The sequence below is a fragment of the Pseudomonas sp. B16(2017) genome, from assembly GCF_002113205.1.
GTDB classification, from domain to species: Bacteria; Pseudomonadota; Gammaproteobacteria; order Pseudomonadales; family Pseudomonadaceae; genus Aquipseudomonas; species Aquipseudomonas pharyngis.
The window spans coordinates 1-57671 of the sequence record NZ_NEKA01000019.1 but is presented as its reverse complement, the minus strand read 5'-3'; the positions used below and the strand labels follow the sequence as shown (position 1 = coordinate 57671).

The window sequence follows — 57671 nt, the reverse complement described above, 5'->3', positions numbered from 1 at the left end:
GCCGCTGGCATCGGTCATGGTCACGGTGAGCTTGCTGACATCCTTGTAGACGTCATCGCTCGGCGCCGGGATGGTCACCGAACCGCTGGTCTTGCCGGCCTCGATAACGATGGTCTGGCCGTTGCTCAGGTTGACGGTCACCGGCGTCTGCGCGGCGTTGGTCAGGGTCGCGGTGTAAGTGATCGACGTGCCTTCGAGCACATAGCTTTCGGCGCTGAGGGTCAGGTGCGTGGTGTTGATGGTGTCGGCGACGTTGGTCACCGCTGGCGTCGGGTTGGCCACCAGGTTTTCGAAATTGCCGCCGGAAGTGTCCTTGATGGTCACTTCGACTTTGCCGGCGTCTTTATAGACGTCATCGGTCGGGGCTGGAACGGTCACGGTGCCGGTGGTTTTACCGGCTTCGATGGTGATGACGGAGCCGTTGCTCAACGTCACGGTCACCGGGGTGCCGGCCGGATTGGTCAGGGTCGCGGTGTAGACGATCTGCCCGCCCTCGTTGACGTTGCCGGTGGCGGTCAGCGATACGGTGGTGGTGTCGACGGTGTCGGTGATGGTGGTGCTGACCGGCGTTTTGTCGGCCACGAGGTTTTCGTAGTTACCGCCGCTCACACCGGTGATCGAGTTGGTCAGCGGTGCATGGCCGGCCAGTACGTCGTTCGGCGCCGTGGTAGTCACGGTGCCGGTGGTTTTGCCGACTTCGATGGTGATCGCCTGACCGTTGGCCAGGGTCACGGTCACCGGCGAGCCGGTGACCGGGGCGCCCACCGTCGCGGTGTAAGTAACGGTACCGCCTTCCGCCGCGGACTCGGACGCGGTCAGTTTGACGGTCGAGGTGTCGATGGTATCGGTGACCTGGGTCACGGCCGGCACAGTGCTTGGCACCAGGTTTTCGAAGTTGCCACCGGTTGCGCCGGTGATGGTCGCTTCGACTTTGCCGGCATCCTTGTAGACGTCATCGGCAGGCGCTGGAACGGTCACGGTGCCGGTGGTCTTGCCGGCTTCGATGGTGATGACCGCGCCGTTGCTCAAGGTCACGGTCACCGGCGTGCCGGCCGGATTGGTCAGCGTCGCGGTGTAGATGATCGAGCCGCCCTCGGCCACGGAATCGGTGGCGCTCAGGGTCAGGTTGGTGGTGTCGACGGTGTCAGTGACGGTGGTCGAAACCGGAGTCTTGTCGGCGACCAGATTCTCGTAGTTGCCGCCGCTCACGCCGGTGATCGCGTTGGTCAGCGGTGCGTTGCCGGCCAATGCGTCGTTCGGTGCTGTGGTGGTCACGGTGCCGGTGGTCTTGCCCACTTCAATCGTGATGCTTTGGCCGTTGGCCAGGGTCACGGTGACCGGCGAGCCAGTTACGGGCGCTCCAACTGTCGCGGTGTAAGTAACGGTACCGCCCTCGACCGCCGATTCGGTCGCGGTCAGTTTGACGGTGGTGGTGTCGACGGTATCGGTCACGTCGGTGACAGCCGGAACGGTGCTTGGCACCAGGTTCTCGAAGTTGCCGCCGGTGGCGTCCTTGATCGTCACTTCGACCTTGCCAGCGTCTTTATAGACGTCATCGGCAGGCGCCGGAACGGTCACGGTGCCAGTGGTTTTACCCGCTTCGATGGTGATGACGGAGCCGTTGCTCAACGTCACGGTCACCGGGGTGCCCGCAGGATTGGTCAGGGTCGCGGTGTAAACAATCGAACCGCCCTCGGCGACAGTACCGGTGGCGCTCAGGGTCAGGTTGGTGGTGTCGGCAACGTCTGTCACCGTGGTCGAAACCGGGGTCTTGTCGGCCACCAGATTCTCGTAATTACCGCCGGAAACGCCGGTGATCGAGTTGGTCAGCGATGCGTTGCCAGCCAATGCGTCGTTCGGCGCGGTGGTGGTCACGGTGCCGGTGGTTTTGCCCACTTCGATGGTGATGGTCTGACCGTTGGCCAAAGTGACAGTCACCGGCGAACCGGTGACTGGTGCGCCAACCGTTGCGGTATAAGTAACGGTGCCGCCTTCTGCAACCGAAGTATCAGCCGTCAGTTTGACCGTCGACGTGTCGATGGTGTCAGTCACTTCGGTGACAGCGGGAACAGTGCTTGGCACCAGATTCTCGAAGTTGCCGCCGGTGGCGTCCTTGATGGTCACTTCGACCTTGCCCGCGTCTTTGTAGACGTCATCGGCAGGCGCCGGAACGGTCACGGTGCCGGTGGTTTTACCGGCCTCGATGGTGATGACGGAGCCGTTGCTCAACGTCACGGTCACCGGGGTGCCGGCCGGATTGGTCAGGGTTGCGGTGTAGACGATCGAACCGCCTTCCGCCACGGAACCGGTGGCGCTCAGCGACAGGTTGGTGGTGTCGATGGAGTCGGTGACGGTAGTGGTCGCTGGCGTCGTGTTTGGCACCAGATTCTCGAAATTGCCGCCGGTAGCGCCGGTAATCGTGGTGCTGACGGTGCCGCCGTTGTTGTAGACGTCATTCGGTGCGGTCGGCACGTTGACGCTGCCGGTGGTCTGGCCGGCGCCGATGGTGATGGTCGAACCGTTCGACAGGGTGACGGTCACCGGTGTCTGCGCCGGGTTGGTCAGGGTTGCGGTGTAGGTGATCTGGCCACCTTCGACCACGGTGCCGGTGGCGGTCAGAGTCAGATTCGTGGTGTCGACCGAATCGACGATCGTGGTAACGGCCGGTGTCGGGTTCGGCACCAGGTTTTCGAAGTTGCCGCCCGTGGCACCGGTGATGGTGGTGGTGACGGTGCTGCCGTTGTTATAGACGTCATTCGGTGCGGTCGGCACGTTGACGGTGCCGGTGGTCTGGCCGGCGCCGATAGTGATGGTCGAGCCGTTGGACAGGGTCACGGTCACCGGCGTCTGCGCCGGGTTGGTCAGGGTCGCGGTGTAGGTGATCTGACCGCCTTCGGTCACGCTCGGGCCCGCCGTCAGGGTCACGGTGGTGGTGTCGATGGTGTCGGTGACCTGGGTCGTGGCCGGGGTGGTCGGCGGGGTCACGGTGATGCCGTTGCCGCCGGTGGTGCCGGTGACGGTCACGTCGATCTGGGTCGGGTCGTTATAAACAGTGTCGTTCGGCGCCAGGGGCACGTTGACGGTGCCGGTGGTGGAACCGGCCGGAATCACGATCACCGCACCGTTGGACAGGGTGATGGTCAGGTCGGTCAGCGGCGCCTGGGTCAGCGTTGCGGTGTACACCAGCACGCCGCCGGCTTCGGTGATGCTCGGCGTGGCGCTGAGGCTCAGGGTCGATTCGCGCAGGGCATTGGCGTTGGTGTCGGTGGTCTGGCCGCCGGTGATGTTCTGCGCGGCCTGGCCGGCAGCGTTGATGCCCGCAGTCGGGAAACCGATGGTGGGGTCGACGCGGCCGGCGGTCGCATCGAGCATCACGAAGCTGTGACCGCCGCCGGCGGCACCGCCAGTCCCTGCGGCGCTCGGGCCGGCAGCGGTGGCGTCAAGGGCGGTAGTCGGGTCGACACCGGCGGCGATGGCTTGTTGCAGCTCTTCTACCGACGGCGCGGCTTGCGCGGTGGCTTCGGCCAGGTCGGTGCTGGAGTCCGGGGTATCGGCGCTCCACTGAGTGTCACGGCCCAGATCGATCGTGCGGCCATCGGCCAGTTCCAGGGACACGGCGCCGGAAACGCCGGTGTCGACCTGATCGCCGGCAAACAGCCGGTCGCCTTCAACGAGTACGCGACGGACGCCCTCTGGGGACACCACGAAAACCTGACCGACAATGCTTTTGACGATGGCAACAACACTGCTCATTGAAGACTCTCCGGGTGTCACGTTCAGTTGACTTCCATAGACCTGATGGCTGTCTGCGCCGATTCAGTCTGGACGTACTTTTAAAAAAAGATGAAGCAAAGTTGACGCTGCTGTTCGTCAATATTTTGGCTAGATTCTTTCGCTATTAACTTTATGCCAAACTATTGACCTTCTGGGTGCCATCCTAAACAATCGTCCCAGTAATGTCACATTGATATTTATGCGGCGACCTGCCCTTCAGCGTGTGATCCAGTTCCGGTTTTAAACTTTCCGACATACGGTCATTCCGGTTGCCATCTTCCGACGCAGCTCACCAATTTGCTGTGATTCAAGACAAGAAGTTCTGGGAAATCTTTACCATGCGTTCGCACCTGTTCAAGGCTCTACCCTTCGCTCTCGCCGCCTCTTTCGTACAAGCACAATCCTTACCAGAAGCCATGCAGCAGGCGCTGGATGTCCATCCGGAAATCCAGGCAGGGGTCAACAGTCGGCTGGCCGCGGATTATCAATTAAAGGCTGCAAAAGGTGGATACCTGCCCAAGGTCGATCTGCTGGGCGGTTATGGTCGTGAAGGCACCGACAGCGTGACCACCCGCGCCAATGGTGGCGGCAATCACTGGGAAACCCTGAACCGCAGCGAGTCAAGTTTACGTCTCTCGCAAATGGTTTTTGACGGTTTTGCGACGTCCAGCGAAGTCGGGCGTCAACAAGCCACCGTCAACTCCCGCGCGTATTCCCTGCTCGGCACTTCCGAACGCACCGCGCTGACCGTGGCCCAGGTTTATCTGGATGTGCTGACCCGTCGCGAATTCGTGCGTCTGGCCGAAGAAAACCTAAAAAGCCACCAACGTATCTACGACCAGATCCAGCTGCGCACCCAGCGCGGCGTCGGCAGCGGTGCCGACCTCGATCAGGCCGAAGCGCGGATGGCCCAGGCCCGCAACAACCTGATCACCGAGCAGACCAACCTCGCCGACTCGGAAACCAACTTCCTCAGCGCCGTCGGCCAGATGCCCGATCAGCTGGAGCGTCCGGCGCCGTTCATGGCGATGATGCCGGCCAACCTGAATGAAGCGCGCCAGCAGATGCTGGAAAACAGCCCGATCCTGCGTTCGGCCGAGTCCGATATCGCCGCGGCCGAGAAGCAATACGAGACTGCCAAGTCGACCTTCTACCCGCGCTTCGACGCCGAGCTGGGCCGCACTGCCGACAACGACCTCGACGGCCAGAACGGTCACAATAACGAATGGCAGGCCATGTTGCGCATGCGCTTCAACCTGTATTCGGGCGGCAGCAACAAGGCGGATCTGGAGTCCAAGTCCTACCTGTCGAACCAGGCGCTGGACATCCGCAACAACGCCTTGCGCCAATTGAATGAAGAACTGGGCCTGGCCTGGAACGCCCTGAACAACGCCAACGCCCAGGTGCCGATCGCTCAGCAGTACGTTGATCACAGCACCTCGGTGCGCACTGCTTACCAGCGCCAGTTCAGCCTCGGCGAACGGACCCTGCTGGATTTGCTCGACAGTGAAAACGAGCTGTTCACCGCTTCGCGCCGTCTGGCTGAAATCAAAAACATTCAGTTATTTACTCAGTATCGAATCAAGGCGACCATGGGCGAATTGCTCAAGAGCCAGGGAGTGGTCGCACCCTTGGCATCCGTTGTGCAGAACGACGTGAAGCCCAAGGTCCAGCTGCCTGGGATGAATTGAGTTGTCCCTTTTCAACTGCTAAAGAGTGTCGAGCGTGGAATCAGAAGTCAGTCGAGTTCATCTCAGTCATGATCCACGCGCGTTGCACGACGATCCGTTACTGGATGGTCTGCTCGCTCTTTGCATGCTCCACCAGAAACCCGCCAGCGCGGCGATGCTGACCACCGGCCTGCCGCTGCCCAAACAACGCCTGAGTGTCGAGCTGCTGCCCCGTGCAGCGGCGCGCGCCGGGCTGCAAGGGCGGGTGCTGCAACGCAAGCTGGAAGAGATTCCGGCGATTGCCATGCCGGCGCTGTTGCTGCTCAAAGATGGCCGCAGTGCCGTCCTGCTCGGCTGGCAGGGTGAGAACGACGCACGGGTGCTGCTCAGCGAAAGCGACGGCGGCGAGTCCCTGGTCAGCCGCGAGCTGCTGGCCGACGACTACACCGGCAAAGTGTTCTTCGCCCAGCCCCAGCACAAATTCGACGTCAACCACGGCACGCTGATCCCGCGTGCACGCTCGTGGTTTCGCGACACCCTCAAGCGTTCGCGCTGGCTGTACGCCGACGCCATCGCCGCCAGTTTCCTGATCAACATCATCGCCATGGCCGCGCCGCTGTTCGTGATGAACGTCTACGACCGCGTGGTGCCGAACCAGGCCGAAGCGACCCTGTGGGTGCTCGCGCTGGGCATCACCGGCGCCTATCTGTTCGACCTGATCCTCAAGAGCCTGCGCAGCCTGTGCCTTGATCTGGCCGGCAAGAAAACCGACCTGATCATCTCTGCCACGCTGTTCGAACGCATCGTCGGCATGGCCATGAAATACCGCCCGGCGCGGGTCGGCAGCTTTGCCCAGAACATCCACGAATTCCAGAGCCTGCGCGATTTCCTCGCCTCGCTGACCCTGACCAGCCTGATCGACCTGCCGTTCACCATCCTGATCTTCATCGTCATCGCGATTCTCGGCGGGCATCTGGTGTGGATTCCGGTGCTGGCCTTTCCGATTGCGCTGCTGATCGGCTACGCCTTGCAGAAGCCGCTGGTGGCAACCATGGAACGCACCATGGCCCTCGGCGCCGAGCGTCAGTCGAGCCTGATCGAAACCCTCGCCGGCCTCGACGCGGTGAAGGTCAACAACGCCGAAAGCGAACGCCAGTACCAGTGGGAACAGACCATCGGCACCCTCAGCCGTCTCGAGCTGCGGGTGAAAATGCTCTCCGGTCTGGCGATGAACATCACCCTGCTGATCCAGCAACTGGCCGGGGTGATCATGATCGTCTTCGGCGTGTACCAGATCATCGCCGGCAACCTGAGCATGGGCGGCCTGATCGCCTGCTACATGCTCAGTGGCCGCGCCCTCAGCCCGCTGGCGTCGCTGTCCGGTCTGCTGACCCGTTACCAGCAGGCGCGGGTGACCATGACTTCGGTCGACCAGATGATGGAGCTGCCGCAAGAGCGCAATTTCGAAGAGCGCCCGCTGAGCCGCAAGGTGCTGCAAGGCGCGATCGAATGCCGCCAGCTCAGCTTCACCTACCCGGAACAACAGAACCCGGCGCTGAAGAACATCAACCTGGTGATCCGTCCCGGTGAGAAGATCGGCATCATCGGCCGCAGCGGTTCCGGCAAGAGCTCACTGGCGAAACTGCTGGTCGGCCTCTATCAGCCGGACGACGGTGCGTTGCTGGTGGACGGCGTCGACATCCGCCAGATCGACGTCAGCGAGCTGCGCTACAACATCGGCTACGTGCCGCAGGACATCCAGCTGCTGGCCGGCACCCTGCGCGACAACCTGATTTCCGGCGCCCGTTACGTCGAGGACGAGCTTGTCCTGCAGGCCGCCGAACTGGCCGGCGTCCATGAATTCGCCCGCCTGCATCCACAGGGTTATGAGCTGCAAGTCGGCGAGCGCGGGCAGAACCTGTCCGGCGGTCAGCGCCAGAACGTCGCCCTGGCCCGGGCGCTGTTGCTCAATCCGCCGATCCTGTTACTCGATGAGCCGACCAGCGCCATGGACAACACCGGCGAAGAACGCCTCAAACAACGCCTCGCGGCGGTGGTGGAAAACAAGACCGTGGTGCTGGTGACGCACCGGGCATCGCTGCTGTCGCTGGTCGATCGCCTGCTGGTGGTCGACCGTGGGCAGATCCTCGCCGACGGCCCGAAAGCGGCCGTCATGGAAGCGTTGAAGAAGGGGCAGATCAGTGTTGCTTAAGTCGGGTTTCAAGGATTCGATCCGCCGCTACTTCAAGGGCTCGGCATCGCTGCAGGGCCAGCCCCTGCCGGAGGTCAACAAGGCCTTGATCGAGGACGCGCCGCGCGTGGTGCGGCTGACGATCTGGGCGATCATCGGCTTCTTCGTGTTCCTGATGCTATGGGCCAATTTCGCCGTCATCGACGAAGTGACCAAGGGCGACGGCAAGGCGATTCCCTCGTCGAAGATCCAGAAAATCCAGAACCTCGAAGGCGGTATCGTCTCCGAGCTGTTCGTCAAGGAAGGCCAGATCGTCGAGGCCGGCGCACCGCTGGTACGCCTGGATGACACGCGATTCGCCTCCAACGTCGGTGAAACCGAGGCTGATCGCCTGTCGATGCTGCTGCGGGTCGAGCGCCTGAGCGCCGAGGTCGATGACCGGCCGCTGAATTTCCCCGAGGACGTGCTCAAAGCCGTGCCGGGTCAGGCCAAGAGCGAAGAGTCGTTGTACATCAGCCGTCGCCAGCAACTGCACGACGAGGTCGGTGGCCTGCAGGAGCAGTTGATCCAGCGCCAGCAAGAGCTGCGCGAGTTCACCTCGAAGCAGGCGCAATATCGCCAGCAACTGGGCCTGCAACGCCAGGAAATCAACATGTCCGAGCCGCTGGTGGCCCAGGGCGCGGTATCGCCGGTGGAAGTGCTGCGACTCAAGCGTGCCGAAGTGGAAACCCGTGGTCAGCTCGACGCCACCACCCTGGCGATCCCGCGCGCCGAATCGGCGATCAAGGAAGTGCAGCGCAAGATCGATGAGACCCGCGGCAAATTCCGCAGCGAAGCCCTGACTCAGCTCAACGAAGCGCGCACCGACCTGAACAAGGCCCAGGCCACCGGCAAGGCGCTGGAAGACCGGGTCAGCCGGACGCTCGTCACCTCGCCGGTGCGGGGTATCGTCAACAAGATGCTGGTCAACACCATCGGTGGCGTGATCCAGCCGGGCAGCGACCTGCTGGAAATCGTGCCGCTGGACGACACCCTGCTGGTCGAAGCGAAGATCCGCCCGCAGGACATCGCATTCCTGCATCCGGGCCAGGAGGCCACGGTGAAATTCACCGCGTATGACTACACCATCTACGGCGGTCTGAAGGCGAAGCTTGAGCAGATCGGCGCCGACACCATCACCGACGAAGACAAGAAAACCACCTACTACGTCATCAAGCTGCGCACCGAGCGCAGCCATCTCGGCACTGACGAGAAGCCGTTGCTGATCATCCCGGGGATGGTGGCGTCGGTGGACATCATCACCGGCAAGAAGACCGTGCTGAGCTATCTGCTCAAGCCGATCATCCGGGCGCGGGCCGAGGCGTTGCACGAACGCTAGATCTTTATTGGCCTTTCAGGCCTCTTCGCGAGCAAGCCCGCTCCCACACTCGACTGCGTTTTTCCAGAGACACGCGATCGAGTGTGGGAGCGGGCTTGCTCCGGGCGGCGATCCGACGAAGGCGTCTGTCGGAACAACACATTCCGTCCAGAAGTGACGCAAATGGTCACTCACCATCCAGTCCAATCCTAAGCATTCGCCATATCGTTATTCGTTAACAGTATTTAAATTCCACTTCTTATAGCTATAAAGTCAGCCTCCTGCGTACCTGCCGACCAATCGGCGCGCCGCACGACACGAACCAACACGCAATCCAGCGTGAGTTTCTGATCGACGCGCGCGCCATTGAGCGCGCCGTGCGTGGGAGATTGATTGATGTCCGCAGCTACTGCTACCCCAAGCGCCGCGACTGTCGCGCCGCAAACCTTCGAGATCCGCCCGTTCAGCGGTGCCGTCGGCGCCGAAATCATCGGTCTCGACCTGACCCGTCCGGTCAACGATGAAGACTTCGCCCGCATCCACCGCGCGCACCTCGATCACCACGTCGTGGTGTTCCGCGACCAGCGCATCACCCCGCAACAACAGATCGACTTCAGCCGCCGCTTTGGCGTGTTGCAGATCCACGTGCTCAAGCAGTTCCTGCTGGCCAATCACCCGGAAATCCTCATCGTTTCCAACATCGTCGAAAACGGCCAGAACATCGGCCTCGGCGACGCCGGCAAATTCTGGCACTCGGACCTTTCCTATAAAGAGCTGCCGAGCCTCGGCTCGATGCTGCATGCCCAGGAACTGCCGTCCGAAGGCGGCGACACCCTGTTCGCCGACATGCACAAAGCCTGGGACAGCCTGCCCGACGCGCTGCGCAAAGCCGTTGAAGGCCGCTCGGCTGCGCATTCCTACACCGCGCGTTACAGCGAAACCAAATTCGAAGGCAACTGGCGCCCGACCCTGACCCCGGAGCAACTGGCCCAGGTCGCCGAGGTCGTGCACCCGGTGGTCCGCACCCATCCGGAAAACGGCCGCAAGGCGTTGTTCGTCAGCGAAGGCTTCACTACCCGCATCGTCGGTCTGCCGGAGGACGAGAGCAAACAACTGCTCGACGAGCTCTACGCCCACAGCGTGCTGCCGCAGAACATCTACCGCCATCAATGGCAACCCCACGATCTGGTGTTCTGGGACAACCGCTCGCTGATCCACCTTGCCGCCGGTTGCCCTGCGCACCTGCGCCGCAAGTTGTATCGCACCACCATTCAGGGCGACGCGCCTTTCTGATTTGCCGGAGATCCGATCATGTCCAAACGTCTTCCATTCGCGCCGCTGGCAGCGGCCATCGGCCTCGGTTTCAGCCTGATCGCCGGTAGCCTGGTGGCGCCGACTGTGGCCCACGCCGAAGGTGAAATCCGCATCGCCGAGCAGTTCGGCATTGTTTATCTGTTGCTCAACGTGGTGCGCGATCAGGGACTGATCGAGAAGTACGGCAAGCAGGAAGGCCTCGACATCAAGGTCGACTGGACCCAGCTGTCCGGCGGCGCGGCGGTCAACGATGCGTTGCTCTCCGGCTCCATCGACATTGCCGGCGCCGGTGTCGGGCCGTTGCTGACGATCTGGGATCGCACCCACGGCAAGCAGAACGTCAAAGCCGTGGCCTCGCTGGGCAACTTCCCGTACTACCTGGTGAGCAACAATCCCAAGGTCAAAACCATCGCCGACTTCACCGAGAAGGACCGCATCGCGGTGCCGGCGGTGGGCGTTTCCGTGCAGTCGCGTTTCCTGCAATACGCGGCGGCCAAACAGTGGGGTGACAAGGAATTCAATCGCCTCGACAAATACACCATCGCCGTTCCGCACCCGGACGCTACTGCTGCATTGATCGCCGGCGGCACCGAACTGACCGGGCATTTCTCCAACCCGCCGTTCCAGGATCAGGCGCTGGAGAATCCGAACGTCCACGTCGTGCTTAATTCCTATGACGTGCTCGGCCCGAACTCGCCGACCGTGCTGTTCGCCACCGAGAAATTCCGCAACGAGAACCCAAAAACCTACAAGGCATTCGTCGAAGCGCTGACCGAAGCCGCACAGTTTGCGCAGAACGATAAAGGCGCGGCGGCCGACACTTACATCCGCGTGACCAAGGCCAAGATCGACCGCGCTGCGTTGCTGAAAATCATCGACAACCCGCAATTCGAATTCAGCGTCACGCCGAAAAACACCTACCCGCTCGCCGAATTCCTCTACCGCGTCGGCGCGATCAAGAACAAACCCGAATCTTGGAAGGACTACTTCTTCCAGGACGCCAAACCGTTGCAGGGGAGCTGATCGACATGAACGCCCCTTTGCAAGGCCACGCGGCCAGCAACCCGATTGCCACGGCGCAGGCGCTGCTGGCGGTCGACCAGGTCAGCCTCGAATACCGCACGCCGCAACGCGTTGTGCGGGCCACCCACCAGGTCAGCTTCGAAGTCGATCAACAGGATCGCTTCGTGCTGCTCGGTCCTTCCGGCTGCGGTAAATCCACCTTGCTCAAAGCCGTCGCCGGGTTCATTGCACCGTGCGAGGGCGAGATCCGTCTGCAGGGCCAGCGGGTCGACGCGCCGGGACCGGACCGGATCGTGGTGTTTCAGGAGTTCGATCAACTGCCACCGTGGAAAACCGTCAAACAGAACGTGATGTTTCCGCTGCTGGCTTCGCGCACGCTGAAGAAAAAGGAAGCTGAAGAGCGTGCGCTGCATTACCTGGAGAAAGTCGGTCTGGCGGCGTTCGCCGATGCCTACCCGCACACCTTGTCCGGCGGCATGAAAGCGCGGGTGGCGATTGCCCGGGCGCTGGCGATGCAGCCGAAAATCCTGCTGATGGACGAGCCGTTCGCCGCGCTGGATGCCCTGACCCGGCGCAAGATGCAGGAGGAATTGCTGCTGCTCTGGGAGGAGGTGCGGTTCACCTTGCTGTTCGTCACCCACTCGATTGAAGAAGCGCTGGTGGTGGGCAATCGGATCCTGCTGTTGTCGCCGCATCCGGGGCGGGTGAGGGCGGAAGTGCACAGTCATCAATACGATTTGCACAGCCTCGGCGGTGTGGCGTTTCAGGAGTCGGCGCGGCGCATTCATCGGTTGTTGTTCGATGAAGGACAGTCGCCGGAAACCGAGCGCGAACTGGATTTCACCGATATCCGCATCGCTTATTGAGCCGCCTGGAGGATTGCCCGATGAGCCATTCATCATCCGTACGTCAAGAATTCGAAAACGATCTGCAACCGCTGACCAGCGTCCCGGTGGAGCGCGAGCTGCCGCTGGGCCAGCGCCTGTGGCAACAGGGCTGGCTGCGCAAAAGCGTGATCCTGATTTTGCTCGCCGTGCTCTGGGAGGTTGTGGCCCGGGTGCAGAACAACGACCTGCTGCTGCCGAGCTTTTTGCAGACCAGTCACGCGCTGTATGACGGTCTGCTCAGCGGCGAACTGCTGGGCAAGGTGTGGATCTCGCTGGTGGTGCTGATCAAGGGTTACCTGATCGGCATTGTCCTGGCCTTCGCCCTGACCACGCTGGCGGTTTCGACCCAGGTTGGTCGGGACTTGCTCAGCACCCTGACCTCGATGTTCAACCCGCTGCCGGCGATTGCCCTGTTGCCGCTGGCGTTGCTGTGGTTCGGGCTGGGCCAGAACAGCCTGATTTTCGTGCTGGTGCATTCGGTGCTGTGGGCGCTGGCGCTGAACACTTACGCCGGGTTTCTCGGCGTCTCGGAAACCCTGCGCATGGCCGGGCGCAACTACGGCTTGAAGGGCATGCGCTTCGTGCTGTTCATCCTGATTCCGGCGGCGCTGCCATCAATCCTCGCCGGACTGAAAATCGGCTGGGCCTTCGCCTGGCGTACCCTGATCGCCGCCGAGCTGGTGTTCGGTGCCACCAGCGGTAAGGGTGGTTTGGGCTGGTACATCTTCCAGAACCGCAATGAGTTGTACACCGACAAAGTATTCGCCGGTCTGGCGGTGGTGATCCTCATCGGTTTGCTGGTGGAGAACCTGGTGTTCGACACGCTGGAGCGGGTGACGGTGAAGCGCTGGGGGATGCAGCGCTGAGAGGTGTGCGGAAGCGGCTGGCCCTTTCGCGAGCAAGCCCGCTCCCACTTTTGAAATGCATTTCCCCTGTGGGAGCGGGCTTGCTCGCGAAGACGTCGGTTCATGCGCCACCGATTTCAAGTATGTTTGCTAGCATTGCATCCAGATCAATCCTGATCGGTCACGAGTGCTCAGCATGCAACTCCCGGACATGAACCTGTTGGTTGCTCTCGACGCTTTGCTCGACGAGGGCAGCGTGGTCGGCGCCGCGCGGCGGATGAACCTCAGCCCGGCGGCCATGAGCCGCACGCTGACGCGGATCCGCGAAGCCATTGGCGATCCGATTCTGGTGCGCGCCGGTCGCGGTCTGGTGCCGACGCCCAAGGCCCTGGAACTGCGCGAGCAGGTGCGCGATGTGGTCGAGCAGGCGGCGTTGCTGTTTCGCTCGGCCGATGCGGTGGAACTGGGGACGTTGCGCCGGCGTTTCAGCATTCGTGCCAACGATTTTTTCGTCGGGGTGTACGGCGGCAAGCTGTTCGACACCCTCGATCAACTGGCGCCGCACTGTGAGCTGCGCTTCGTGCCCGAAGGTGACGGTGACGATGAAGCCCTGCGCGAAGGGCGGATCGATCTGAGCGTGAGCAACACCCGCCCGGTGACCCCGGAAGTCAAAGTGCAGAACCTGTTTTCCACCCACTTTGTCGGTCTGGTGCGCGAGGATCATCCGCTGCTGGATGGCGAGATCACGGCCGAACGTTACGCCGGTTTTTCCCACATCAGCATGTCCCGCCGGGGCATCGCCCGTGGGCCCATCGACACCGCATTGAATGCCCTGGGGCTGGAGCGGCGGGTGGCAGTGATTGCGCCGAGTTTCCACGCGGCGATGTTCGCCCTGCCGGACTCTGACCTGATCCTGCCGGTGCCCAAGGAAGCGCTACTCAGCGTGCGGCGGCTGGGCTTGAAGCTGCGCTCGTTCAATCTGCCGGTCCCGTTGCCGACCCTGATGCTGACCCAGGCCTGGCACCCGCGTTTCGACAAGGATCCGGCCCACCGCTGGCTGCGTGAAACCCTCAAGACCTGCTGCGACGAAACCTGGCTGGCGGCACAGCCCTGACGATTGCGTCTGGCGCACTTATAAGCTGCCAATAAGTCAATTTTCGTCAGCACTAAGCCCCACTAACATGCTCCGGTATTTTTCCCTCCGGAGTTTGCTTGCATGACATCCCTGACGGTCACGGCGCCGATTGCCGCTGCCGCTCCGATGGCAGCCGCGCCACCGGTGTTCGGGGCGCGAATCATCACCGGTCTGGTCGGTGTGCTGCTGGCGGTGCTGGTGTCGGGTCTCAACGAGATGGTGACCAAGGTCGCCCTGGCCGACATTCGCGGCGCCCTGAGCATCGGCTACGACGAAGGCACCTGGCTGGTCGCCGGCTACACCGCGACCTCGGTGGCGGCCATGGCGTTCGCGCCGTGGTGCTCGGTGACCTTTTCCCTGCGTCGCTTCACCCTGTGCGCCATCGGCGTGTTCACCCTGCTTGGGGTGCTCTGTCCGTTCGCCCCGAACTACGAAAGCCTGTTGCTGATGCGCATCCTGCAAGGCCTGGCTGGCGGCGCGTTGCCGCCGATGCTGATGACCGTCGCGCTGCGATTCCTGCCGGCCAACATCAAGCTTTACGGTCTGGCCGGTTACGCCCTGACCGCGACGTTCGGTCCCGGTCTCGGCACGCCGCTGGCGGGGTTGTGGACCGAATACGTCGGCTGGCAATGGACGTTCTGGCAAATCATCGTGCCGTGCCTGATTGCCATGGCGATGGTTGCGTGGGGCATTCCACAGGATCCGCTGCGTCTGGAGCGCCTCAAGTCGTTCAACTGGAAAGGCCTGCTGCTGGGCTTTCCGGCGATCTGCATGCTGGTGATCGGCCTGTTGCAGGGCAATCGTCTGGACTGGTTCGAATCCAACCTGATCTGCGCTTTACTCGGCGCCGGTTCGCTGTTGCTGGTGGCGTTTCTGATCAATGAATGGTCGCAGCCAATCCCGTTTTTCAAGTTGCAGATGCTCGGCATTCGCAACCTGTCGTTCGCCCTGATGACGTTGGCCGGTGTGCTGGTGGTGCTGCTGGCGGTGGTGCTGATTCCATCCAGTTATCTGGCTCAGGTACAGGGTTACCGGCCGGTGCAGACGGCGCCGATCATGCTGATCGCGGCGTTGCCGCAGTTGATCGCGCTGCCGCTGGTGGCGGCGCTGTGCAACCTGCGCTGGGTCGATTGCCGCTGGGTGCTCGGCATCGGTTTGAGCATGCTGACGCTGTCGTGCCTGGGCGGCTCGCAGCTGACTTCGGAATGGATTCGCGACGATTTCTACGTCCTGCAATGGCTGCAGATTTTCGGCCAGCCGATGGCGGTGCTGCCGTTGTTGATGTTGTCGACCGGCAGCATCCAGCCCCAGGACGGGCCGTTCGCCTCGGCCTGGTTCAACACCGTGAAAGGCTTGGCGGCGGTGGTCGCCACCGGCGTGATCGAAGCGCTGACCACTTCGCGCCTGCATTTTCATTCGACGATGCTGGTCGATCGCCTCGGCAACTCACCGCTGGCCGCAAGCAATGACCCCGGCCTCGCCCATCGTCTGCACGAACAGGCGGTGGTGCTGACTTCCTCGGATCTTTATCTGTGCATGGCCGGCGTCGCGGTGGCGCTGATCCTGCTGATTTTCTGGCTGCCGACGCGGATCTTTCCGCCGCGCGCGCCGACCTGACTGGAACAGAAGGTTTTTATGACGACTCAAGCAAAGCAAAAACTCGCGGTGGCCGTAGCCGCTGCGCTGGCGGTTGGTGTGCTGGTGTATCTGGCGATGCCCGGCCTGTTCGGCAAACGCACCCAGCAGAACACCAACGATGCGTTCGTCTCTGCCGACTTCACCCTGGTGGTGCCGCGTGTGGCCGGATTCATCAAAGAGGTGCTGGTGGAAGACAACCAGCAGGTCAAGGCCGGGCAATTGCTGGCGCTGATCGATGACCGCGACCTGCGCGCCGCCGCCGAAGCCGCCGATGCGCAAACCCTGGTGGCCCGTGCTCAATTGCAGAACGCCAAGGCCACGCTGGAGCGCCAGACTTCGGTGATCGCTCAGGCGCAGGCGTCGGTGGTTTCGGCCAAGGCTGAAATGGCTTTCGCCCAGCAGGAATTGAACCGCTACAACCACTTGGCCGGCGTCGGTGCCGGCACCGTGCAGAACGCGCAGCAGGCGCGCACCCGGATTGATCAGGCTTCTGCGCGGCTGGACACGGCCACCGCGAAACTGGCGGCGGAACGTAAGCAGGTCGAGATTCTGACGGCGCAGCGCGATGCCGCCGAAGGCAGTTTGAAGCACGCTCAGGCCGCGCTGGAAATCGCCAGTTTCGAGCTGTCCTACACGCGCATCACCGCGCCCCAGGACGGCATGATCGGCGAGCGCGCCGTACGGGTCGGCGCCTATGTGACCCCGGGCAGCAAACTGCTGGCGGTGGTGCCGCTGAAACAGGCCTATGTGGTCGCCAACTTCCAGGAAACCCAGCTCACCGACGTGCAGCCGGGGCAGGACGTGGTCGTGCGGGTCGACAGCCTCGGCGGCGAAGCCCTCACCGGCCGTGTCGAGAGCATCGCCCCGGCTACCGGCGTGACCTTCGCGGCGGTCAAACCGGACAACGCCACCGGCAACTTCACCAAAGTCGTGCAGCGGATTCCGGTGAAGGTCCTGCTGGATCCGGGCCAGCCGCTGGCCGAACGGCTGCGAGTGGGGATGTCGGTAGAGGCGAGCATCGACACCGAAAGCTCGGCCACCTCGGTGCGTGAGGTGACGCAGCGATGAAGCGCTTTCAGTCCATGACGGTTGTCCTGAGTCTGTCGGCGTTGGCGGCGTGCACCGTCGGCCCGGACTTCCAGAAACCCGAAACCACCCGGATTGCCGAGTGGGCAAAACCGGCAAAAACCGCCGTCAGCCAGGCCGTCAGCGAACCGTTGAACGAGCGCTGGTGGGAAGTCTTTCACGACGCGCAGCTCTCGGCCCTGACCCAGCGCGCCTTGCGCAGCAACCTCGATCTGCAACTGGCCAGCAGCCGTCTGCAACAAAGCCGCGCGGCCCGTCAGGTGATCAGCGCCGACCGCTATCCGACGACCGCCGCCACCGGCAGCTACGCCCGTAAACGCAACAGCGGCGAAGGCTTGAACGACCCGTCCGGGCACAATGGCGATTCCGCCTTCAACCTGTGGGATGCCGGTTTTTCCGCCTCCTGGGAACTGGATTTCTGGGGCCGTGTGCGCCGGGAAACCGAAGCGGCCGATGCCAATCTCGAAGTCGCGGAAAACGACCGTCGCGGTGTGCTGCTGGCGGTGCTCGCGGACACCGCGCAGAACTACATCCAGCTGCGTGGTGTGCAGAACACCCGCGCGGTCACCGAGCAGAACCTCGACGTGGCGCGGCACAGCCTGAAGCTCTCGCAACTGCGCCTTAACGATGGCGTGGCCACCGATCTCGACGTCGCCGAAGCCGCCGCGCAAGTGGCGGCCATCGAATCGCGCCTGCCGGCGCTGGAGCAACGTCAGGCGCAACTGATCAACGCCATCAGCCTGTTGATGGGCGAACCGCCACAGGCCTTGGCTCAAGAGTTATCCACAGACGCGCCGGTGCCGCAGTCGCCATTGACCGTCGCCATCGGCCTGCCGTCGCAACTGGCCGAACGCCGCCCGGACATTCGCCAGGCCGAAGCCCGGTTGCATGCCGCCACCGCCAACATCGGCGTGGCCAAGGGCGATTTCTATCCGCGCATCACCCTGTCCGGCAACCTCGGCTCGCAAGCCATGCAACTCAGCGATTTCGGTTCCTGGGGCTCTCGCGCCTTCGGCATCGGCCCGCAGTTCAGCCTGCCGCTGTTCGACGGCGGCCGCTTGCGCGGCATGCTGCAACTGCGCGAAGCCCAGCAGCAGGAAGCGGCGATCGGTTATCAACAGACCGTCCTGCGCGCCTGGCACGAAATCGACGACCAACTGACCGCCTACAACGCCAGCCAGCGCCGCCGCGACAGCCTCGCCGAAGCCGTGCGCCAGAACCAGATCGCCCTGCGCACTGCGCAACAGCAATACGTCGAAGGCGTGGTCGACTTCGTCAACGTCCTCACCGTGCAAGGCGCACTGCTCGCCACCCAGGAACAATGGGTGGAAAGCTCCACCGGCGTTTCACTGGCGATGGTCGGGCTGTACCGGGCGCTGGGTGGGGGATGGGAGTCGGTGTACCCAGACGAGAACCGGACCGCCGTGTTGCCGGATGTCGCGAAAGCGCCAGCCGGCGTCGACGATTCTGCTGTGGCTGACCTAAAGTGATGAGCAGGTTGGCGCGTCATACTCTCGTGGCGCAACGGCGCGGCAAGAGGAAACAATGGCGGTTAACAGAGTCACGCCAATGGGCGACACGCAAGATCCCTTTGCCGCACCCGGCTCCTGGTTCGGCAGTCTGCGCTGGGTGCGCTGGGTAAAACATCATTGGCTGTGGCCGATCCTCGCGCTGGCGGCGTTCGTGCGTTTTTATGACCTGACGGCGGCGGCGATCTGGGGCGATGAAGGGTCCAGTCTGCTGTTGGCGCGCTATCCGTTGAGCGAAATCTGGAAGCACGCGGCCTTCGATGTGCATCCGCCGCTGTACTTCATACTGCTGCATGGCTGGATCGAGCTGTTCGGTGACGGCATCTTCGCGATCCGCTGCCTGAGTGCGCTGGCCGGCATCGCGGCGGTCGGGTTGGGCGTCTGGCTGGTGGATCGCCTGGCCACACGCCGGGCCGCCTTCATCGCCGGTCTGTTGCTGGCGCTGCTGCCGACAGCGGTGCGCTACAGCCAGGAAGTGCGCATGTACGCGTTGCTCGGAGGACTGTTGCTCGCCGCGAGCCTGGCGCTGGTTTACTGGATCAGGCGCCCCCAGCGAAACCGCTATCTGGTGATTTACGCGTTGTTGATGAGCGCGGCCTTCTACACCCACTACTTCGCCGTTCTCGCGGTTTTGTGTCACTGGCTCTACCTGATCGCGATCCGCGTACAGCGCGGTTATCGATTCCGCCATATCCAGCGCTGGAACTGGTGGCTGGCGAACCTGGCCATCGTCGTGCTGTACCTGCCCTGGCTGCCCAATCTGCTCGACTTGATGCAGCACATGGAACAGCTCAGGGCCGGCGGCGATGTCGGCTGGGAGCCGGCCGTCACCTTGAGTTCGCTGCCGTCGATGATCTGGTCGTGGTTGATTCAGGACGATGGCGATACGTTACCGCTGCTGACGTTCGCAGCGTTGCCCCTGGCATTGCTGGCACTGGCGGCTGTCGCGGTGATGCGCGACCGCAGCGTGTCGCGCGGCAGTATGCTGTTGGCGCTGTACACCGGACTGCCGCTGCTGCTGGTATTTGCGGTGTCGTTCATCACGCCGGTCTTTGTCGAGCGCTATTTGACGGCGTACGCCCTGGGGTTGCCGATGCTGGCGGCGTTGGCCGTTGACCGTTTGTACAGCCACGCACGGTTGCTCGCTTTGGCGGTGTTGGTCTCTCTGATCGGCGTGGAACTGCTCGGCGTGAACAACAACGCCACCGTCGACAGCGATGATCAGTTCGATCGCGTGGTGAATTACGTCAATCAGCATTTCCTGCCGGGCGATCGTATCGTCACCAGCGACATGCTCTGGTACTTGAGCTACGTCTATTACGACCGCAGCGGTGCGCAGGTGCGCCTCTTTACTCCGCCGACAGCAGACGGCCGTTCGACACAACCGAATGAGTACGGCTTCGGCACACTGGTGAGCCGCGAGGTCTATCTGGACAGCCTCGCACAATTGCCGGGGCATGGACGGGTCTGGCTGGTCGGGACGTTCGGCGCTGCGGAAGAATTCTCACCCTTACCCGCCACCTGGCAGCCCGGCGCCGAAATCCATGCCGGCGGCGCCAACGCACGCCTGTTCATCCCCCAGCCACCACTCGACTAAAGCCGCACCTCTATAGACGCCGCTGCCGACTGCGAGCTTTTGCCTCAGGATTTACCTGACAAATCTGCCATGCCCTTGAGCAGTTCGATCGGCAGCGGAAAGACGATGGTCGAGCTCTTGTCCCCGGCAATCGAACTCAAGGTCTGCATGTAGCGCAGTTGCATGGCGCCGGGCTGGCGACCGAGCATTTCGGCGGCCTGCATGAGTTTTTCCGAGGCCTGCAATTCGCCTTCGGCGTGGATCACCTTGGCTCGCCGTTCCCGCTCGGCTTCGGCCTGTTTGGCGATGGCGCGCACCATCGACTCGTTGAGGTCGACGTGCTTGATTTCGACGTTGGCGACCTTGATGCCCCAGGCGTCGGTCTGGGCGTCGAGCACTTGCTGGATGTCGATGTTCAGGCGTTCGCGTTCGGCCAGCAGTTCGTCCAGCTCATGTTTGCCGAGCACCGCGCGCAGGGTGGTCTGGGCCAGTTGGCTGGTGGCCATGAGGAAGTCTTCGACCTGGATGATCGCTTTCTGTGGATCGAGCACGCGGAAGTACAGCACCGCGTTGACCTTCACCGACACGTTGTCGCGGGTGATCACGTCCTGCGGCGGCACGTCGAGGACGATGGTGCGCAGATCGACCCGGACCATTTGCTGCACCACCGGAATCAGCAGGATCAGCCCCGGCCCTTTGACCTGCCAGAAGCGTCCGAGCTGGAACACCACGCCGCGTTCGTATTCGCGCAGGATGCGGAACGTCGAGCCGGCCAGGGCGATCAGCAACAGCAGCAGCGCGACAAAACCGATTTGCAGACCCATGATCACTCTCCGAGCGGTGCCGCGTCAGTCGCGGCCACTTGCAGCAACAGGCCCTTGCGTCCGACCACCCGCACCGGTTGCCCGGTGTGCAGCGGCGTGGCGCTCAGTACCTGCCAGCGTTCTCCTTGTAATTGCACCCAGCCGTTGCGGCTGTCTTCCGGTTGCACCACCGTCACCGCCGTGACACTGCCGAGCAGGCCGGCATCGCCGCTGACCGGTTGGCGCGGTCGGGTTTTCAGGGCGCGGACCAGCAGCGCGATCAGCAACAAGGCGCTGACCAGGCCGAGGCCGATCATCATCGGTACCGGCAGTTCGGCGTTGCTCAGGATCAGTGCGCCGATCACAAACATGACGATGCCGCCGAGGCCGATCACCCCGTAGTTGGGCAGCGCGGCTTCGGCGATCAGAAACGCGATGCCCAGGGTGATCAGCCACAGACCGACCGGGCTGACAGCGGTAAACGGGGTGTCTGCCGCAACCACCGATCCACTCAGCAGCACCAGGGCAAACGCACAGCAACGGATGTTCACGTGACCCTCCGCGAGAGTCAGGGGTTGTTCTTACAGTCTAGTTGAAGCTGTGGCTGGATGAATTTTGATCAATTCTCCTGCCCCGCCAGTGGGCGGATTTCCCGGTGCTCGCGGCTCGCCGGACTAGACTTTCAAGGACAGCCACAGCGTTTCATTACCGTCCGCCGCGCAGCGTCGGCGGGCACCGAGGTGCATCATGCGTATGGCCAAGAAAGTGCAGAGCAGCCTCAACCGGGCGCAATGCGAATATGACATCGTCACCCACCCGCACTCGTCCAGCAGCCTGGAAACGGCGCGGGTCTCCGGGATTGCCGCAGAACGGGTGGCCAAATCGGTGATCCTGGACGACCGTCACGGGCACTACCTGATGGCGGTGCTGCCCGCCAGCCGACACCTGGACTTGAGCAAGGTGCGCAGCAGCGGCGAATGGCAAATCACCCGCGAAAGCAATCTGGCGCACATTTTCGACGACTGCGAACGCGGCGCCGTACCGCCACTGGGCGATTCCTATGGCCTGGACATGGTCATCGACCCGCTGCTGACCCGGCAGAAAGACATCTACCTGGAAGCCGGCAACCACAACAACCTGCTGCACATGAGCATGCCCGAGTTCCTGAAAATGGTGCCGCATGCGCAGGTGCGGGAGTTGAGTCAGTAGCTTTTTTAGCGTCTGTGCCGACGCCAATCGCGAGCAAGCCCGCTCCCACAGGCCCTGCGCTAAACCTGTGGAGCGGGCTTGCTCGCGAAAAATCTTTCACACCCTACAAATCTCGCAGGAGTTCCGACATGGAAAACCCGACGCACAGCCTCCCATCCCTGTTCAAGCAACTCGGCCTGGACAACGACCCGGTCAGCATCGACCAGTTCATCGCCACCCATTCCCCGCTCAAACCCGAACTGCACCTGTGCGACGCGTTTTTCTGGAGCGAGAGCCAGGCGGATTTCCTGCGGGACGAAATTCTCGATGATGCGGATTGGGCGGAGGTGGTGGATCAGTTGGATGTGATGTTGAGGAAGGGGCGGGGCGCTTAGTCAGCGTAAAATTTCGTCACAGGATATCCTCAATCGCCCTCTCTATCTGGGGTAGCTTCCGATTTCAAAGAAGACTGGAAGCTGAAAAATGCAAAGATTCCCCCCGGTAAAAATGATCAGTGTCGAGGCTTTTAAAGAAAATTTTGATGCGGTAATCAAGGACGTCAAATATGAGCCAGTCGTTTTACAAAAGCACAGTCAAGTTTTAGCTGTCCTGCTTTCCGCATCATTGTATGAGGCGGTTATTGAACGGCTGGACGATCAGTATTTGGCGTTGATCATTCACTCGCGACGCAATGAAATTGGAAAACCCATCGAGCTGGATCAACTGTAAAAAACCTTCGAGGAGATTTGTTTCAAAACTTGACTGAATTTCCCCACCAATGCGATATTGATAGTTAGCAAACTAACAGTGTGTGCATTCCCTCGTGCCGAATAACCTCGACGCTCTCCAGATGAACATCAGCAGTGCCATGGTGGTGGCCGCCAGGCATTGGCGGAAGATCTGCCAGACCACGCTGGTCAACTATGGAATTTCCGAAGCCTGCGCCGTCCCGTTGTTGATGATCGGGCGGTTGGGCGAGGGTGTGCGCCAGGTGCAGGTGGCGCAGGCGGCGGGGATGGAGTCGCCGTCGCTGGTGCGCCTGCTCGATCAGTTGTGTCACGCCGGGTTTGTCTGCCGCACCGAAGATGCCCAGGACCGTCGCGCCAAATGCCTGAGCCTGACCGACGCCGGCCGTGAGCTGGTGCAAGCGGTGGAGGCGCAACTGGTGCGTCTGCGTCATGAAGTGCTCGAAGGCATCGACCAGCGCGATCTGGAGGCTACGCTTCGAGTACTGAGAGCTTTTGAGGCGGCCACTCCGCCAACGGTGATCAATCCGTGAACGGGTTCTTTTCCGGCATGCCCCCGGCGCGGGACTGGTTCTACGGGGTCCGCACGTTTGCGGCTTCGATGACCGCGCTGTACATCGCCTTGCTCATGCAGATGCCGCGCCCGTACTGGGCGATGGCCACGGTGTACATCGTTTCCAGCCCGTTCCTCGGCCCGACCAGTTCCAAGGCGTTGTATCGGGCGATCGGTACGTTTCTCGGTGCGGCGGCGGCGGTGTTGTTCGTGCCGATGTTCGTCCAGAGCCCGTATGTGCTGGTGGTGGTCATCGCCTTGTGGACGGGGATTCTGCTGTTCCTGTCCTTGCATTTGCGCACCGCCAACAACTACGCGCTGATGCTGGCCGGCTACACCTTGCCGTTGATCGCCCTGCCGGTGGTGGATAACCCGCTGGCGGTGTGGGACGTGGCCGAGTCGCGGACTGAAGAGATCTTTCTCGGCATCGCCGTAGCGGCGGTGGTCGGCGCGATGTTCTGGCCACGGCGCCTGGCGCCGGTGTTCAACGACGCCGTGGGCAAATGGTTCGCCGACGCCACGACTTACAGCCTGAAATTCCTCAGCCGCGACGTGCAGCCCGAAGAGGTCGCAGCCCTGCGCATGGCGATGGTTGGCAGTTTCAACAGCCTGGAATTGATGATCGGCCAGTTGCCGCACGAAGGTGCGCGGCCGCAGACGGTGCGCAACACCAAGGAACTGCGCGGCCGGATGATTCACCTGCTGCCGGTGATCGACGCCCTTGAAGACTCGCTTTACGCCCTCGAACGGCGCACGCCCGAGCTGGTGGAAAAATTCGCCCCGCTGCTCACTGCGACTCGCGAATGGCTCAGCCACAAAGACGCCGATCTCGGCCGCTGGCAAGCCCTGCGGGATCAGCTCGAAGCGCTGCAACCGAGCGCCGAAGCCCTCGAAGATCGCAAACAGTTGCTGTTTTCCAACGCGCTGTACCGCCTCGGCGAATTCATCGATCTGTGGCAGGACTGTCGCAGCCTGCAGGACGCGATCCTGTGCGAGCGCCAGGACAGCTGGCGCGCGGTCTATCGCCACTGGCGCCTTGGGCGTCTGACGCCATTTCTCGACCGTGGGCTGATGCTGTATTCGGTGGCCTCGACCATTCTGGCGATCATCGTTGCCTCGGTGTTGTGGATCCTGCTGGGCTGGACCGACGGCGGCAGCGCGGTGATTCTGGCGGCGGTGTCGTGCAGCTTCTTCGCCTCGATGGACGACCCGGCGCCGCAGATCTACCGGTTCTTTTTCTGGACCGGAATGTCGGTGCTGTTTGCCAGTCTGTACCTGTTTCTGGTGCTGCCGAACCTGCATGACTTTCCGATGCTGGTGCTGGCGTTCGCGGTGCCGTTCATCTGTGTCGGCACCCTGACGGTGCAGCCACGCTTCTACCTCGGCATGCTGCTGACGCTGGTCAACACCTCGTCGTTCATCAGCATTTCCGGTGCTTACGACGCCGACTTCTTTGCCTTCGTCAATTCCAACCTGGCGGGCCCGATTGGGTTGTTGTTCGCGTTTATCTGGACCCTGATCGCCCGGCCGTTCGGCGCCGAGCTGGCGGCCAAGCGCCTGACCCGTTTCAGCTGGAAAGACATCGTCAGCATGACCGAACCGGCGAACCTCGCCGAACACCGGCAACTGGGTGTGCAACTGCTCGACCGTCTGATGCAGCACCTGCCGCGTCTGGCGCTGACCGGCCAGGACACCGGCATCGCCATGCGCGAAGTGCGCGTGGGGCTGAACCTGCTCGACCTGCTCGCCTACACACCGCGAGTGACGGGCGCGCCGAACGCGTTGCTCAAGCAAGTGGTGGCAGAGGTCGGCGAGTATTTCCGGGCCTGTCTCAAGGCCGGCGAACGCCTGCCGGCGCCAAGCGCCTTGCTGATGACCATGGATCGCACCCGCCGCGCGCTCAACGGCCACGGCGATGAAGAAACCCGGCTCAACCTGTTGCACGCCTTGAGCGGTTTGCGCCTGGCGCTGTTGCCCGGCGTGGAATTCGTTTCCAACGCAGAGCCCGAAGAACCGCTGCCCGAAGGAGCGCCCCTATGATCGGTGATCTGGATATCAGCGGCATTTTCCTGCCGACCCTGCTGGTGTTGATGGGCATCACTTATGTGCTGTTTGTGTTGGTACACGGCGTGCTCACACGCCTGCATTTCTACCGTCTGGTCTGGCACCGGGCATTGTTCAACGTGGCTCTCTACGCCGTGATGCTGTACGGCGTGGATTCACTCAGTCGATACCTGATGACATGAAAAAACCGTTTCTGACCCTCGGTCGCGTCGTCCTGACGCTGCTGATCGTGACTTTCGCCGTCGTCGTGGTCTGGCGCATGGTGATGTATTACATGTTCGCGCCCTGGACCCGCGACGGCCACATTCGCGCCGACATCGTGCAGATCGCTCCGGACGTGTCCGGGCTGATCCAGCAGGTCGAAGTGAAGGACAACCAGTTGGTGAAACGCGGCCAGGTGCTGTTCAGCATCGACCAGGACCGTTTCAAACTGGCGTTGCGCCAGGCCAGGGCGGCGGTCGCCGATCGCGAAGAAACCCTGGCTCAGGCGCAGCGTGAAGCCAAGCGTAACCGTGGTCTGGGCAATCTGGTGCCAGCCGAACAGCTGGAAGAAAGCCTGTCGAAAGTGGCCCGCGCGCAATCGGCCCTGGCCGAAGCGCTGGTGGCGGTGGACAGTGCTCAGCTCAACCTCGATCGCTCGGTGATCCGCAGTCCGGTGGACGGCTACGTCAACGACCGTGCGCCACGCTCGCAGGAATTCGTCACCGCCGGGCGTCCGGTGTTGTCGGTGGTCGACAGCAATTCGTTCCACATCGACGGCTATTTCGAAGAAACCAAACTCGACGGCATCCACATTGGGCAATCGGTGGATATCTGCGTGATCGGCGACCGCGCCCGCTTGCGCGGGCATGTCGAAAGCATCGTCGCCGGTATCGAAGACCGTGACCGTTCGAGCGGCAGCAACCTGCTGCCCAACGTCAATCCGGCGTTCAGCTGGGTGCGTCTGGCGCAACGGATCCCGGTGCGCATTGCCTTCGACGATGTGCCGGATGACTTCCGCATGATCGCCGGGCGTACCGCGACCGTGTCGATCATCGACGATCAACCGCAGGAGCCCGCGCAATGAACAGGGCCCTGATGGTCGCCGGGCTGGGCATGATGCTGTCGGCCTGCTCGATGGTCGGGCCGGACTATCACGTGCCCGAAGACGCGGCGATCCAGCGCAAGGATTTCCAGGGCGACCTGGCAGTGGCCGGCAAACCGGTGGTGTCGGCCCCGGTGCCGGCGGACTGGTGGCGGCTGTATCAGGATCCGCGTCTGGATCAACTGGTGCAGCAGGCCATGGCCTCCAACACCGATCTGCGGGTGGCGGCGGCGAACCTGTCGCGGGCCCGTGCGCAGGTCGATGAAGCCGAAGCGGCCGGTGGCTGGAGCGGCGGCGTGAAGATGGGTGCGCAACGCTTGCAGGAATCCGGCGAGGCGTTCCTGCTGCCGGAGAAAGTGCCGGTGGCCAACATCGGCGATATTGGTATCAGCGCGTCCTACCAGTTCGACCTGTGGGGCACCCTGCAACGCGGGATCGAAGCGGCGAAGGCCAACGCCGACGCGACCCAGGCCGCGGCCGATACCGCGCGCATCACCCTGGTCGCCGACGTGGTGCGGGCTTACACCCAGGTCTGCGCGGCGAACGAGGAACGGGAAATCGCCCAGCATTCCCTCGACCTGCAATCCCAGAGCACGACCCTGATCCAGCGTCTGCGCGATGCCGGGCGCGGCGACGAAACCCAGGTCACCCGCTCGCAGACCCAATTCAAATCCTTGCGCGCCGACATGCCACGTTATGAGGCGGCGCGTCAGGCCGGGTTGTTCCGTCTGTCGATGCTGCTGGCCAAGCCTGTCGATCAATTGCCGGCTGGCACCGCGACCTGTGCCGAGCTGCCGAAAATCGCGCAACTGGTGCCAGTCGGTGACGGCGCCGCGCTGCTCAAGCGTCGGCCGGACATCCGCCAGGCCGAGCGGCGTCTGGCGGCCGCGACCGCCGGGATCGGCATCGCCACCGGCGAGCTGTACCCGGACATCAGTTTCGGCGCGACAATCGGCACCGTCGGCATTCTCGACAACCTGGGCAAACCGTCCACCAATCGCTGGGGCTTCGGCCCGTCGCTGAGCTGGAGCGTGCCGACCAACGGCGCCCGGGCCCGCATCCGTGAAGCCGAAGCCACCACCCAGGGCGCGCTGGCGCATTTCGACGGCGTGGTGCTCAACGCCATCCGCGAAACCCAGACCGGCCTGTCCCAGTACTCCGCGCTGCTGCAACGCCGCGATGCGCTGGCCGATGCCGAGCAGTCGGCAAAACTGGCGGCGGACCAGACGCACCGCTTCTTCCAGGCCGGCCGCGAGTCGTTCCTTGCCGACCTGCAGGCCACCCGCACCTACACCGACGTCACCGCGCAACTGGCCGCGGCCAACACCCAGGTTGCCATGAGCCAGATCGATTTGTTCCTCGCCCTGGGCGGCGGTTGGGAAAGCGGACGAACGCAAGCCTCGAGCGCCAGCAAACCCTGAGGCCGTTGCTATGCTTTGAAGTATTGAAAGGGCGCCCCGAACCAGGCGCCTTTTCAGTGCACATCGCTAGCGCAGGTCTAGGGGAAACCAATAATGAAAAACCCTTACGCTCTTGGCTTCTGGTGCGCCCTGGTAGCCTTGGTGCTGCTGTCGGCCACCTACTTCTACGGCATCATGCTGGCCCACCAGATCGACAAGGCAATGGTCTTCCTCGACAGTACCGTGGCGCTGATCGCGGTCATGGCGATCGTGGTCGTGGCGTCGGCGCTGGTGCAGACCCAGCGACTCAAAAAACGCCAGCTTGAGCAAAGCAAGACGCTGCTGCTGATCTGGGACACCAAGGTCGCGCTGCGCAAAGTCGAAACCGTATTCGACCGCTACTTCTGGGGCGGCTACTGGCAGCCGGGGCGTACCTTCGCCGAAGTCATGGGCGAGCTCACCGGCACGCCGCTGGAAAAAAGCCTCGAAGCCCTGAAAAAACAATGTCTGGCCCTCGACCGACAAGTCGCCGGCGACGGCTGGCACTGGCTCAACAACGCCCGCGAACTGTCGGACGTCGCCACGGCCATGGCCCGCGAGCGTTATCAACTGGATTTCTGCGACCCGCGCAGCGACGGGCCGGGCGGAGCGGTGATCGACCGGGATTTCGAAGTGCTGGTGTACACCTGGACCGCGCGACTGAAAAGCTTCGACCATCAGCTGGACGAGATCGAGGTTCAATACTCCTGAGCCCGAAAAGATCGCCGAACCCGGCGATCTTTTTGTTTGTCCATGTCTTGTCGACACTCTTTAACCTTTAAACATTGGGCTGCCAGGCGCGCCCGGTGCTAATCTCCACCGCTAAATTCAGCGGAGTCGCGCCACGGCCCGGTCACGGGTTCAGGGAAGACGACCACACTTTCAGCCACGGAAATCGATCAGGTCATTCATGAATAAATCAGCAGGCGTGCTTCTCGGAATTGTTGTGGCCATTGGCGCCATCAGCGTAGGCGGGGCCTGGTACACCGGCACCAAAATCGAAGGCGTGCTGAACAACGCCGTCGCCAATGCCAACAGCGAGTTGCAGACCGCTATGGCTGGCTCCAACGGCAGTGCGTCGCTGGAACTGGTATCGCTTGAGCGCAACACCTTCAGCAGCACCGCGCACTATCGCCTCAAGGGCGATGGTGAAATGTTCGGCGAAGCGCCGGTCGAGCTGCTGTTCGTCGACCGCATCGAACATGGCCCGCTGCCGTTCTCGCGTCTGGTGTCGCTGAAATGGCTGCCGGTCATGGCCACCAGTCACTTTGAGCTGGAAAAGACCCCGATCACCGAAAAATGGTTTGCCGCCACCAAGGGCGCGGCGCCGCTCAAAGGTGTGGTCAACATCGGCTACGACCAGTCCACCACAGGAAACCTCGAACTGCTGCCACTGGAAACCGCGCTGGATGACAAGTCGAACCTGAAGTTTTCCGGCTTGAACATGGATATTTCCGCCAGCGCCCAGGCCCAGAAGGTCAAGGCCGACGGCTACATGGACAGCCTGCGCCTGACCACGGTCGCCGAAGACCAGACCCCGGTGCAGATCGAACTCAATGGCCTGACCCTGGCCAGCAACCTCGCCAAGAGTACCTACGGCTATTACACCGGCGAGAACACCCTGGAGCTGACCAGCAGCAAGACCACCTTCGGCGCCAAGCAGTCGGTGCTGGGCGTGAAGAACTTCGAAATGAAGAACCGTACCGAAGAGAACGGCAGCAACGCCTCCGGCCGTGCCGACTACAAGGTCGCTGAAGTAACCCTCAACGACAAGAAGATCGGTTCGGCCAATCTGGCCATGAGCCTGAAAAACCTCGACATTCCGTCGGCGATGTCGCTGATGCAGATCTACCAGACCAAGCTGCAGCCTTACGAAAAAGCCGCTGCCGAAGCCACCGCCGCCGGCCTGCCGGCACCGGAGCTGAACCTGACCGAGGCCGAGTCGACCCAGGTCAAGGCCGACCTGCAGAAACTGCTGGCGGCCGGGCCGCAACTGGCGCTGGAAGACCTGTCGCTGAAAACCGCCAACGGCGAAAGCCGGGCGAATCTGGTGCTTGATCTGACCAAGCCTGCGTCGATGGACCTGCCACCGGATCAACTGGGCAAACAGTTGATCGCGCTGCTGGAGATCAATGTGTTGGTGTCCAAGCCGATGCTGGTCGACCTGCTCAGCGTGCAGGCGCAAATCGATGGCCAGACCGATGCCAAGGCCATCGTCGACCAGGCCAGCGCTGGCGCCGACATGTTCGCCGGCATGGCCGTCGGTTCGCAGCTGGCGACCCTGGATGGCACCAACGTTGTCACCAAGCTGCATTACGCCGCTAATCAGGTGGAGTTCAACGGCCAGAAGATGACCGTCGAGCAGTTCGTGGGCTTCCTGATGAGCAAGTTCGGCAGTATCGAACAGCCTCAGTAAACGCCTCGCGCGTCACCGAAACGCCCGGCCTCTGCACCCGCAGACGCCGGGCGTTTTGCTGTCTGGCATCCGGGTCAACGGTTAGCCGGGGCCAGTCATCGTCACGAATCTGAACAATTATTGTGTTCTGAATATTGATCTACGCTTGCGTGCAAGACTGCTTGGATAGCTTGGCCAGGTGATCGACCTGGCCTCCGTTACGAAATGGGCAAGGGGGGGCACTGCTACCCGGCTGGCCATGTAAGGATGCTGACGAATGCCGCGTATTGATGGTCCTGTATTACATCGTGGTTTACGCCCTTTGTTTCGAGTCGCGCTGTGCAGCCAGTTGCTCTGGCCGGCGTTCGCGTTCGCCGACACGGCCTACGATCAAATGGTGCTCGACGCCCGGGCCGGGCATTACACGCCCGCGCTGACCGTCTTGCGTCAGGTGCCGCCGGCCCAGGCCACCACCGGCCAGGTCAGCGATCACCTGCAAATCGCCGGTTGGGCCGGACTTGATGCGGAAGTGGTGCAGGTCTACGAGACCCAGGGTCGTGGCCGCGCACTGCCGGTTCAGGCGCTGACCGCCACCGCCCGGGCCTACCGCAACCTCAAGCGCTGGGATCAGGCGATCCAGGTCTACAACCAGGCCCTGACGCTCGAGCCGGACAACGCCGACCTGCAACTCGGTCTGGCGCTGACCCAGGCCGACTCCGGCAAGCCTGACGAAGGCGTGATCCGCGCCCGTTCGCTGGTCGCCGCCAAACCCGATGATCCTGCTCGCCGACTGGCGCTGGGCTACGCCTTGAGTCGCGCCGGCAAGCCGTACGACGCGCTGTTCGAATACGACCAGGCCTTCATGCGCGCCGGCAACAAACCTGAGGTCGCCCGCGAATACGTGGTCGCCCTGCAAAAGGCGCGTCTGCCGGAGCCGGCGCTGCGGCTTGCCAGGCAGCGTCCGGGGTTGATCGATCCCGTCACCTTGCGTCGACTGGAAGGTGATCTGGCCGCCGAACGCGTGCGCCTGGCCGAACTGGCCACCCGCAGCGAAAAAGAACGCTACGTGATCGCCGACCGCGCCCTGGCCGACTACGACCAGTTGCTCGCCACCTGGACCCCGGACGCCAGCGCCCACGATGACGTGACCCGCTGGCGCATCGACCGCATGGGCGCACTCAAGGCCCGGGCGCGCACCGCCGAAGTCATCAGCGAATACCAGAAGCTGCAAGCCGAAGGCGTGAAGATCCCGACCTACGCCCTGCGCTGGGTGGCGGCGTCCTATCTGGATCAGCGCCAGCCGGAAATCGCCACCGATCTTTACCGTCAGGTGCTGGCAGCGCCGGACGCCGATGTCGGCGACCGACTCGAAGACACCACGGCGCTGTATTACTCGCTGCTGGAAAGCGACCGCGCCGAAGAGGCGCGCAAGGTTGCTGAGGATCAGGCCAAGGCGCAGAAGCCGCGTGTCGAACTCAAGGGCTTGCCGATCGGCAACCCCAACGACGAATGGATGGACGCCCAGCAACTGGCGGCGCAGGCCGGCACCTATGGCTCCGACCTGCCTCACGGTGAAGAGCGTTTGCAGACTCTGGTGGATCAGGCGCCGGGCAACATCGGCCTGCGCCTGGCCCAGGCCGACCTGTACCTGGCCCGCAACTGGCCGCGCCGCGCGGAAAACCAGCTCAAGGAAACCGAGAGCATCGCGCCGCGCGACATGGGCCTGGAAGTCGCGCAGGCCCGCACCGCCATGGACTTGCAGGAATGGCGGCAGATGGATGCGCTGACCGATGACGTGGTGGCGCGCTTTCCTGACAACCGTCAGGTCCAGCGTCTGGCCCGTGAACGCGAAGTGCACGACATGTCCGAGCTGCGCGTCGAGGCCTACGGCGGCAAGGCCAACGGCGGCAGCGGTGGCGATGCCGGCGCGGTCTCCGGCAGCCGGGATTTCGGTATCCAGACCACCCTTTACAGCCCGCCGATCGATGAGGACTGGCGGGTGTTCGCCGGGGCCGGATACGCCACCGGCGATTTTGCCGAAGGCACCGGCCACCACCGCTTCCAGCGTGTCGGCCTGGAGCGTCGCACCCGCGACATGACCCTCGAAGCCGAAGTATCGAATCATTCCTACGGTTTCGGCGACAAGCAGGGCGCGCGTCTGGCGATTGCCCGGGATATCAACGACCACTGGCAATACGGCGGCAGCCTTGAATACCTCTCGGCCGAAACCCCGCTGCGGGCATTGAACAGCGACATCAAGGCCAACGGCGGCAGCGGTTTCATCCGTTGGCGCGGCAACGAGAGCCGCGAGTGGCGGCTGGCGGTCAGCCCGTCGCACTTCAGTGACGGCAACAACCGCGTCGAAGCCTTGCTGACCGGAAAAGAGGGCGTCTACAGCGCGCCGAACCTGCAAGTCGATGCGGGCCTGGAAGTGGGCACCAGCCACAACTCCAAATCCGATGACGTGCCGTACTTCAACCCGAAGTCGGACTTCAGTGTCATGCCGCTGCTCAACGTCAATCACGTGCTGTACCACCGCTACGAAACCGCCTGGAGCCAGCAGTTCCAGGCCGGAGCGGGCACTTACAGCCAGCGTGATCACGGCACCGGCGGCATGGCATTGCTCGGTTACGGCCAGCGCTACGCCTGGAACGACGTGTTCGAGGTGGGCGGTTTGTTCAGCGTGATCAACCGGCCCTACGACGGTGACCGGGAAACCGATCTGCGTCTGCTCGTCGACCTCACTTTCCGCTTCTAGAAGAGTTTGAAGATGCCTTTGATTTCGCGTTTCTTCCTTCTGCTGGGAGTGCTGCTGGTCAGCGCCTGCGCCCAGCAAGCCCCGGCCTTTGCGCCGCCGTCCGAGCGACCGCTGGCAGCCAATGAAAAGCCCTGGCCGAAAAACCACGTGCTGGGCATTGCCTACCACGACGTCGAAGACCGAGACCCCGATCAGGCGGTAGTGGCGGTGCGCACCGAGCGTCTGCTCGAACAGCTCGCCTGGTTGCGGGAGAACAACTACAAACCGGTGACGGTCGATCAGATCATGGCCGCGCGCCAAGGCGGGCCGGAACTGCCGCCCAAGGCAATCCTGCTCAGCTTCGACGACGGTTATTCAAGCTTCTACACCCGCGTGTTGCCGGTTTTGCGCGCCTACAACTGGCATGCGCTGCTGGCGCCGGTCGGCACCTGGATCGATACGCCGCTGAACCAGCCGGTGGATTTCGCCGGCACGCCGCGTCCGCGCTCGGACTTCCTGACCTGGGCTCAGGTGCGGGAAATCTCGCAGTCGGGTCTGGTGGAAATCGCCGCTCACACCGATGCCAATCACAAAGGCATTCTCGCCAACCCGCAAGGCAACCTGCAGCCGGCGGCCGCGACCCGACGCTACGATCCGGTGAGCAAACGCTATGAGTCCGAGGCCGATTTCCAGGCGCGGATCCGCGCCGACGTGCAGGCGATCTCGGAGAAAATCCGCAAGAACACCGGTAAGAAACCGCGCGTCTGGGTCTGGCCTTACGGCACGGCGGACGGCACGTCGCTGACCGTGGTGAGCGAGGAAGGCTATGAAATGGCCCTGACCCTCGATGACGGCCTCGATGCCCTCGACAACCTGATGAGCGGGCCGCGTTTCCTGGTGGCTTCCGACCCTGACGGCGAGCACTTCGCCAACAGCGTGGTCGGCGTGCAATCGGATTTCACCATGCGCGTCGTACACGTGGATCTGGATAACGTCTACGACCCGGACCCGGCGCAGCAGGAAATCAACCTCGGCAAACTGATCCAGCGCATGGCTGACATGGGCGCCAACACGGTGTTCCTGCAAGCCTTCGCCGATCCGAAGGGCGATGGGCTGGTGCATTCGTTGTACTTCCCCAACCGTCATCTGCCGATGCGCGCCGACCTGTTCGACCGCGTCGCCTGGCAATTGCGCACCCGGGCTCACGTGAAGGTCTTTGCGTGGATGCCGGTGCTGAGTTTCGAACTGGATTCGAAGCTGCCACGGGTGACGCGCTGGGATCCGAAGACCGGCACGACCGCTGTCGATCCGGATCAATACAAGCGCCTGTCGCCGTTCGATCCCGAGGTACGGCGGATCATTGGCGAGATCTACGAAGACGTGGCGCGCCTGACTTCGGTCGACGGCATTCTCTACCACGACGACGCGGTGCTTTCGGACTTCGAAGACGCCGGCCCTCAGGCGCTGAAGGCTTACACCGCCCAAGGCTTGCCGGGCTCGATCGCCGCTCTGCGTGACGATCCGGCGGCGATGCAGCGCTGGACGCGCTTCAAGAGCCGTTACCTGATCGACTTCACCAACGAACTGACCGCCAAGGTGCGCGCGATTCGTGGCCCGCAAGTGCTTACCGCGCGCAACATCTTCGCCGAGCCGGTGCTCAATCCGCACAGCGAAGCGTGGTTCGCGCAGAACCTCGACGACTTCCTCGTGACTTACGACTGGACGGCGCCGATGGCCATGCCGCTCATGGAAAAACAGACGTATGCGCAGTCCGGCCCGTGGCTCGAAGAACTGGTGGCGAAGATCAAACAGCGCCCTGGTGCGCTGGACCGCACGGTGTTCGAACTGCAGGCCCGGGACTGGACGAAAAAGGACCAGGCCGACATCGACGGCGCACAACTGGCCGACTGGATGAGCCGCCTCAAGCGTCAGGGCGCCACCAGTTTCGGCTACTACCCGGACAACTTTCTCGAGAACCTGCCGGACCTGAAAACCGTGCGGCCTGCGCTCTCCAACAAATGGAACCCATGACATGCTGGATAGACTGCTGGCCCTGCTTGTTCTGGCGATCGTCCTCGGCGTCCCGCTGGGGCTGATCTTCCTGGTCACCGGGCAATTCCTGATGGACTTCGTGTTCTTCTACCCGCTGTTCATGTCCGGGTTGTGGATTTCCGGTGGCCTGTATTTCTGGCTGCACTGGGAGCGGCACTGGCCGTGGAAGGACGACACCCTGCCGCCACCGCTGGAAGGCGAACCGCTGATTTCGATCCTGATCCCTTGCTACAACGAGGGCGACAACGCCGCCGACACCATCCACGCGGCGCTGGCGCAGCATTACCCGAACATCGAAGTCATCGCGATCAATGACGGCTCCAAGGACAACACCGCGCAAGTGCTGGATGCGCTGGCCAAGGAAGACCCACGGCTGCGGGTGCTGCACCTGGCGGAAAACCAGGGCAAGGCCGTGGCCCTGCGCATGGGCGCCATCGCTGCGCGCAGCGAATATCTGGTGTGCATCGACGGTGATGCGCTGCTGGCGCCGAACACCGCCGCTTACCTCGTCGCGCCGATGCTCGACAACGCACGACTGGGTGCGGTGACCGGCAACCCACGAATCCGCACGCGTTCGACCCTGGTCGGTCGGGTTCAGGTCGGCGAGTTCTCGTCGATCATCGGGCTGATCAAGCGCACCCAGCGGGTATTCGGGCGGATCTTTACGGTGTCGGGTGTGATCGTTGCGTTCCGCCGCACGGCGCTGAACCGGGTTGGCTACTGGAGCCCGGACATGATCACCGAAGACATCGACATCAGCTGGAAGCTGCAACTGGATCACTGGAGCATCTTCTACGAGCCCCGTGCCCTGTGCTGGATCCTGATGCCGGAAACCCTGCGCGGTCTGTGGAAACAGCGTCTGCGCTGGGCCCAGGGCGGCGCCGAAGTGCTGTTCAAAAACATTCGCGGGATCTGGCAGTACCGTCACCGTTACCTGTGGCCGCTGCTGTTCGAATACTGCCTGTCGACCGGTTGGGCGTTCACCTTCCTGTTGTCGGTGATCTTCTGGGCCGTCGGCAAGTTCGTGGTCATGCCGGAAGCCATTGCCGTCGATCACCTCATGCCGCCGGCGTTTACCGGTCTGCTGCTGGCGTTTGTCTGCCTGGTGCAGTTCGCGGTCAGCATCATCATTGACCGGCGCTACGAACCGGGCCTGGGCAAGACCATGTTCTGGGTGGTCTGGTATCCGATTGCGTTCTGGTTCGTCAGCCTGCTGACCACGCTGGTCAGTTTCCCCAAAGTCTTGTTCGGCCAACACCAGAAGCGTGCGCGCTGGGTCAGTCCCGACCGGGGTATCAAGCCGCTCGGGGACGATGAAGAGGAGGTAATCAAATGAAAATCATCCGGACCCGCCAACGGCCGTTTCTGGTGGTGGTCGATGCGTTCTTCACCGTGCTGGCCTGGATCGGTCTGCTGTATCTGCTGGCGCGCGGTTTATGGCCGCTGATCGAGACCCACGAAGGCGGCCCGCGCATCGACAACTCGGCATTCGAAGCCCTCGGCACCTTGCAGATTTACCTGTGGGTGGCGCTGGTCAACGCAGTGATCCTGATCGGCTGGGCGCGCTATCAGCAACGCAAGAGCCGAAGCTTCGCTCAACGCCGCCTGCCGTCCCCGGTGGTCGACGATGAGGGGCTGAGCCGCAGCTTCAAACTGTGCGACGAGCGCTTTCAGAAACTGCGCGGGCCGGGCGTGATGACCATCCACAACGATCAGGACGGCGATGTCAGTCATGTGGTGCCGCATCTGTGGCCGGTCCAGCCGGAAGAACTGCCGCCACCGCTGGCGCCACTCGAGCATCCTCGGGTGATTTTTCTGCACGCCGAGGACGACGACAACCGCGAGCCGCTGAACCGGATCACCTGACGGCGCGAATCAGTCGCCAGGCTTCCTCCATCGGCAGCGGTTGCTTCATGCGTTCGGCCAACAGTGCCATCGCTCGTTCCTCTTCGCAGGCGACCGCCGCCACTACCACGCCCTTGCAACCGAACAGCCCGATAAATGGCGGCTGTTTGGGTTCGCCTATAAATTCGACCGCATCCCACGTCTCGGCGTGACCGAGATAGTCGTAGTTGCGGCCGAAATGCCAGGTCCAGAAATACGGCACGTCGAGGTAATGCTCATCGCCACCGAGCAGGTTGGCGGCGGCGATCCGCGCGTGCTGCTGGGCCAGGCGCCAGTGTTCGATGCGTTGTGGTTTGCCGTTCAACGGGAAGGTGGCGATATCGCCAATCGCCCACAGGCCGTCAGCCACGCGCAGGCTGGCATCGACCAACAGTGATTGATCTTCCTCGCGCGGCAGGTCGCCGAAGGCTTCGGTGGCCGGATGTACGCCGATTCCCGCCAACACCAGATCCGCCGACAGGCGCAGGCCGTTATCGAGCAACACCGCCTCGACCTTGCCGTCGCCGGTGATCTCCCTGGCTTCGTGATCAGTGATGAATTTCACGCCGTTTTCTTCGTGCAGCGCCCGGATCGCCTTGCCCACTGCTTCACCGAATTGCGCCGCGAAGGGAATCTCGTGACGCGCCAGCACCGTCACCTCGAGACCTTGCTGGCGCAGGGCCGAGGCGCATTCGAGCGCAATGAAACTGTCACCGATGATCACCGCGCGCTGGCCCGGCTGGGCGGCGTCCATGATGGATTGCGCCTGGGCTTTGCAGCGCAGGACAAACACCTGGGGCAGGTCGGCGCCGGGCAGTTTAAGCGCGTTCGGCGTCGCGCCGGTGGCCAGCACCGCCGCGCTGTAATGCAGTGTGCGGTCATCGCTCAGGTGAAGGGTTTTGGCTTCGGCATCAAGCCCGGTGACCTCTCCTGAAACCCGGTTGATGTGCTGTTCGCGGTAAAAGTCTTCATCGCGCAGGGGCGGGGTTTCCGGCGCCGGCATTTCCCCGGACAGCACGAATTTGCTCAGCACCGTGCGGTCGTAGCCGGCGTCCGGCTCGCGGTCGATCAGCACGATTCGCCCGCCGAAGCCTTTTTCCCGCAGGGCGGCGGCGCAGGCCGTTCCCCCGGCACCGGCGCCGACGATGACAAAGGTGCGCGGGTCGTCCTGCGGCGGGGTGTGCGGATCCGGCAGCGGCTGGTCATCGACCCACACCTCGTCGCCGCGCAGTTCCAGCGGATAACGCTTGAGGCTGTCCAGCGCCGGTGGCTCGCACAACGCGCCATCTTCGGCACGAAAAGCTGCCTTGTGCCACGGGCAGATCAGCCGGCCGTGGCACAACGCACCTTCCGCCAACGGCGCGCCGGCGTGCGGGCATTCGCCCTGAAAGGCGCGCAACTGGCCGGCGGCGCGCAGCAGGACGATCTTGCAGTCGCCGATCTGCACCTCCAGCCCACGGTCTTCAGGCACATCGGTGAAACGGGCGACACGGTGCAGGGTCATGGTCGTGCTCCTCACAGGCATTTCTCTTACGAGTTTGGGCTGCATTGCGAGGTTCAGCCATTTCCCACTGCCACGGCACGAACGGTACGGCTATAGTTTGCAGGCCGACGAAGGCCCAACTGCACAAGGTGCTCCCGGAATGACCCGATTGACCTCTCTCAACCCTTGGCTGGCGGCCGTTGCCGTCGCCCTTTGCGTGCAGTTTCCGGCGCAGGCCCAGGAGCGTTTCACCCTCAGCATTCCCGGCGTGTCGGATAACCGCCTGTTCACCTCGGCGGCGGCCAGCGATGCGGCCGGCTGCGGCGGCAAGAACCAGTCGCCGGCCCTGAGCTGGAATGCCGGCCCGGCCGGAACCCTGAGCTACGCCATCGTCATGCACGATCCGGACGGCCAGAAAGGCTCGGGCGTCGATCACTGGATTCACTACGGCATCAAGGCCACGACCCGGCAGATTGCCGCCGGCGTTGGCGCCAAATCAGCCCTCGAAGGCGTCGGTGGCACCAACAGCAAAGGCACCACCAGCTACGTCGGCCCGTGCCCACCGGTGGGCGACAGCGCGCACCACTACATCATCCAGATCTACGCCCTGGATCTGGCTCCGGACGCCTTGCCTGCCGGCCTGACCCGCGCCCAGCTGATGGAAAAAATCAAAGGCCACGTGCTGCGCAACAGCAGTGCGGTGCGGCGTTATCACCGCTGAAAAAAATTTCGGCGAGGTTTAACCCGAACGCAAAGGGCTGCCCGTCTCAGGGGATGAATGGATCAATTCTTCCCCGAGGTCAGCCCCCATGTCCCTTCCTTCCACGCTTCTACGCCCCCTTGCTGCCAGTGTGTTGCTGGTGGTTGCCGGTTGCGGCGTTTCCTCCAGCCCGGAAACCATCGTCGCGCCGCCTCCGGCGCAGACCGAACTGAAATCCTCCGTGCAACCTGAAGCGGTGATGGCCGATAGCGCGATGGCCAAGCGCAGTGTACGGGCGGCGCCGATCGCCAGTTTTGCACCGCTGCCGGCCGCTGAAAGTTATCCACAGGGCTATCGCGACGAACAGCGCGAGCAGTACGCCAAGCTGGCCGACAACCCGATCCACAGCGTCGCCGAAACCCCGGTCTCGACCTTTAGCGCCGATGTCGACACTGGCGCCTATGCCAACGTGCGACGGCTGCTCAATCAAGGTCGACTGCCGCCGGAAGGCGCGGTGCGCCTGGAAGAGATGGTCAATTACTTTCCCTACGACTACGCGCTGCCGAGCGATGGCTCGCCCTTTGGCGTGACCACTGAACTGGCTGCCTCACCGTGGAACCCGCACACCCGCTTGCTGCGCATCGGCATCAAGGCCTCCGACCGCGCGGTGGCGGAACTGGCCCCGGCCAATCTGGTATTTCTGGTGGATGTGTCCGGCTCGATGGACCGCCCCGAAGGCTTGCCGCGGGTCAAAAGCACCCTGAAGTTGCTGGTCGATCAATTGCGCGAGCAGGATCGGGTTTCGCTGGTGGTGTATGCCGGCGAATCCAGAGTGGTGCTGGAGCCGACTTCCGGACGGGAAAAAGCGAAAATTCGCACAGCCATCGAGCAATTGACCGCTGGCGGCTCGACTGCGGGTGCTTCAGGCATCGAGCTGGCTTACCAGATGGCGCAGCAGGCGTTCATCCCCAACGGCATCAACCGCATCCTGTTGGCCACCGACGGTGACTTCAATGTCGGCATCAGCGACTTCGACAGCCTGAAACAAATGGCTGTGGATAAACGCAAGACCGGCATATCCCTGACCACCCTGGGTTTCGGTGTGGATAACTACAATGAACACCTGATGGAACAACTGGCCGATGCCGGTGACGGCAACTACGCCTACATCGACAACCTGCGCGAAGCGCGCAAGGTGCTGGTGGATCAACTCGGTTCGACACTCGCCGTGGTGGCGAAAAACGTCAAGTTGCAGGTCGAGTTCAACCCGGCGCAGGTCAGCGAATACCGCCTGCTCGGTTACGAGAACCGCGCGTTGAAGCGTGAGGATTTCAGCAATGACAAGGTCGATGCCGGTGAAATCGGTGCGGGCCATACGGTGACGGCGTTGTATGAAATTGTCCCGACAGGCGAGAAGGGCTGGCTGGAACCGCTGCGTTACGGAAAAACCGATGCTGTGGTTTCCGAGAAGAAAGGAGAATTGGCAATGTTGCGCGTGCGATATCAAAAGCCTGAGGGTGGGAAAAGTCTGCTGATCGAGCGGCCGATTGCCAGTCAGGTTGCGTCCGCCAGTGAAGACCTGCGTTTCGCTGCCGCGGTCGCTGCGTTTTCCCAGCAACTCAAGGACGGCCGCTACACCGGCGAATTCAGCCTCAAGGACACCGAAGCCCTGGCCCGAGGTGCACGCGGCGATGACCGCTTCGGCCTGCGCAACGAGTTCGTGCAACTGGTGGAACTGGCGCAGAGCCTGCGTACGTCCACGGCCTCCAACGCAATGTCCACCGAGCGACGGATTGAATAGTGAGCCGCCTCAAAGGCTTCATCACCCAGCTGTTTGCTTCTGCAGACAGCCTTGAGGCCAGCAGCGACGAATCGCTGCTGGCCCGTTATCGCGAGGGTGACGGCAAGGCGTTCGAGATCCTGTACGCCCGTCATCGGCAGAGTCTTTACCGGTTTCTGCTCGGTTTGAGCGGCAAACCGGAACTGGCCGACGAGGTTTTCCAGGAGACCTGGCTGAGCCTGATCCGCAGTGCCAGTCAGCCACAGGGCAGGGCGACCTTTCGTACATGGTTGTTCCAGATTGCCCGCAATCGCCTGATCGACCACTGGCGCAAACACGGCGCCCGGCAACCGCTGCATGACAGCTACGACGAGCAATTCCACGCCGTCAGCGACGACGCCTCCGATCCCGAACAATTGCTCAACCTCAGCCGCGACAGCCAGCGCCTGGAGAGCGCCCTGCAATCCTTGCCCGCCGACCAGCGCGAAGTGTTCCTGCTACGCGCCCATGGCGACCTCGACTTGGCGCAAATCGCCAGCCTCACCGAAACACCGCTGGAAACCGTCAAGAGCCGCTTGCGCTACGCCCAGCAAAAACTGCGTCGGCTGCTGGCCGAGGAGGTACTGACATGACGGACACCCGCCCGACATCCGAAGAGCAAGTGCTCAAGCATGTGCGCGAACAGCACAACGCCGAGCCGCCGGCGCATCTCGATGCGCTGATCCTCAACGCCGCCCACCGTGAAACTCCGGCACCACGGCAAAACCTGTGGCAACGCTGGCTCAAGGCCTGCCAGAAGCCGCGCTACCAGGTGGTTTTCGCCAGTCTGGTCGGCATCGCGCTGATGCTGTCGCTGGTGCAGCGTGCGCCGGAACCCGTGGCTCAATTCGATTTCGCCCCTGCTGCCAAACCGGCTGCGCCTGGGGTCCGCCAGGAGGCCCGATCGCTGTCGGCTCCTGCCGGCGCACTTTCCGCGCCAGCTCCCGCGCCGATGGCGGAAATGGCCGCGCCGATGCAGAGCGAATCGATCAGCGCCGACACGGCGGACGAAGCCAAGGTCAGCAAGCGCGCCGCCGCCCCGGTCAACGGTCTCGACGCGCAACTGCGCGAAGTCCTGCGCCTGCGCGAGTCCGGCCAGTCGCAAGCGGCCGACAGCCTGTTCAACAACCTGCACAAGCGCTACCCGAACGTGAATCTCGACCTGCGGCTGGAAAAAATCCGCAAGAACTGACCGTATCCGCCATCCGCCATTTGGCATTGACCCGCAAAAACGCGCACTATCGGGTCATTGCCGATGCGCTGGAGGATGCCGTGGCCCAAAAAATCGACCGCATCGCCCAAATGCTCAACTGCCCGGTCAAGGGTGAGGAACTGCGCCGGGCAGTGACGGAGAGTCGCAAGGAGTTTCTTCTGGCCAAACAGGCCGAAGAGGATCTGGAGCAAGACGTTCTCGATGATGACCTGATCGATGACGAAGAAGACGATGATGAATATGACGAGTTTGACTGGACGACGGAGTGAGTCGCCAGCCAGCAGGTACAAAAAAGCCCCGGACCATCACAGTCCGGGGCTTTCTCGTTTAAATCAATGGCGCACCAGGCGGGATTCGAACCCACGACCCCTGCCTTCGGAGGGCAGTACTCTATCCAGCTGAGCTACTGGTGCAGCGGGCGACATCATACCTAGGTCGGCTCGGGGCGTCCATGCCGGGTTTTGGCGCTTATTGTCAGTGCGCGTGTCGGTCGAAACCCCTGCATTCCATAAAGCTGTAACGTCCTGCAAAAGGCTCGCTTGGCGCTTTGGGGAGGCTGTTCTATGGTTTCCCTGCGGTCGGGGCTGTTGGTACGTTGATCTGAAATGTTCAGCAATTGCGGCGTTTTTGTTCTTTTTTTCGAACGCCCTATTGTCCTTCAACCCCTTTGAACCTAGGATTCGTTTGAGATTTCAAACGCTCCTGATCCAGGTGCTGAGCCGCACGCGTTTCGAGTCGTGCGCTATTCATGTGCCAGCCCGGTGAATGATTTCCCTGACGGCAGCCTTGCGAGGCGCCTTTCTACAATCATAATTTTGCTCCGCGCCTTGCGCGGTGCTGTTAAGGAAAGCCGACATGCAGCTTAAAGACACCCAGTTGTTCCGCCAGCAAGCCTTCATCGATGGCGCATGGGTCGACGCGGACAACGGTCAGACGATCAAGGTCAACAACCCGGCCACTGGCGAGATTCTGGGCACCGTGCCGAAAATGGGCGCTGCCGAAACCCGCCGCGCCATCGAAGCCGCCGACAAGGCGCTGCCGGCCTGGCGTGCACTGACCGCCAAGGAGCGTGCAGGCAAACTGCGTCGCTGGTTCGAACTGATGATCGAGCACCAGGACGACCTCGCTCGTCTGATGACCCTCGAGCAGGGCAAACCGCTGGCCGAAGCCAAGGGCGAAATCGTTTACGCCGCTTCGTTCATCGAGTGGTTCGCCGAAGAAGCCAAGCGCATTTACGGCGACGTGATTCCGGGCCACCAGCCGGACAAGCGCCTGATCGTGATCAAACAACCGATCGGCGTGACCGCTGCCATCACCCCGTGGAACTTCCCGGCGGCGATGATCACTCGTAAGGCAGGTCCTGCGCTGGCCGCCGGTTGCACCATGGTGCTCAAGCCGGCTTCGCAAACGCCGTTCTCCGCATTCGCTCTGGCCGAACTGGCCCAGCGCGCCGGCATCCCTAAAGGTGTGTTCAGCGTGGTCTCCGGCAGCGCCGGCGATATCGGCAGCGAGCTGACCAGCAACCCGATCGTGCGCAAACTGTCCTTCACCGGCTCGACCGAAATCGGTCGTCAGCTGATGTCGGAATGCGCCAAGGACATCAAGAAAGTCTCCCTGGAACTGGGCGGCAACGCGCCGTTCATCGTGTTCGACGACGCGGACCTGGATAAGGCCGTCGAAGGCGCGATCATTTCCAAGTACCGCAACAACGGCCAGACCTGCGTCTGCGCCAACCGTCTGTACATTCAGGATTCGGTCTATGACGCGTTCGCCGAGAAGCTGAAAGTGGCAGTCGCCAAGCTGAAGATCGGCAACGGTCTGGAAGAAGGCACCACCACCGGCCCGCTGATCGACGAGAAAGCCGTGGCCAAGGTGCAAGAGCACATTGCTGACGCCGTGAGCAAAGGCGCGACCGTTCTGGCCGGTGGCAAGCCGATGGAAGGCAACTTCTTCGAGCCGACCATCCTGACCAACGTGCCGAAAGACGCGGCGGTGGCCAAGGAAGAAACCTTCGGTCCGCTGGCGCCGCTGTTCCGCTTCAAAGACGAAGCCGAAGTGATAGCGATGTCGAACGACACCGAGTTCGGTCTGGCCTCGTACTTCTACGCTCGCGACCTGGGCCGTGTGTTCCGTGTGGCTGAAGCCCTGGAATACGGCATGGTCGGCGTCAACACCGGGCTGATCTCCAACGAAGTCGCGCCGTTCGGCGGCATCAAGGCCTCGGGCCTGGGTCGTGAAGGCTCCAAGTACGGCATCGAAGATTACCTGGAAATCAAATACCTCTGCCTGGGCATCTAAGCCTCGGTAGAAGATCGCTGTAAACGCAAAGGGCACGAGAGCGCTGTCCCTTTGCGTCGTTTCAAACCGGAATTTTCTCTGCGGCCGGGAACGCCGTGGCAGTCGATCATCGCATGCTGCCACCGCCGATTCCTCCCGCTTTATCCTTGAACCACGCCGCCCGATGAGCGGCGAATGAGGACTGTAATGAGCAAGACTAACGCTGAACTGATGGCCCGTCGTACCGCAGCTGTTCCACGTGGTGTTGGCCAGATTCACCCGATCTTCGCCGAGTCCGCGAAGAACGCGACAGTGACCGACGTTGAAGGTCGTGAATTCATTGACTTCGCCGGCGGTATCGCCGTACTGAACACCGGCCACGTGCACCCGAAAATCATCGCCGCCGTGACCGAGCAGCTGAACAAGCTGACCCACACCTGCTTCCAGGTTCTGGCTTACGAGCCGTACGTCGAGCTGTGCGAGAAAATCAACGCTCGCGTACCGGGCGACTTCGCCAAGAAAACCCTGCTGGTGACCACCGGTTCCGAAGCCGTTGAAAACGCCGTCAAGATCGCCCGTGCCGCCACTGGCCGCGCTGGCGTGATCGCCTTCACCGGCGCTTACCACGGTCGCACCATGATGACCCTGGGCCTGACCGGTAAAGTCGTGCCTTACTCGGCCGGCATGGGCCTGATGCCAGGCGGCATCTTCCGCGCGCTGTACCCGAACGAACTGCACGGCGTGAGCATCGACGACTCGATCGCTTCCATCGAGCGCATCTTCAAGAACGACGCCGAGCCGAAAGACATCGCCGCGATCATCATCGAGCCTGTGCAGGGTGAAGGTGGTTTCTACGTCGCACCGAAAGAGTTCATGAAGCGTCTGCGTGCCCTGTGCGACCAGCACGGCATCCTGCTGATCGCTGACGAAGTGCAGACCGGCGCTGGCCGTACCGGCACCTTCTTCGCCATGGAACAGATGGGCGTTGCTGCCGATCTGACCACCTTCGCCAAGTCCATCGCTGGCGGCTTCCCGCTGGCCGGTGTCTGCGGCAAGGCCGAATACATGGACGCCATCGCGCCAGGTGGCCTGGGCGGCACCTACGCCGGTAGCCCGATCGCTTGCGCCGCGGCCCTGGCCGTGATGGAAGTGTTCGAAGAAGAAAAACTGCTGGACCGCTGCAAGGCTGTCGGCGAGCGTCTGGTTACCGGCCTGAAAGCCATCCAGGCCAAGTACCCGGTGATCGGCGAAGTCCGTGCCCTGGGGGCCATGATCGCGGTCGAGCTGTTCGAAAACGGCGACAGCCACAAGCCAAACCCGACCGCCGTCGCGGCTGTCGTGGCCAAGGCGCGTGACAAGGGCCTGATCCTGCTGTCCTGCGGCACCTACGGCAACGTGCTGCGCGTCCTGGTACCGCTGACCTCGCCGGACGAGCAACTGGACAAAGGCCTGGCGATCATCGAAGAGTGCTTCTCGGAGCTGTAATCGCAGCACCGTGTGATCGGATCGACAAAAAACCCGCTTCGGCGGGTTTTTTCATGCCGGGAGAAACACCTGTGCGGTTTTCAGGTTGTACCGAAACGCCAGCATTGGCTAAGGTTCAAGCATTGCAAGGGAGGGCGAGCATGACGGCCGTTGATTTACCCGCTGTACCGAGAGTCCTGATTGCCGAGGCCGACCCGTGGTCTCGTGACCTGCTCAAACAAGTGTTGCTGAATGTGCGCTGCGATGCGCGGCTGTATCTGTGCGCCGATGGCCAGGAGGCAATGACGCTGCTCAGCGAAGTGCCCTATGACCTGGCGATCGTCGACTGGGAGTTGCCCGGCGTCGATGGCTTGAACGTATTGCGCAGCGTGCGCCAGCGCAGACGCAATCCGCCGCTGCCGTTCATTCTGATGAGCAGCCGCAACGACAGCGCCAGCGTGCGCGAAGCCTTGCCGCTGGCGCCGACCGCTTATCTTGCCAAACCCCTGAACATGGAAAGCCTGACCGAGCGTTTGCAGGGACTGCTGCTGAACGCCGGCGAAGAAGTGTTCTGCCAAGTACCGGCGCTGGCGCCGGGCATGACATTGTCGGTGTTCCTCGAACGCCGCCGCGAGCAGGCCGACGGCGCGCCACTGATGACCGACGTGCAGGTGGCGGTCAAGCGCAGCCTCAATCCCAACGGCCTGGATCTGAAGCTGCTGGAAGAGGAAATTCGCACCGACCCGCAGGTCACCGCCGTGTTAATCGCCGCCGCCAACAGCGCCGCCCAGCACCACGGTGCGCCAGTGCAGACCCTGGCCCAGGCGCTGCATCGTCTGGGCACCGGGCAAAGCATGAACCTGATCCTTGGTTTGGCACTCAAGCGCAGCGCCCGGCTCAGCGACCCGTGTCTGGCCGACTACGCCGAGCGCTATTGGGGCCTGTCGCTGCACACCGCCGAGTACGCCCGCACGCTGGCGCGGTTGCTCGATCTGGATCAGGAGCGCTGCTATTGCGCCGGGATGCTCCATCGCCTCGGTGATCTGGCGTTGCTGCGTTGTCTGCAGGAGTGGAAGCAGGCTGGCGGCGAACTGGATGAGCTGGAGGAAGTCGGCGATGCGCTGGCGGAATTCGGTGCGGCCTATGGTTCGGCGTTGCGTACTCGCTGGCGCCTGCCGCTGGAGTTGCGCGAGCTGATTGCCTCGGTCTACCAGCTCGGTGGCGGGGTATATTCCCGCGAGGCACTGGTGATGAACATGGCGGCGCAGATGGCCCGGCTGACCGAGCATGAAGGCGTCGAGGAACTGGCGAAGAGCCGCACGGCGCGGTTGCTCAAGATCGGCTTGCCGGAGCTGATGCGGATGCGCAAATAGCGGGTTGATTGCGCATCCGCTCTTGAATCAGGCGGAAATGATCCGGTTCTTGCCCTGGCGCTTGGCCTCGTACATCGCCGCGTCTGCGCGGGCGAATAGGGTGTCGAGGCTTTCATCTTCCGGGGTGAGGCTGGTCAGGCCCTGGCTGACGGTGATACCGAACGTCTGTTCACCATGGTTGAAACTCAGCCGCTGGATTTCCCGTTGCAGCCGTTCGGCCACCTGCATCGCCATGTCCGGCGCACAGCCTGGAAAAACCGCAGCAAACTCTTCACCGCCAATCCGCCCGAACAGGTCGCCCCGGCGTAACGAGGCACGACCGCATTCGGCAATCCGTTGCAGCACGTTGTCGCCCTCCGGGTGGCCGTAGGTGTCGTTGATCACTTTGAAGTCATCGATGTCCAGCAGCAGGAACGCCATTTGCGCGCCTTGCAGGCGGGCTTGTTCAAATTCACGGTGGGCACATTCGAAGAAGTGCCGGCGATTGCTGCTCTGGGTCAGTACGTCGGTGGTGGCCAGGCGTTGCAGCTCGGTTTCCATTTGCTTCTTGTCGGTGATGTCTTCGGCGAAGCCGACGATGATCACCGGTTGCCCCGGTTCGTCCTGACGATTGATGAAGCACTTGTCGCTGACCCAGCGAACCTGGCCGTCGGCGGCGATGATCCGGTATTCGCGGTCTTCCACGGCGCCTTTGTGCAGCACTTCGGCGAGGCTGCGTTCGGCGTATTCCAGATCATCCGGGTAGATGCTGTCGCGCCACTGGTTGTAGTCGGCCAGCAACAGGCCGGCGGAACGACCGAAGATCCGCTCGTAAGCGGGGCTGACGTACAACACCTGACGGGTTTCCCAGTTGAAGGCCCAAAGCACGGCGTTGACGCTGACCAGCAGCGAACTGAACAGCTGCTCGCGTTCGCTGAGCCGAGCGACTTCGCCCTGGGCGTGCATCAATGCCATCAGGGTTTGCGCGGCCTCGGGCCACTGGGGAGGGGATGAGTCTTTTTGATTGTTGTTGACCATCGACACGAATCTCAAAGGGCGTGCCGATCAATCGACAACGGCCACGGGAAAACCCGCCGGGGGTGGCGAAGTGTCTTTGAGATAGGGGATCGACGGTGAAGTTCCGAAGGGTGCGCCCGGGAACCGGGCGCACCGATCAACGGCATCAGATGGCGGCAGGGCGCAGCGAGTAGGTTTTCAACTGGTCGGCGAATTCACGCAGGGACTGGATGCCACTGGCCTCGGCCTCGTGTACCCATTCCTTGATGGCGGCGAGCATGTCGTGGCCATTTGCGCTGGTCTTGACCCAGATCTGCTGCAGGGCCAGACGTTTCTCGTAGATTACCTTCAGCGCCTGGCTGTGCTCGAGCATGTTCTGGATGCGCGCGTGATGGCGATCTTCCAGCAGGCTGGTTTCCCGCGAGAGCAGGCGTTTGGCCCGGTGGAACTGGTGGCGTACCGAATGATCGACCTTGGCCAGTTCCTGCTTGACCAGCGGCCCGATCACCAGCTTGCGGTACTGGGCCATGATCTGGAAGCGGTTGTTGAGGATCGCCATGGCGGTGTCCATGTCCAGGCTGCCCTTGCCTTCGACGCGGTGGGCGATCGGCGCGACCCGCTGCACTTTGGCCAGACGCAGGAAGCTGAAGACCTGGATCCACGCCCAGCCGAGGTCGAACTCCCACTTCCTGACCGACAGCTTGGCCGAATTGGGGTAGGTGTGATGGTTGTTGTGCAGTTCTTCGCCGCCGATCAGGATGCCCCACGGCACCAGATTGGTCGCCGCGTCGCGGCATTCGAAGTTGCGGTAGCCGACGGCATGGCCCAGACCGTTGACCACACCGGCCGCCCAGACCGGGATCCACATCATCTGGATCGCCCAGATGGTGATGCCGATGGTGCCGAACAGCAGCAGGTCGACGACGGCCATGATCGCCACGCCCAGCAGCCGGTAGCGGCTGTAGAGGTTGCGCTCGATCCAGTCTTCGGGGCAGTTCTTGCCGTAGATGCGCAGGGTTTCCGGATTCTGCGCTTCTTCGCGATACAGCTCTGCCCCTTTGCGCAGGACGGTGGACAGACCCTTGACGACCGGGCTGTGCGGATCGTCTTCGGTTTCGCATTTGGCGTGGTGTTTGCGGTGGATGGCAGTCCACTCGCGGGTGTTCTGCGCCGTGGTCAGCCACAGCCAGAAACGGAGGAAATGCTTCAGGCCGGCATTCAGCTCCAGGGAGCGATGGGCCGAGTAGCGGTGCAAGTAGACCGTGACGGCAACGATCGTCACGTGGGTCATCACCAGGGTGACGGCGACCAGCGACCAGGCCGACAAGCCAAGAAAACCTTCGTACCACATAGGCTATAGGGCCCTCGATAAAGAAAAAACAGCCGTTGCATTATCACCAAGCACACAGATAAAACCAGTCGCCCTTTCAGATAAGAGATGGCTGGATGTTTCTTGACCTATAATCCCGACATTTTTGTAGGGACATGGACGGCCGAATGTCTGCCACTTACCGCGATGCCTTGCGTGCAGCGCTGCTTTACCTGGTCCTTGCCGTGGTCTGGCTGCAAGGTACTGGTTATTTATTGAACAGTTTCTTCGATAGCTCTGACGAGTTGCTGCGCTGGCAACTGATCAACGGCTACCTGTTCGTGGCGCTCAGCGCCGGGTTGATCTTCCTGGCCCGGGCGCGGCTGTTCGAATGCCTGGGCATCGGCGCCCGATTGCGTGAACGCCAGGCAGATCGCGAACGCCTGCGTCAGGCCGCTGCGGTATTCGATTGCACCCGCGAAGGCGTGCTGGTCACGGACCGGCAGGGGCTGATCGTGCACGTCAATCGCGCGTTCATGGAAATCACCGGTTATCAGCGCGATGAAGTCATCGGCCAGCAGCCCAGCCTGTTCAAGTCCGGGCATCATCCGCCGGGGTTCTATCAGGCGATGTTCGCTTCTTTACAGGCGCGGGACGAATGGAGCGGCGAGATCTGGAACCGGCGCAAGAGCGGTGAAATCTACCCGCAATGGCAGACGATCCGGGTCATTCGTGACGATGACAACCGGCTCAGCCATTACGTCGCGGTGTTTTCCGACATCAGCGCGATCAAGGATTCCGAGCACGAACTCAAGCACCTGGCTCACCACGATCCGCTGACCGACCTGCCCAACCGCCTGCTGTTCAGCGACCGCGCCGAGCAGGCGCTGGCATCGGCGCAGACCCACAAGCGCGGCTGCGCGCTGCTGATGATCGATCTGGACCATTTCAAACTGATCAACGACAGCCTCGGCCACACCATCGGTGACCGTTTGCTCAAGGCGGTTGCGGCGCGTTTGCAGGCGTTGTTCGGGCCGGGCATCACCCTGGCGCGGCTGGGCGGCGATGAATTCGCTGTCCTGCTGGAAAGTTGTCCACAGCCGGCGCAGGCGGCGGCGCTGGCTCAGCGCATTCTCGATGCGCTCAAGGAACCGTTCTGCCTCGACGGCCATGAACTGTTCATCAACGCCAGCCTCGGCATCAGCCTGTTTCCCAGCGATGCACTGAGCGCCGAACAGCTGTTGCGCAACGCCGATGCGGCGCTGTTCAAGGCCAAGAGCAGCGGCCGCAATGGCTATGCGCTGTACACCGAAGAGCTCACGGCTCACGCCCAGCAGCGGGTCGAAATCGCCTTCGAGTTGCGCCGCGCGCTGGAGCAGCAGGAACTGCGGGTCTACTACCAACCGGTGCACGACCTGCAAACCAGTCGCCTGATCGGTGTCGAGGCGCTGGTGCGCTGGGAGCATCCGCAGCGGGGCCTGGTGTCGCCGGCGGAGTTCATCCCGATTGCCGAGCGCACCGGGCTGATCTCGGAAATCGACGCCTGGGTCATGCAGCAGGCCTGCCGGCAGATGTGCCAATGGCAGCAGGCCGGGGTGGTGCTGTCGTTTGTCGCGGTGAACGTGTCCTCGCGGTTATTCGCTCGCCGCGAGTTGTATCAGCAGGTGGCGCAGGTGCTGCACGAGACCGGCCTGGATCCGGCCTATCTGGAACTGGAAGTCACCGAAAGCGCGGTGATGGACGATCCGGAAGTCGCACTGGACCAGATGCACCGTCTGCGCGAGCTGGGCATTCGTCTGGCCATCGATGACTTCGGCACCGGTTATTCGTCGTTGCTGCGGCTCAAGCGCCTGCCGGTGCAGAAGCTCAAGATCGATCAGGGTTTCGTCGCCGGCCTGCCATGGGACGAGGACGATGCGGCGATCGTCCGGGTGATCATCGCCCTGGCCCGCAGCATGGGCATGCAGGTGCATGCCGAGGGCATCGAGCAGGTGGAACAGGCCGCGTTCCTGCTGGAGCAGGCCTGTGATCTGGGGCAGGGCTACTGGTTTGGGCGACCGGTTCCGGAAGCGCAAATCGACTGGAACCGGGCGCCCTTGATCGGTTGATGACGGCGTACGGCGGGTTTGCCTGCGGGCAAATCCGCCGCAAACCCTTGCTGCATCACATAATGTTTTCCAGTTATATAAACATTCTTAAATAGTCTTTTTAAGAATATCCGCGCCTCTCTTATATTGCTCCCACGCCGAACGCAGTGCCGCCCACTGCCAGGCATATCCCATACAAAGGAGCAGCACCATGAGCGCATCCCTGCGTAGCGTTGACGGTCAGGACGAAAGCACCATCCTGCGTGAAATCCAGAGCGCCTTGCGCGACCTGCGTTTCGGCGCGGTGGAAATCACTGTGCATAACGCCCAGGTGGTCCAGATCGAACGCAAAGAGAAATTCCGCTTGCAGCAACCGGGCAACAAACCGAGCTGAATCCAGAAAAGATTCCAGCCTGCGCCCGCTCTTGCCGGGGATCAATGCAAGAGTGGGCGCAGGCGGTGATCTTTACAGGCAACCCGATTTTCGCAATCCATAAGAAAAAGCCACCACCAAGAATTCCAGGAGCTTTCACCATGTCGTCGATTCGCCGTTACGCTTTGGCCGCCCTGGCCAGTGCTGTGTTTGCCGGTTCCGCGGTTGCCAAGGATTACGAACTGCTCAACGTGTCGTATGACCCGACACGCGAGCTGTATCAGGATTACAACGCCGAGTTCGTGAAGTACTGGCAGTCGGAGCACGCCGGCGACACCGTGAAAATCCAGCAATCCCACGGCGGTTCGGGCAAGCAGGGCCGTGCGGTGATCGACGGTCTGCGCGCCGACGTCGTGACCCTGGCCCTGGCCGGCGACATCGATGAAATCGCCAAGCTCGGCAAGACCCTGCCGGCCGACTGGCAGAAGCGTCTGCCGGACGCCAGCACTCCTTACACCTCGACCATCGTGTTCCTGGTGCGCAAGGGCAACCCGAAAGGCATCAAGGACTGGGGCGATCTGATCAAGAATGACGTCTCGGTGATCACCCCGAACCCGAAAACCTCCGGCGGTGCACGCTGGAACTTCCTCGCGGCGTGGGCCTACGGCCTGAAAGCCAACGGCGGCAACGAAGCGAAAGCCAAGGAATACGTACAGACCCTGTTCAAACACGTACCGGTTCTGGACACCGGCGCCCGTGGCTCGACCATCACCTTCGTCAACAACGGTCAGGGTGACGTGTTGCTGGCCTGGGAAAACGAAGCCTTCCTGGCGCTGAAAGAAGACGGCGGCAAGGACAAGTTCGACATCGTCGTGCCTTCGCTGTCGATCCTCGCCGAACCACCAGTGGCTGTGGTCGACAAGAACGCCGAGAAGAAGGGCAACGAGCAGATCGCCGAAGCCTACCTCAAGCACCTGTACAGCCCGGCCGGTCAGGAAATCGCGGCGAAGAACTTCTATCGCCCGCGTGACAAGGACGTGGCTGCCAAGTACGCCCAGCAGTTCCCGAAACTGGAGCTGGTGACCATCGACAAGGACTTCGGCGGCTGGAAAACCGCGCAGCCGAAATTCTTCAACGACGGAGGCGTGTTCGACCAGATCTATCAGGCGCAGTAATCTCAAATGAAACGAGCCTGATGCTCAGGCACGAAACCATGTGGGAGCGGGCTTGCTCGCGAAGACGGTGTGTCAGACGACGTAAATGTTGAATGATAGGGCCCATTCGCGAGCAAGCCCGCTCCCACATTGATGCGTTTTTAACCAAGGACTTTTATGTCGCGTCGTATCTCCCCCGTCATACCCGGCTTCGGGCTGACGCTGGGCTACACCTTGGTGTACCTCAGCCTGATTGTGCTTATCCCGCTGGCGGCGATGTTCGTCCACGCCGCCCAACTCACCTGGGATCAGTTCTGGACGATCATCTCCGCGCCCCGCGTGCTCGCTGCACTGAAGCTGAGCTTCGGCACCGCGCTGTGCGCCGCGATCATCAACGGCATCATCGGCACGTTGCTGGCCTGGGTGCTGGTGCGCTACACGTTCCCGGGGCGCAAGGTGATCGACGCGATGATCGATCTGCCGTTCGCCTTGCCGACCGCCGTGGCCGGTATTGCGCTGACGGCGCTGTACACCCCGACCGGACTGGTCGGGCAGTTCGCCGCCGACCTCGGTTTCAAGATCGCCTACACCCCACTCGGAATCACCCTGGCGCTGACCTTCGTGACGCTGCCGTTCGTGGTGCGCACGGTGCAGCCGGTGCTGGCGGACATTCCGCGTGAGGTCGAAGAAGCGGCGGCGTGCCTCGGTGCCAAACCGTTGCAGGTGTTCCGCCACATTCTGCTGCCGGCGCTGTTGCCGGCCTGGCTGACCGGTTTCGCCCTGGCGTTCGCCCGGGGCGTCGGCGAGTACGGTTCGGTGATATTCATCGCCGGCAACATGCCGATGAAAACCGAGATCCTGCCGCTGCTGATCATGGTCAAGCTCGACCAGTACGATTACACCGGCGCTACCTCCATCGGCGTGTTGATGCTGGTGGTTTCCTTCGTCCTGTTGCTGCTGATCAACTTGCTGCAGCGGCGCATCGAAACCCCATAAGGAGGCGCGAACCATGTCCCAATCGTCTATTGCGGCCGCTTCCTCGGCCAACGCCGCCCGCCGTGGCAGCGCCACTTCGCGCAGAATCCTGATCGGCCTCGGCTGGCTGATTTTCTTCCTGTTTCTGCTGCTGCCGCTGTTCATCGTGGTGTCGCAGGGATTGAAGAACGGTTTCGGCGCGTTCTTCACGGCGATCTTTGAACCGGATGCCTTGTCGGCGCTGAAACTCACCGTGATCGCGGTGCTGGTTTCGGTGCCGCTGAACCTGGTGTTCGGTGTCAGCGCCGCGTGGTGCGTGAGCAAGTACTCGTTCCGCGGCAAGAGCATGCTGGTGACGCTGATCGACCTGCCGTTTTCGGTATCGCCAGTGATCGCCGGTCTGGTCTACGTGCTGATGTTCGGCGCCCAGGGCCTGTTCGGGCCGTGGCTGCAGGATCACGACATCCAGATCGTCTTCGCCCTGCCGGGCATCGTGCTGGCGACGATCTTCGTCACCGTGCCGTTCGTGGCCCGTGAGCTGATCCCGCTGATGCAGGAACAAGGCACTCAGGAAGAGGAAGCCGCGCGCCTGCTCGGCGCCAATGGCTGGCAGATGTTCTGGCACGTGACCGTCCCCAACATCAAATGGGGCCTGATCTATGGCGTGGTGCTGTGTACTGCGCGGGCCATGGGTGAGTTCGGTGCGGTGTCGGTGGTTTCCGGGCACATTCGCGGGGTGACCAACACCTTGCCGCTGCACGTCGAGATCCTCTACAACGAATACAACCACGTGGCCGCGTTCGCTGTGGCGAGCCTGTTGCTGATCCTGGCGCTCTTCATCCTGCTGCTCAAGCAGTGGAGCGAAAACCGTATCAACCGCCTGCGCGCCAGCGCCGCGGAGGAATAATTCATGTCGATCGAAGTGCGTAACGTCAGCAAGAATTTCAATGCGTTCAAGGCGCTGGACAACATCAGCCTGGACATCCACAGCGGTGAACTGGTGGCGCTGCTCGGCCCGTCCGGCTGCGGCAAGACCACCCTGCTGCGCATCATTGCCGGTCTGGAAACCCCGGATAACGGCAACATCGTGTTCCACGGCGAAGATGTGTCCGGTCACGACGTACGGGATCGCAACGTCGGTTTCGTGTTCCAGCACTACGCCCTGTTCCGCCACATGACGGTGTTCGACAACGTCGCGTTCGGCCTGCGCATGAAACCAAAAAACCAGCGCCCGAACGAAAGCCAGATCGCGACCAAGGTTCACGAGCTGCTGAACATGGTGCAATTGGACTGGCTTTCGGATCGTTATCCGGAGCAACTGTCCGGCGGCCAGCGTCAGCGTATCGCGCTGGCCCGCGCCCTGGCGGTAGAGCCGAAAGTGCTGCTGCTCGATGAGCCGTTCGGCGCCCTCGATGCCAAGGTGCGTAAAGAGCTGCGCCGCTGGCTGGCGCGCCTGCACGAAGACATCAACCTGACGTCGGTGTTCGTGACCCACGACCAGGAAGAGGCGATGGAAGTGGCCGACCGCATCGTGGTGATGAACAAGGGTGTGATCGAGCAGATCGGCTCACCGGGCGACGTCTACGAAAACCCGGCCAGCGATTTCGTCTATCACTTCCTCGGCGATTCGAACCGCCTGCATCTGGGCGATGACAATCACGTGCTGTTCCGCCCGCACGAAGTGTCGCTGTCGCGGCATGAGCTGGAGGATCACCACGCCGCTGAAGTCCGCGATATCCGGCCGCTGGGCGCGACCACGCGGGTGACGTTGAAGGTTGAGGGGCAGGCTGATCTGATCGAGGCGGAAGTGGTGAAAGACCACGACAGCCTGACCGGGTTGGCCAAGGGGGAGACGTTGTTCTTCAAGCCGAAGGTCTGGCAGAAAGTCGCCAGCCTTTGATCTCGCTCGTTCCCACGCTCTGCGTGGGAACGCCGCTATGGACGCGGAGCGTCACGGGATGCATTCCCACGCAGAGCGTGGGAACGAGCGAGCCGGGCAGTGGTTCAGACCGCCGCACGATTCGGATTGACCCGCACCACACCCGCCCGCGCCTCGATCTGCTCTTTCAGCTCATGCCGCATCCCGAGCATGAACGCCAGTTCGGCCACCACAAACAGCGGCCCGACAATCAACCCGCTCACGTCATCGACAAACGCCGGTTTGCGCCCTTCATAGTGGTGCCCGACAAACTGGATCACCCAGCCAATCACAAACATCGCCAGACCGCTGCTGAGCCAGACCATGGTGCTCTGCTGCGCCAATACATGCCCGGCCCAGACCGACAACCCCATCAACACGGTCATCAACACCCCGAGCTTCAGTTCCAGGCGCAGGTAAAACCACGCCGAAGCAAGGGCGGCAATCACCGCCGGGGAAATCCACAAACTGCCCACCGACCATTCCGGCCGCGACAACAGCACGGCCACCGCCACCACAATCAGCGGAATCCCGATAAAGTGGCTGGCGATGTTGCGCGGGTCACGGTGGTAAGCGGCGTATTGACTCAAATGATCGACGAGGCTTTTCATTGTTGTTCCTCCTGTAGGGTGATCGAATCATGCCCCGGGTTCACGGCTCGCTCTGTCAGGCAGGCGACAATCTTTCGGAGAACGCATGGATAAGGTCTGGCGCGAGCGCCTGCTGACCGGGCAATGGTTCAGTCATCTGCCCTCATCCTTTCAGGATAGTCTGCTGGCGGCGGCCCGGGAGCGGCGGCTGACGACGGGGCAGCGGCTGTTCCAGCGCGGCGATGCGCCGTGCGGGCTGTACGCGGTGCTCGACGGCGCGGTACGCATCGGCGCGGTCAGCGAGCAGGGCAAGGAGGCGTTGCTGAGTCTGGTGGAGGCGCCGCACTGGTTCGGCGAAATCTGCCTGTTCGACGGCCAGCCGCGCACCCACGATGCCTACGCGGTCGGGCCCTGCACGCTGCTGAACATTCCCCAGGCCACACTGCTGCAACTGCTCGATGAGCGACCCGTTTACTGGCGACATCTGGCGTTGTTGATGAGCCACAAACTGCGCCTGACCTTCATCAACCTCGAACAGCTGAGCCTGCTGCCGGCCCCGGCACGTCTGGCTCATCGCTTGCTGATGATCGCCGAGGGCTATGGCGAACTGGACCCGCCGCGCCGCGTGCTGCAACTGCCTCAGGAGCAGTTGGCGTCGATGCTGTCGCTGTCGCGGCAGACCACCAACCAGATCCTCAAGGAGTTGCAGGGGCAGGGGATTATCGGCTTGAGTTATGGCGAGATCGAAATCCTCGACGCTGTGCGACTGCGCGCGCTGGCGACCCTCTGAAGAACACGGGTTTCCCTGTGGGAGCGGGCTTGCCCGCGAAGGCGGTGGATCAGCTGACACATCATGAACTGACACACCGCCTTCGCGAGCAAGCCCGCTTGTATGTTTAGACTTGAAGGGGTGGGCGGGACTAAAAGCTCGATTCCGACTCTAGCCAGTACGGACCGTGGGAGACTTCTC

Annotated in this window: 48 protein-coding genes and 1 tRNA gene (1 of these 49 running past the window's edge); 41 read left to right on the top strand and 8 right to left on the bottom strand. The window is 62.4% G+C overall.

All coding sequences use genetic code 11. The annotated features are described in order from the left end of the window. Positions 1-3753 carry the 5' end (the start) of a retention module-containing protein gene (locus CAG25_RS25515; RefSeq protein WP_085613331.1) on the bottom strand. 10980 nt of this gene lie to the left of the window's left edge, so the window shows 3753 of its 14733 coding nt (coding positions 1-3753); it begins with the start codon at positions 3751-3753; the stop codon falls past the left edge of the window. Between the two features lie 359 nt (positions 3754-4112). Between CAG25_RS25515 and CAG25_RS25510 the strand changes: the two genes are divergently transcribed. The 12 genes from CAG25_RS25510 to CAG25_RS25455 all read left to right on the top strand — a co-directional run bounded on the left by CAG25_RS25510 (position 4113) and on the right by CAG25_RS25455 (position 20046). Beyond that, the gene (locus tag CAG25_RS25510) at positions 4113-5465 is read left to right on the top strand and encodes a TolC family outer membrane protein (RefSeq protein WP_011331849.1); all 1353 of its coding nucleotides are present in this window, start codon (positions 4113-4115) and stop codon (positions 5463-5465) included. Positions 5466-5499: 34 nt separating this feature from the next. After that, complete coding sequence (locus CAG25_RS25505) at positions 5500-7656, top strand: type I secretion system permease/ATPase (protein ID WP_064382650.1); 2157 nt, start codon at positions 5500-5502, stop codon at positions 7654-7656. Continuing rightward, positions 7646-9013, top strand: coding sequence for an HlyD family type I secretion periplasmic adaptor subunit (locus CAG25_RS25500; protein ID WP_011331851.1), 1368 nt, complete (start codon positions 7646-7648; stop codon positions 9011-9013). Before CAG25_RS25505 ends, CAG25_RS25500 begins: the two co-directional genes overlap by 11 nt. Before the next feature lie 375 nt (positions 9014-9388). Continuing rightward, positions 9389-10285, top strand: a complete 897-nt coding sequence (locus CAG25_RS25495; protein WP_085613330.1) for a TauD/TfdA family dioxygenase — start codon at positions 9389-9391, stop codon at positions 10283-10285. A gap of 18 nt (positions 10286-10303) precedes the next feature. Beyond that, a complete protein-coding gene (locus CAG25_RS25490; RefSeq protein ID WP_007957722.1) occupies positions 10304-11329 on the top strand; it encodes an ABC transporter substrate-binding protein in 1026 nt (341 codons plus the stop codon). A 5-nt stretch (positions 11330-11334) separates the two neighbouring features. Continuing rightward, positions 11335-12195: an ABC transporter ATP-binding protein gene (locus CAG25_RS25485; RefSeq protein ID WP_007957720.1), complete on the top strand. Its 861-nt coding sequence runs from the start codon at positions 11335-11337 to the stop codon at positions 12193-12195. A 20-nt stretch (positions 12196-12215) separates the two neighbouring features. Further along, entirely contained in the window at positions 12216-13082 is an 867-nt protein-coding gene (locus CAG25_RS25480) for an ABC transporter permease (RefSeq protein WP_011331855.1), read from the top strand. A gap of 175 nt (positions 13083-13257) precedes the next feature. Then, on the top strand, positions 13258-14175 hold the full coding sequence (locus CAG25_RS25475) for a LysR family transcriptional regulator (RefSeq protein WP_039773030.1): 918 nt from the start codon (positions 13258-13260) through the stop codon (positions 14173-14175). 102 nt (positions 14176-14277) lie between these two features. Beyond that, positions 14278-15813, top strand: coding sequence for an MFS transporter (locus CAG25_RS25470; RefSeq protein WP_085613329.1), 1536 nt, complete (start codon positions 14278-14280; stop codon positions 15811-15813). Between the two features lie 18 nt (positions 15814-15831). Further along, on the top strand, positions 15832-16902 hold the full coding sequence (locus tag CAG25_RS25465; RefSeq protein ID WP_085613328.1) for an HlyD family secretion protein: 1071 nt from the start codon (positions 15832-15834) through the stop codon (positions 16900-16902). Beyond that, positions 16899-18410, top strand: coding sequence for an efflux transporter outer membrane subunit (locus CAG25_RS25460; protein ID WP_256575424.1), 1512 nt, complete (start codon positions 16899-16901; stop codon positions 18408-18410). The genes CAG25_RS25465 and CAG25_RS25460 overlap by 4 nt, the downstream gene beginning before the upstream one ends. A 55-nt stretch (positions 18411-18465) precedes the next feature. Continuing rightward, the gene (locus CAG25_RS25455) at positions 18466-20046 is read left to right on the top strand and encodes a glycosyltransferase family 39 protein (protein ID WP_085613327.1); all 1581 of its coding nucleotides are present in this window, start codon (positions 18466-18468) and stop codon (positions 20044-20046) included. Between the two features lie 44 nt (positions 20047-20090). On the opposite strand, the gene CAG25_RS25450 is transcribed toward CAG25_RS25455, so the two are convergent. Together CAG25_RS25450 and CAG25_RS25445 are read right to left on the bottom strand one after the other, a co-directional pair. Further along, positions 20091-20849 carry a slipin family protein gene (locus tag CAG25_RS25450; RefSeq protein ID WP_039773021.1) on the bottom strand — a complete coding sequence of 253 codons (759 nt, stop codon included), beginning with the start codon at positions 20847-20849 and terminating at the stop codon, positions 20091-20093. Between the two features lie 2 nt (positions 20850-20851). Then, a complete protein-coding gene (locus tag CAG25_RS25445) occupies positions 20852-21379 on the bottom strand; it encodes an NfeD family protein (RefSeq protein WP_085613326.1) in 528 nt (175 codons plus the stop codon). Positions 21380-21575: 196 nt separating this feature from the next. Here CAG25_RS25445 and CAG25_RS25440 point away from each other — a divergent pair, with 196 nt between their 5' ends. From CAG25_RS25440 to pgaD, 14 genes are all read left to right on the top strand, one after another. Further along, positions 21576-22037, top strand: a complete 462-nt coding sequence (locus CAG25_RS25440) for an aminoacyl-tRNA deacylase (RefSeq protein WP_007957669.1) — start codon at positions 21576-21578, stop codon at positions 22035-22037. A gap of 128 nt (positions 22038-22165) precedes the next feature. After that, complete coding sequence (locus tag CAG25_RS25435; protein ID WP_085613325.1) at positions 22166-22411, top strand: DUF2789 domain-containing protein; 246 nt, start codon at positions 22166-22168, stop codon at positions 22409-22411. A gap of 88 nt (positions 22412-22499) precedes the next feature. Next, the gene (locus CAG25_RS25430; RefSeq protein WP_081353107.1) at positions 22500-22745 is read left to right on the top strand and encodes a type II toxin-antitoxin system Phd/YefM family antitoxin; all 246 of its coding nucleotides are present in this window, start codon (positions 22500-22502) and stop codon (positions 22743-22745) included. Between the two features lie 121 nt (positions 22746-22866). Further along, positions 22867-23295 carry a MarR family winged helix-turn-helix transcriptional regulator gene (locus tag CAG25_RS25425; protein ID WP_039773010.1) on the top strand — a complete coding sequence of 143 codons (429 nt, stop codon included), beginning with the start codon at positions 22867-22869 and terminating at the stop codon, positions 23293-23295. Next, positions 23292-25355, top strand: coding sequence for an FUSC family protein (locus CAG25_RS25420; protein WP_085613324.1), 2064 nt, complete (start codon positions 23292-23294; stop codon positions 25353-25355). Before CAG25_RS25425 ends, CAG25_RS25420 begins: the two co-directional genes overlap by 4 nt. Further along, the gene (locus tag CAG25_RS25415) at positions 25352-25561 is read left to right on the top strand and encodes a DUF1656 domain-containing protein (RefSeq protein WP_007957657.1); all 210 of its coding nucleotides are present in this window, start codon (positions 25352-25354) and stop codon (positions 25559-25561) included. The genes CAG25_RS25420 and CAG25_RS25415 overlap by 4 nt, the downstream gene beginning before the upstream one ends. Next, positions 25558-26445: an HlyD family secretion protein gene (locus CAG25_RS25410; protein WP_085613323.1), complete on the top strand. Its 888-nt coding sequence runs from the start codon at positions 25558-25560 to the stop codon at positions 26443-26445. Before CAG25_RS25415 ends, CAG25_RS25410 begins: the two co-directional genes overlap by 4 nt. Beyond that, complete coding sequence (locus CAG25_RS25405) at positions 26442-27884, top strand: efflux transporter outer membrane subunit (RefSeq protein WP_085613322.1); 1443 nt, start codon at positions 26442-26444, stop codon at positions 27882-27884. Before CAG25_RS25410 ends, CAG25_RS25405 begins: the two co-directional genes overlap by 4 nt. Before the next feature lie 93 nt (positions 27885-27977). Next, positions 27978-28613 (top strand): hypothetical protein, encoded by a 636-nt coding sequence (locus CAG25_RS25400; protein ID WP_011331886.1) that lies wholly within the window; start codon positions 27978-27980, stop codon positions 28611-28613. A 199-nt stretch (positions 28614-28812) separates the two neighbouring features. Further along, positions 28813-30318 (top strand): YdgA family protein, encoded by a 1506-nt coding sequence (locus tag CAG25_RS25395; protein WP_085613321.1) that lies wholly within the window; start codon positions 28813-28815, stop codon positions 30316-30318. Positions 30319-30574: 256 nt separating this feature from the next. Beyond that, positions 30575-33055: a poly-beta-1,6 N-acetyl-D-glucosamine export porin PgaA gene (pgaA, locus tag CAG25_RS25390; protein WP_085613320.1), complete on the top strand. Its 2481-nt coding sequence runs from the start codon at positions 30575-30577 to the stop codon at positions 33053-33055. Between the two features lie 12 nt (positions 33056-33067). Beyond that, on the top strand, positions 33068-35065 hold the full coding sequence (gene pgaB / locus CAG25_RS25385; RefSeq protein WP_085613319.1) for a poly-beta-1,6-N-acetyl-D-glucosamine N-deacetylase PgaB: 1998 nt from the start codon (positions 33068-33070) through the stop codon (positions 35063-35065). A 1-nt stretch (position 35066) separates the two neighbouring features. After that, the gene (gene pgaC, locus CAG25_RS25380) at positions 35067-36422 is read left to right on the top strand and encodes a poly-beta-1,6-N-acetyl-D-glucosamine synthase (protein WP_064592607.1); all 1356 of its coding nucleotides are present in this window, start codon (positions 35067-35069) and stop codon (positions 36420-36422) included. Next, positions 36419-36952 (top strand): poly-beta-1,6-N-acetyl-D-glucosamine biosynthesis protein PgaD, encoded by a 534-nt coding sequence (gene pgaD / locus CAG25_RS25375; RefSeq protein ID WP_085613318.1) that lies wholly within the window; start codon positions 36419-36421, stop codon positions 36950-36952. The genes pgaC and pgaD overlap by 4 nt, the downstream gene beginning before the upstream one ends. On the opposite strand, the gene CAG25_RS25370 is transcribed toward pgaD, so the two are convergent. Then, positions 36945-38474, bottom strand: a complete 1530-nt coding sequence (locus CAG25_RS25370) for an FAD-dependent oxidoreductase (protein WP_085613317.1) — start codon at positions 38472-38474, stop codon at positions 36945-36947. The two genes, pgaD and CAG25_RS25370, sit on opposite strands and share 8 nt — an antisense overlap. Positions 38475-38613: 139 nt before the next feature. On the opposite strand from CAG25_RS25370, the gene CAG25_RS25365 reads away from it, so the two are divergent. From CAG25_RS25365 to CAG25_RS25345, 5 genes are all read left to right on the top strand, one after another. Next, on the top strand, positions 38614-39174 hold the full coding sequence (locus CAG25_RS25365; RefSeq protein WP_085613316.1) for a YbhB/YbcL family Raf kinase inhibitor-like protein: 561 nt from the start codon (positions 38614-38616) through the stop codon (positions 39172-39174). Between the two features lie 88 nt (positions 39175-39262). Then, positions 39263-40954: a VWA domain-containing protein gene (locus CAG25_RS25360; protein ID WP_085613315.1), complete on the top strand. Its 1692-nt coding sequence runs from the start codon at positions 39263-39265 to the stop codon at positions 40952-40954. A gap of 29 nt (positions 40955-40983) precedes the next feature. Further along, positions 40984-41565, top strand: a complete 582-nt coding sequence (locus CAG25_RS25355) for an RNA polymerase sigma factor (protein ID WP_039773061.1) — start codon at positions 40984-40986, stop codon at positions 41563-41565. After that, positions 41562-42164, top strand: a complete 603-nt coding sequence (locus CAG25_RS25350) for a hypothetical protein (RefSeq protein WP_085613314.1) — start codon at positions 41562-41564, stop codon at positions 42162-42164. The genes CAG25_RS25355 and CAG25_RS25350 overlap by 4 nt, the downstream gene beginning before the upstream one ends. Before the next feature lie 20 nt (positions 42165-42184). Further along, a complete protein-coding gene (locus CAG25_RS25345) occupies positions 42185-42454 on the top strand; it encodes a hypothetical protein (protein WP_256575423.1) in 270 nt (89 codons plus the stop codon). 67 nt (positions 42455-42521) lie between these two features. Here the strand turns inward: CAG25_RS25345 and CAG25_RS25340 are convergent. Then, a tRNA-Arg gene (locus CAG25_RS25340) sits at positions 42522-42598 on the bottom strand. A 442-nt stretch (positions 42599-43040) separates the two neighbouring features. Here CAG25_RS25340 and gabD point away from each other — a divergent pair. From gabD to CAG25_RS25325, 3 genes are all read left to right on the top strand, one after another. Next, on the top strand, positions 43041-44483 hold the full coding sequence (gene gabD / locus CAG25_RS25335; RefSeq protein ID WP_064592619.1) for an NADP-dependent succinate-semialdehyde dehydrogenase: 1443 nt from the start codon (positions 43041-43043) through the stop codon (positions 44481-44483). 186 nt (positions 44484-44669) lie between these two features. Next, positions 44670-45947 (top strand): 4-aminobutyrate--2-oxoglutarate transaminase, encoded by a 1278-nt coding sequence (gene gabT / locus CAG25_RS25330; RefSeq protein ID WP_007957613.1) that lies wholly within the window; start codon positions 44670-44672, stop codon positions 45945-45947. A 140-nt stretch (positions 45948-46087) separates the two neighbouring features. Then, on the top strand, positions 46088-47299 hold the full coding sequence (locus tag CAG25_RS25325) for a response regulator (RefSeq protein ID WP_085613313.1): 1212 nt from the start codon (positions 46088-46090) through the stop codon (positions 47297-47299). A gap of 27 nt (positions 47300-47326) precedes the next feature. Here the strand turns inward: CAG25_RS25325 and CAG25_RS25320 are convergent, their stop codons facing one another. Next, on the bottom strand, positions 47327-48316 hold the full coding sequence (locus CAG25_RS25320; RefSeq protein WP_085613312.1) for a sensor domain-containing diguanylate cyclase: 990 nt from the start codon (positions 48314-48316) through the stop codon (positions 47327-47329). Positions 48317-48461: 145 nt separating this feature from the next. After that, positions 48462-49646 (bottom strand): delta-9 fatty acid desaturase DesA, encoded by a 1185-nt coding sequence (desA, locus tag CAG25_RS25315; protein ID WP_085613311.1) that lies wholly within the window; start codon positions 49644-49646, stop codon positions 48462-48464. A 146-nt stretch (positions 49647-49792) separates the two neighbouring features. On the opposite strand from desA, the gene dibA reads away from it, so the two are divergent. From dibA to CAG25_RS25285, 6 genes are all read left to right on the top strand, one after another. Beyond that, entirely contained in the window at positions 49793-51712 is a 1920-nt protein-coding gene (gene dibA, locus CAG25_RS25310; RefSeq protein ID WP_085613310.1) for a phosphodiesterase DibA, read from the top strand. 190 nt (positions 51713-51902) lie between these two features. Continuing rightward, on the top strand, positions 51903-52085 hold the full coding sequence (gene oscA, locus CAG25_RS25305; protein WP_039772974.1) for a sulfur starvation response protein OscA: 183 nt from the start codon (positions 51903-51905) through the stop codon (positions 52083-52085). Between the two features lie 140 nt (positions 52086-52225). Next, complete coding sequence (locus CAG25_RS25300) at positions 52226-53239, top strand: sulfate ABC transporter substrate-binding protein (RefSeq protein WP_011331904.1); 1014 nt, start codon at positions 52226-52228, stop codon at positions 53237-53239. Positions 53240-53395: 156 nt separating this feature from the next. Further along, positions 53396-54214: a sulfate ABC transporter permease subunit CysT gene (cysT, locus tag CAG25_RS25295; protein WP_007952818.1), complete on the top strand. Its 819-nt coding sequence runs from the start codon at positions 53396-53398 to the stop codon at positions 54212-54214. 13 nt (positions 54215-54227) lie between these two features. Next, positions 54228-55100: a sulfate ABC transporter permease subunit CysW gene (cysW, locus tag CAG25_RS25290; protein WP_085613309.1), complete on the top strand. Its 873-nt coding sequence runs from the start codon at positions 54228-54230 to the stop codon at positions 55098-55100. A gap of 3 nt (positions 55101-55103) precedes the next feature. After that, positions 55104-56093 carry a sulfate/molybdate ABC transporter ATP-binding protein gene (locus CAG25_RS25285; protein ID WP_064592629.1) on the top strand — a complete coding sequence of 330 codons (990 nt, stop codon included), beginning with the start codon at positions 55104-55106 and terminating at the stop codon, positions 56091-56093. A gap of 104 nt (positions 56094-56197) precedes the next feature. Here CAG25_RS25285 and CAG25_RS25280 read toward each other — a convergent pair whose 3' ends face one another. After that, the gene (locus tag CAG25_RS25280) at positions 56198-56722 is read right to left on the bottom strand and encodes a DUF962 domain-containing protein (RefSeq protein WP_085613308.1); all 525 of its coding nucleotides are present in this window, start codon (positions 56720-56722) and stop codon (positions 56198-56200) included. An 85-nt stretch (positions 56723-56807) separates the two neighbouring features. Here CAG25_RS25280 and CAG25_RS25275 point away from each other — a divergent pair, with 85 nt between their 5' ends. Continuing rightward, positions 56808-57491 (top strand): Crp/Fnr family transcriptional regulator, encoded by a 684-nt coding sequence (locus tag CAG25_RS25275; protein ID WP_064592639.1) that lies wholly within the window; start codon positions 56808-56810, stop codon positions 57489-57491. Positions 57492-57671 lie beyond the last annotated feature (180 nt).

Coding starts and splice junctions, on each gene's coding strand:
- CAG25_RS25510 (WP_011331849.1), top strand. CDS start 4,113: ATGCGTTCGCACCTGTTCAAGGCTCTACCCTTCGCTCTCGCCGCCTCT.
- CAG25_RS25495 (WP_085613330.1), top strand. CDS start 9,389: ATGTCCGCAGCTACTGCTACCCCAAGCGCCGCGACTGTCGCGCCGCAA.
- CAG25_RS25490 (WP_007957722.1), top strand. CDS start 10,304: ATGTCCAAACGTCTTCCATTCGCGCCGCTGGCAGCGGCCATCGGCCTC.
- CAG25_RS25485 (WP_007957720.1), top strand. CDS start 11,335: ATGAACGCCCCTTTGCAAGGCCACGCGGCCAGCAACCCGATTGCCACG.
- CAG25_RS25480 (WP_011331855.1), top strand. CDS start 12,216: ATGAGCCATTCATCATCCGTACGTCAAGAATTCGAAAACGATCTGCAA.
- CAG25_RS25475 (WP_039773030.1), top strand. CDS start 13,258: ATGCAACTCCCGGACATGAACCTGTTGGTTGCTCTCGACGCTTTGCTC.
- CAG25_RS25470 (WP_085613329.1), top strand. CDS start 14,278: ATGACATCCCTGACGGTCACGGCGCCGATTGCCGCTGCCGCTCCGATG.
- CAG25_RS25465 (WP_085613328.1), top strand. CDS start 15,832: ATGACGACTCAAGCAAAGCAAAAACTCGCGGTGGCCGTAGCCGCTGCG.
- CAG25_RS25460 (WP_256575424.1), top strand. CDS start 16,899: ATGAAGCGCTTTCAGTCCATGACGGTTGTCCTGAGTCTGTCGGCGTTG.
- CAG25_RS25455 (WP_085613327.1), top strand. CDS start 18,466: ATGGCGGTTAACAGAGTCACGCCAATGGGCGACACGCAAGATCCCTTT.
- CAG25_RS25450 (WP_039773021.1), bottom strand. CDS start 20,849: ATGGGTCTGCAAATCGGTTTTGTCGCGCTGCTGCTGTTGCTGATCGCC.
- CAG25_RS25440 (WP_007957669.1), top strand. CDS start 21,576: ATGCGTATGGCCAAGAAAGTGCAGAGCAGCCTCAACCGGGCGCAATGC.
- CAG25_RS25435 (WP_085613325.1), top strand. CDS start 22,166: ATGGAAAACCCGACGCACAGCCTCCCATCCCTGTTCAAGCAACTCGGC.
- CAG25_RS25430 (WP_081353107.1), top strand. CDS start 22,500: ATGCAAAGATTCCCCCCGGTAAAAATGATCAGTGTCGAGGCTTTTAAA.
- CAG25_RS25425 (WP_039773010.1), top strand. CDS start 22,867: ATGAACATCAGCAGTGCCATGGTGGTGGCCGCCAGGCATTGGCGGAAG.
- CAG25_RS25415 (WP_007957657.1), top strand. CDS start 25,352: ATGATCGGTGATCTGGATATCAGCGGCATTTTCCTGCCGACCCTGCTG.
- CAG25_RS25410 (WP_085613323.1), top strand. CDS start 25,558: ATGAAAAAACCGTTTCTGACCCTCGGTCGCGTCGTCCTGACGCTGCTG.
- CAG25_RS25405 (WP_085613322.1), top strand. CDS start 26,442: ATGAACAGGGCCCTGATGGTCGCCGGGCTGGGCATGATGCTGTCGGCC.
- CAG25_RS25400 (WP_011331886.1), top strand. CDS start 27,978: ATGAAAAACCCTTACGCTCTTGGCTTCTGGTGCGCCCTGGTAGCCTTG.
- CAG25_RS25395 (WP_085613321.1), top strand. CDS start 28,813: ATGAATAAATCAGCAGGCGTGCTTCTCGGAATTGTTGTGGCCATTGGC.
- pgaA (WP_085613320.1), top strand. CDS start 30,575: ATGCCGCGTATTGATGGTCCTGTATTACATCGTGGTTTACGCCCTTTG.
- pgaB (WP_085613319.1), top strand. CDS start 33,068: ATGCCTTTGATTTCGCGTTTCTTCCTTCTGCTGGGAGTGCTGCTGGTC.
- pgaC (WP_064592607.1), top strand. CDS start 35,067: ATGCTGGATAGACTGCTGGCCCTGCTTGTTCTGGCGATCGTCCTCGGC.
- pgaD (WP_085613318.1), top strand. CDS start 36,419: ATGAAAATCATCCGGACCCGCCAACGGCCGTTTCTGGTGGTGGTCGAT.
- CAG25_RS25370 (WP_085613317.1), bottom strand. CDS start 38,474: ATGACCCTGCACCGTGTCGCCCGTTTCACCGATGTGCCTGAAGACCGT.
- CAG25_RS25365 (WP_085613316.1), top strand. CDS start 38,614: ATGACCCGATTGACCTCTCTCAACCCTTGGCTGGCGGCCGTTGCCGTC.
- CAG25_RS25360 (WP_085613315.1), top strand. CDS start 39,263: ATGTCCCTTCCTTCCACGCTTCTACGCCCCCTTGCTGCCAGTGTGTTG.
- CAG25_RS25350 (WP_085613314.1), top strand. CDS start 41,562: ATGACGGACACCCGCCCGACATCCGAAGAGCAAGTGCTCAAGCATGTG.
- gabD (WP_064592619.1), top strand. CDS start 43,041: ATGCAGCTTAAAGACACCCAGTTGTTCCGCCAGCAAGCCTTCATCGAT.
- gabT (WP_007957613.1), top strand. CDS start 44,670: ATGAGCAAGACTAACGCTGAACTGATGGCCCGTCGTACCGCAGCTGTT.
- CAG25_RS25325 (WP_085613313.1), top strand. CDS start 46,088: ATGACGGCCGTTGATTTACCCGCTGTACCGAGAGTCCTGATTGCCGAG.
- CAG25_RS25320 (WP_085613312.1), bottom strand. CDS start 48,316: ATGGTCAACAACAATCAAAAAGACTCATCCCCTCCCCAGTGGCCCGAG.
- desA (WP_085613311.1), bottom strand. CDS start 49,646: ATGTGGTACGAAGGTTTTCTTGGCTTGTCGGCCTGGTCGCTGGTCGCC.
- dibA (WP_085613310.1), top strand. CDS start 49,793: ATGTCTGCCACTTACCGCGATGCCTTGCGTGCAGCGCTGCTTTACCTG.
- oscA (WP_039772974.1), top strand. CDS start 51,903: ATGAGCGCATCCCTGCGTAGCGTTGACGGTCAGGACGAAAGCACCATC.
- CAG25_RS25300 (WP_011331904.1), top strand. CDS start 52,226: ATGTCGTCGATTCGCCGTTACGCTTTGGCCGCCCTGGCCAGTGCTGTG.
- cysT (WP_007952818.1), top strand. CDS start 53,396: ATGTCGCGTCGTATCTCCCCCGTCATACCCGGCTTCGGGCTGACGCTG.
- cysW (WP_085613309.1), top strand. CDS start 54,228: ATGTCCCAATCGTCTATTGCGGCCGCTTCCTCGGCCAACGCCGCCCGC.
- CAG25_RS25285 (WP_064592629.1), top strand. CDS start 55,104: ATGTCGATCGAAGTGCGTAACGTCAGCAAGAATTTCAATGCGTTCAAG.
- CAG25_RS25280 (WP_085613308.1), bottom strand. CDS start 56,722: ATGAAAAGCCTCGTCGATCATTTGAGTCAATACGCCGCTTACCACCGT.
- CAG25_RS25275 (WP_064592639.1), top strand. CDS start 56,808: ATGGATAAGGTCTGGCGCGAGCGCCTGCTGACCGGGCAATGGTTCAGT.